Origin of the sequence: Terricaulis silvestris, from assembly GCF_009792355.1 — a bacterium.
Taxonomy (GTDB): domain Bacteria; phylum Pseudomonadota; class Alphaproteobacteria; order Caulobacterales; family Aquidulcibacteraceae; genus Vitreimonas; species Vitreimonas silvestris.
Window position 1 is genome coordinate 682270 of the sequence record NZ_CP047045.1, and the last position, 55864, is coordinate 738133.

Here is a 55864-nt window from a genome sequence, read left to right on the forward strand (position 1 = left end):
GAATCCATGTTTGGTATCGACGCCGTCGACATTTACGGCCTCTCCGAAGTGATGGGGCCGGGCGTCGCCTCCGAATGCGTTGAAAGCAAAGATGGCCCAACGATCTGGGAGGATCATTTCTATCCAGAGATCGTCGATCCGGTTTCGGGTGAGCCATTGCCTGACGGGTCGTTCGGCGAACTTGTCTTCACGTCGCTCACGAAAGAGGCGTTGCCGATCATCCGTTATCGTACGCGCGACTTGACCCGGCTCTTGCCCGGCACCGCGCGTACCATGCGCCGGATGGATCGGATATCGGGACGCACCGACGACATGATGATCATTCGCGGCGTCAACGTGTTCCCGACCCAAATTGAGGAGCTGATCTGCCAGGATGAGCGACTGTCGCCGCATTATGAACTCCATCTCTCGCGCGAAAGGGCGCTCGATGAATTGCTTGTGCGGGTCGAAGGCGAGGCGCCCGAGGCCGCCGACGATTTGAGCGCGCGCATCAAGGATCTGATCGGGGTCAGCGCCAAAATCGAACTTATGCCCACAGGCAGCCTCGCCCGCAGTGAAGGCAAGGCCAAGCGCGTATTCGATCACCGCAACTAGCCGGCCTGCGGGCAGTGCCAGCGGGCGTCTTGCGTCCTGGCGGCATTTTGCATATTGTCGACCAGATGGGCGGACGCAGAGCCGCTTCGAGGGGAGATGCGCGATGCCCTATACGAGCGGACCGACTAGACCCCCGCGTTTTGCGCCCAGCTCCTATCAGTGGCTCATTTACGCGATCACCTTCCTCATCGTTTTGATCGACGGCTACGACACCCAGGCGGTGTCGTTCGCAGCGCCCGCGCTTCGCGAAGAAATTGGCGGCGATCACGCAGCGCTTGGCGCCTTGTTCAGCGCCGGTTTGTTCGGCGGGCTCGTCGGTGGGCTCGTTTTCGGTCCACTGGGCGACCGGATCGGGCGCAAACCCATTCTCTTAATCTCGCTTGCGATCATGGCGGCAGGCTCGTTCGCCACCGCGTTCGCCAACGGCGTCGATCAGCTGTCGCTTCTGCGCTTCTTGACCGGAATCGGCCTAGGCGGCGCCATTCCCGGCGTTATCGCAACGGCCGCCGAATATGCCCCGCGCGGCCGGCGCTCTCTTGTGGTGGCGCTTGTGTTCAGCGGCTTTCCGTTGGGCGCAGTTGCGGGCTCGATCACAAGTGCGCTCGTTCTTGCCGAACACGGCTGGCGCTTGATCTTCATCATTGGCGCGATCGCGCCGGCGCTTTTGTTATTGGCGACCGCGCTTTGGCTGCCGGAATCCCTCGCTCTGCTTGAACGCGGCGGCGACGCAGCACGCGCGCGCGCGCTGCGTGTGCGTGAGCGTTTAGGCGCGCGGGGCGGCGACTTGGAGGGCGCGGAAGAGGCGCGCCACTACGGCCCGCGCGGATCAGTACTGCAACTCTTCACGGAAGGCCGCGCCGCTGGAACGGCGCTTATTTGGACGATCTGTTTCCTCAGCCTGCTTTGCACCTACGGCATTGTCAGTTGGATCCCAACCTTGGTGCGTGAAGCGGGCCTGCCGATTGAGATCGCCGTCTTGTCTTCAGGCGCGCTCAATATCGGCTCCATCTTTGGTAACCTGATGCTGGCGCGGCTTGGCGATCGCATTCCACCGTTCACCGCAATGGCGACAGCCTATTTCATCGGCGCACTGTTTGTTGGCGCAATCGGATTTGCCAGTACTTCATCGACGACGATGTTGTTGGTCTGCTTTGCCGCCGGGCTCTTCACCATCGGCGCGCAGCTATCGGTCACCGCAGTCGTCGCCGCCTTCTACCCGACGCGCGTGCGTGCGACTGGGATCGGCTGGTCATTCGGCATTGGCCGGTTTGGCGGCGTCGTCGGGCCGACCTTGGCGGGTCTAGTGCTCGCGCAGGGCGCAAGTTTTGAGCACTTCATGATGGCAGTAGGCGCAGTGTCGGCTGCGGCAGGGTGTGGTGTGCTTGCGCTCTCGCTTGCATCCGCGCGCGCCAGCGCGCGTGCTCCCGCGGAGCGCATCGCGTGAACAAGGGCAAGACCCATTCCCGCGTTTTGACCGAGGGGCTCGATCGAGCGCCCCATCGCGCATTCTTGCGCGCCATGGGGTTGAGCGACGAGGAGCTCGAACAGCCGTTCGGCGCGCTCGTCTCCACGGGCGCCGATGTCACGCCATGCTCGATGACGCTTGCGCCTCAGGTGGACCGCGCCAAGGCGGGCCTTACGCACGCTGGCGTTACGCCGTTTACGTTCTCGACCATCACTGTCGCCGACAGCATGGCGATGAACCATGCCGGCATGCGCTATTCCTTGGTGTCGCGCGAGATCATCGCCGATTCCATCGAAGCGGTCGTGCGCGGGCACGGCTATGACGGCCTCATTGGCTTCGCCGGTTGCGACAAGACACTGTCCGGCGTGCTGATGGCGATTGCGCGCCTCAATCTTCCGTCCGTGTTCTTTTATGGCGGCGCCGCTCTGCCAGGCGTCTGGCGTGGCCGGGAAGTCGCGATTGTCGATGTCTATGAGGGCGTTGGCAAAGTCTATGCCGGCGAAATGGATGCGAGCGAGCTTGATGCGCTGGAACGCGTCGGCATCGGCTCGCTCGGGTCATGCGCTGGACAATTCACCGCCAATACCATGGCAATGGTTGCTGAGGCGCTGGGTCTCGCGCTTCCGCACACGGCTATGACGCCGGCTGTGGCCGCCTCACGGAGCGAACTTGCCGCCCGCGCGGGCGAAACCCTGGCGAGTTTGATCGAGACCGGCGGGCCATTGCCAGCAGAGCTGATCACACGCCAATCGCTTGAGAATGCCGCCGCGACTGTTGCTGCGACAGGCGGCTCGACCAATGCGGCGCTGCATCTGCCGGCGATCGCGCACGAAGCAGGCTTGAGCTTCACCTTGTTTGACGTCGCTGAAGTGTTCGCGCGCACACCGCTCATCGCCGACTTGCGCCCCGGCGGCCGCTATTGGGCCAAAGACCTTCACGGAGTCGGCGGCACGCCCACGGTTCTGCGCGCGCTTGCCGAAGGCGGTTTCCTCCACACCGATCTGCCGACCGTGTCAGGGGCGACCATCGGCGAAATCGCCAGCGCGGCCGCCGCGCCGGACGGCGTCGTTGTTCGCCGCGCGGAGGACGCCTTTGCCGCGACGGGCGGTGTCGCCGTGCTGACCGGATCGCTCGCGCCCGATGGCGCGCTCATCAAGACTGCTGGATTAAAGCGCCTGCGCCATGAAGGGCCGGCGCGCGTGTTTGAGGGCGAAGAAGAGGCGGTCGAGGCGGTGCGCGCGCGCGCGTATGAACGCGGCGATGTCATCATCATTCGCAATGAGGGCCCGCGCGGGGGGCCAGGCATGCGCGAAATGCTCGGCGTGACGGCGCTGCTCTACGGCCAGGGCGCTGGTGAAGACGTCGCCCTCGTCACCGATGGGCGTTTCTCCGGCGCCACGCGCGGCATGTGCATTGGCCATGTCGGTCCAGAAGCCGAAGCGGGCGGGCCGATCGCCTTGGTGCAGAACGGCGACATCGTCGCCATTGATGCTGAGACGCGCCGCCTCGATCTTAAGGTTGGCCACGACATTCTCGCCGCACGCCGCGACCAGCGCGCGCCAGCGCGCGAGCGCGCTCTGGCGCCGGCCCTTTCGAAATACGCAAAACTTGTCGGACCCGCCTCGTTGGGCGCGGTCACGCACTGATGGAGATGCCGGTGAGCGGGACCGAACCTGTCGTTGATGTCGAGACGCAGCGCGCGATCGAAGCGCTGCTGACCGAGTTCGCCTATCGCGTCGATCATGGCCAGGCGGATCGGGTGCACGAACTCTTCACGCCGGACGCGACCTTGTCGACGCCGGCTTTCGTGTTGAAGAGCCGAGACGAGATTGAAGAACGCTTCAAGGCGCGCGCCAAGGATACTTCACGCAGGACGCGGCATTTCTGGAGCAATCTCCACCTGTCGCGGGAAGGCGAAACAATCGTCGCCGTCACTAACGCAATGACGGTTGTCGCGCCGGAGGGCGTTGCGCCTTTGATGATGGGCGGCAGTTCTCGCGACGTCTGCGTTGAACGTGACGGGCGATGGGCGTTCCAGAGCCGGGCGCTCACGATGATTTTCGAAGGCCGCTTGAGCAGCGAGGCGCATCCATGAAAATCGCAACTTTCACCGAAGGCGGCCGCACGCGTCTTGGCGTCGTTCAGCGCGAAGAGATCGCCGACGTCTCCGTGGCCGACGCTCGCTTGCCGCAAGACATGGTGACGCTGCTCGAAGCAGGCACAGAAGCACAAGACGCGTTGGCAGCGGCGGCTGAACGCGCGCCGCGGCTGGCGCTGAAATCCGTGCGCCTCGAAGCGCCGGTCATGCGACCGCGCAAGTTCTTGGGGCTGGGCCTGAGCTTTAAGTCGCACGTTGAAGAGATCCGCGCGCGCGGCGTGCCGATTCCGCTTACGGCCAACCAAGTTTGGTTCAACAAGCAGGTCACCTCGATCAGCGGGCCGTACGATCCAATCCATTTGCCGCGCGTCTCGAGCCAGCTCGATTATGAAGGCGAGGTTGCTTTCGTTATCGGCAAGAAATGCCGTCACGTGCCTGCGGACAAAGCTAGCGACGTGATCGCCGGCTTCCTTATCTGCAACGACGTCAGCGTTCGCGATTGGCAGCTGCGCTCACCCACCTCCACTTTGGGCAAATCATTCGACACGCACGGGCCCATTGGGCCTTGGCTGACGACAGCCGACGATGTTGAAAACCCACATGATCTGCGTATTCGCACCTGGGTCGACGATGAGCTTCGTCAGGACGGATCGACGAGCGACTTCGTCTATTCGATTGGTGAGATGATCGCCGAACTCACGACAGTGTTCACACTGGAACCGGGCGATGTGCTGACGACAGGCTGCCCCGCGGGCGTTGGCGCGATGTTCGATCCGCCGCGCTTTATGAAAGCCGGTCAGAAAGTGCGCGTCGAGGTCGATGGGCTCGGCGCAATCGAAAACCCTGTCATCGACGAACCTACGAATTGAGTGAATGCACATGAAAGCCGTCCTGTTTGAGGAGTTTGGACCCGCAGATAAGGTTTTGCGCATCGTTCGCGATGCACCTGAGCCCGTGCTTGGCGACAGCGATATCCTGATCGAAGTGAAAGCCACTTCGGTCAACCCGATCGATTGCGCTGTGCGTTCGGGCTACGGCTCGGCCTTCTTCCTCCGCAATGGCCTGATGCGGATGCCGCTTATCCCGGGTCGCGACATTGCGGGGATCGTCAATCGCGTCGGCGAGAAGGTTACGAAGTTCAAGCCAGGCGATGCGGTCTATGCCGGAGTCCCGAACTTTGCGACCGCCGCCCTCGCGGGCGTGAACGAAGATTGGGTGGCGTCCAAGCCTACGAACTTGACGTTCGCCGAGGCTGCGGCCTTGCCTTATGCAGCGCTAACTGCATGGACAGCCCTCGTCGATGTCGTGGGCCTATCGCCGGAGACCGCGCGTGGAAAGCGCATCATCATTCCGCGCGGGGCGGGCGGCGTTGGCAGCTTCGCAATCCAGCTCATGAAAGCCTGGGGTGCGCATGTCGCCTCCATCTGCAGCACACGCAACGTCGAGCTGGTGAAGAGCTTGGGCGCCGATGTCGTTGTCGATTACACCAAGGACGACTTCGCCGACCTCCTCCAGGAATACGATGTCGCTTTCGATACGGCCTTCGATACTGAAGAAAAGCTCCTGGGTGCGCTCAAGACCAATGCCGGCGCGCACTATGTCAGCATCGTCACGCCGCGCTTTCAGTTCATCGACAAGTACGGCCTCGATGAGGGGCAAAAGCACGGTGATGCATTCCTCGCTCAGCGCAAGGCCGAGCAAGAGGCCTTAGGGCGCCGCTACGATTGGTGTTTCATGCGGCCTAACGGGGAGGCGCTCGCCATCATCGCCAAGCTTGTCGAAGCCGGTCAGATTCGCCCGGTGATCGACAGCGTCTATACGATGGAGAACCTCGCCGAGGCGCATCAACGCTGCGAAACCAAGCAGGCGCGCGGCAAGATCGTGATTGACGTTACGCCCTGAGGCTCACGCAGCTGGACGTTTCTCTGGCGTTGCGACCAATGTCTCGAGGCGGCGGGCAATATTGTCGCGAACATGCGCGAGGTGAGCCCGCAGCCCTTTGACTGCTGCTGCCTTGCTCCGCTTCAAGAGCGGCTCGATGAAACCGATATGCTCGTCTGCTGGCATGTCAGGCAGGAGAAAACCAGTTGCGTTCTGCACCCGGATGATCTGACGCGAGACGATGAGGTGGGCATCCATGACGGGCCCATTGTGGCTCGCTTCGACCACGGCCCGGTGAAGTTTGTTGTTCAGTTCAAATGCCTTGGCTTCATCGCGTCTCGCCGCGGCCGCAACTTCGCGCCGGTGGATCTCGCCGATTGCATCGAGTTCGTCGTCAGTTCCTTTGGCGCAAGCCAGTTCGATGCTCAGCGTCTCAAGAGTGGCGAGCAATGTGAAGGCGTCCATGCTCTCGTCGTAGGAGGGCGTCGAGACGACCGCGCCGCGGTTGCGTAGGAGGTCTAAGAGGCCTTCGGCGGCGAGCACTTGATAGGCCTCGCGCAGGGGAGAACGCGAAATGCCGAAGCGTTCGCAGAGCGTACGCTCCTGGAGACGCACGCCCGGTTTCCAAACGCCGCGAATGATCTCGTCGCGCAGGCGATCGAGCACCTCTGCTTGCAAGGAGCGCGGTTCGATTTTGAGGCCTGTGTCGGCGCTCATGTCTCTTGCCTCTTCGTTTCGCCGTCGGCCGCCGACAGACGCGCCAACACGCTCAGATCTTCGTCGCCCAAGCCAAGCTCGACGGCTTCTTGGTAAAGCGCGTGCGTCATCTTCGCTAGACGCAGATTGATCGGCAAGCCGTGCGCTGTCTTTGCGATCTCTCCTACGTCTTTCAGCATGGTGTTGACCTGACTGATGCGCGGCTCCGTGATCGTTTCGGCCATGCGCGGCCCAAATACCTGCAGCGGAAGCGAATCGGCGTAGCCGCCTGCCAATGCAGCGGGGAGGAGCTTTGCATCGATCCCTAGCGCGCGCGCGAAGCTCATGGCCTCCGCGATCGCTATCAGATTACTTGAGACGATCAGCTGATTGCAGAGCTTGGCCGCTTGGCCTGTACCCGACGCGCCCATGTGCGTCGCTCTTCGTCCCAGCGTTTTGAATACGGGCTGCGCGCGTTGTCCCGCATCCGCCGTGCCGCCCCACATGATCGCGAGCTCGCCTTTGCGTGCTGCGCCCGGTCCGCCCGAGACTGGCGCGTCGATGTAGTGCAATCCGGCGTCACCAAGTTCGCGCGCCATAGCTTCTGCGGCGTCGACGCCGATCGTCGAGAAATCAATGATCACCGCCCCAGGCTTCAGCGCCTGCTGCACGCCGCCGCTTCCCAACAGGACCTCGCGCACGGCGCTCGCGTCCGTCAGGCAAATGCAACATATATCCGCGCCAGTAGTCGCTTCGCGGGCGGTTTCCGCGATTTCGGCGCCGCTCGCTTCCAACGCGTGTGCTTTGGCGCGGCTGCGGTTCCAGACTCGAACACTAAGACCAACTTCGAGCAAGCGCTCTGTCATTGGCGCGCCCATGAGCCCGAGGCCAAGGAAGCTGACGCGTTCTGTCACGGCCGGTGCATGTCCCAAGGCCCAAGACCTGGCGGAAGCGGGGGACGCTTGGTCAGGCTCTCGATCGGCTCGCCGCTTTCAAAGCGCGTCGCCATTTCTTCCGGATCGAAAATGATCCCCATGAAGTTCTCGACGTAGCTGCCGGCGGCGAAGAAGGCGTTGACCTCCGCTGGCGTGCGCAAGATGTCGTATTGAAGCTCGACTTTCACGCCGGTCGGATCGCGATAGTAAAGCGACACCGTTGGACCATGGATGATCGGCCAGAACGGTTCGATCCCGTCGGCCTTGAGACGCCGATAGGTCGCGAGCAATTCGCTCAACGTATCGAATGTGAATGAGACGTGATCGACGCCCGCGCCGTTGGGCTCAAGCGGCGTGGCGTCCTGCATGTTGATGATGCCGACGCGATGATGCTCCTCGTCATAGCTCAGGAAGCAGACCTGCTCGTTTTCGAACGAAACCTCGCCGGCGAGCACGTTCAGATACCAATCGCGGGTCTCCGTGAATTTCGCCGTGCGGATGACGAAGTGCGCGAGCTTGTGCGGCCTCACCTTGCCGGGGTGAAGCGCGGCAAGCGACAGCGCGCGCTGATGTCCGTCGGCCACTTCTGCCTCCTTGTGCCTGTGTCCTGAATGCCTCCGAAGATCGCATATTGTCGACCGAATGCCAAGTTGGAGCTTGCTGGATGGTCGACAATATGCAAAAAGGCCTAACCGTCAGCGCGGATCACGCGCGGCGGAGAGGAGCCGAACGAGGCTCAGGAAACGGGCAGCCAGGCCCTGGGGAGGATGACCATGGATAGATCGCCGCGCCCGCGCGCGTATTTGTTTGCGACCGCTTCGGTCATTCTGAGCACCAGCCTCTGCAGCGCCGCGTTCGCGCAGGACGCCCCGCAAGCAGCAGACGTGGGCAATGATGAAATCGTTGTTACCGCGGATCGGCGAGAGGGCACGATCCAGGACACGCCGATCGCGGTCAGTGCTTTCAGCGGCGAAGCGCTCGCCGAGCAGGGGACGGTCAACGTCGAAGGCTTGGCCGAGATCACTCCCAGCCTCCACATCTACGCCGAGCAGATCAACAACGAAGAATACATCATCCGCGGCATCGGCCGTTCGAACGAGGATCTGACAACGGATTCAGGCGTCGCGGTGAACATCAACGACATTTATGTGCCCCAGCCCAGCGAAGCGAACGCGGCGCTCTTTGACGTCGATCGTGTTGAGGTGCTGCGCGGACCACAGGGCACGCTTTATGGCAAGAACGCCGTCGGCGGCGTCATCAACATTCTGACGCGCGCGCCAACCGACACGTTCGGCGGCTACATCAACGCGGAAATTGGCGAGCTTGGCCGCCGGCAGGTGGAGACCGCCATCAGTGGGCCGCTGATCGACAATGTCCTAACCGGCCGTCTTGCCGGCTTCGGACTTCACACTGACGGCGCTTACACCAATCTCACCTTGGATGAAGACGCCAATGGTCAAGACGTTGGCGGCGTTCGCGGGTCATTGCGCTTCACACCCAGCACGGACTGGCAAATCGATTTCATCGCCGACTATTCCAACATCGAGCAAGACGGAGTTCTGAAAAGCACGATCGTCGATGTGCCAGGCACGCCGCTCATCCTGAAAGATTTCTTCCAGGCGCCGTACCCCACGCAAGAAGACGATATCCGCAGCGGCCGGAGCGGGCTCGCAGGCGGTCAAGGCATCGAGCAGTGGGGCACAAGTCTCAGCATCGATCGGTACGTCGAAGCCGGCGCATTTTCCTTCCTGTCCGGCTATCGGACTGAGGAGAGCTACAACAGCGAAGACGTCGACCGCATGCCGGCCGACCTCAACAATTTCTTCGCCACGCAGGAGTCGTGGGCCACGAGCCAAGAGCTGCGCTTTGTTTCCGACGATGGTGGGCCGCTTTCAATGGGTGGGCGCCTGCACTGGTCGGCGGGTCTCTATTGGTTTCACGAAGAGGGCACGCGCGATCAGTCGATTTTCCTGTTCGGCTGCACGCCGGCAAGTCAGCCGTGCGATCCGTTGACGCCAGACGATCCCGATGATGGCCTCATCGGTCCCGGCAGCCCCGACTATCAAAACAGCACGGCGCGCTTCCTGCAGAATCTCACCACCGACAGCTACGGGGCCTACGGCGAAGCAACGTTCGATTTCACCGAACAACTCTCGCTGACAGCGGGTCTTCGTTACACCAGCGAGACCAAGGATTTCGATCTTTCAGCTTCATCGGTCGCGAACGAATTGGGCGGTGATCCCTTCACGCTGTTCCAGCCGGGCGGGCCGTTCGACGCGAGCGCGAGCGAAACTTGGGAGCAATTCACGCCGCGCTTCGTGCTCGAGTATCGGCCGAGCGACGACATCATGGCTTACGCTAGCTACGCGCAGGGCTTCAAGAGCGGCGGCTTCAACGGTCAGGCCGGCACGCTCGATGACATGGTGCCGTTCGATCCTGAGATCGCCGACAACTACGAGGTAGGGCTGAAGCTCGACTTGTTTGACAATCGGTTGCGGCTCAACTCAGCAGCTTTCTGGATTCAATTCGAGGACCTGCAAGTTTCGGGCGTCAGCCAGGCGGGCACGGTCATCACCAACAATGCCGCCGACGCCAGCATCGAAGGCATTGAGATCGAGGCCATTGCTCGCCCAGTAGACGGACTCACGCTCCGAGCCGGTGTTTCGCTGCTCAATGCGACCTACGAGGAATACGCGATTGAAGTGTTCGATCCGACGATCATGGGTGGACCTCCGTTCTTCACTCTGGATCTCGCCGGCGAGCGCATCGCCAACATTCCTGAGTACTCCGCGAGCGTTGGCATTGAGTACGAGCTTCCGCTGTCGAATGGTTCGGAGCTTGCGTTCGCGCTCGATGGGACTTTCAAAGGCGACACCGTCGACAACGAACTCAATCTTCGCGCCAACGAGTATTCGGTATGGAATGCGCGGGTTGGCTGGACCTCGTCCGATGGGCGATACGAAATTGCGGGTTGGGTGCGAAACCTGACTGACGAGGTCTATTATCGCGGAGGCGGCGCCATTCCAGATTTCAACAAGCGCACCACGCGTGTTGGGCTTGTATCTGATCCTCGGACGGTCGGCGTCACTCTTTCGACGCGCCTCGGCGAGCAATAGCGACGACGTTTTGGAAGTGCGGATCGGCAGCGCTCTCGGCTCGTGCTAGTGGAGTTGCTCCAAGGGTTAGCCACGACGAATGGAAGGCCCTGAAAATCCCTGGTCCAACTTTTCGAGGTTAGCCACGCTAAGCGCTTGTTTCTGTTCACCTGTGGTCCTCCGCTGGGGACTGCCACCACACGTCATCGTTGGCGAGAAGGCATCGACGCCTTGGGCGTTCTCATAAAAACCGCACTGGATACCGGTTCGCCCACATCGATAAACTACCAAACCGCGCAAGTAAGCTGTTGTTTATACGAGGGTAACGGCGACGCAAAGCGCACCTGGCTGGAGGCCTGTTAGACCCGCGTTAGACCCGCAAGTAATCGTGGCGAATATTGCGTGCAGATAACTTTATGATAACACGAGGGAAAATGGTGGTGGCGGGTGGACTTGAACCACCTACCTTGGGGTTATGAATCCCACGCTCTAACCAGATGAGCTACGCCACCGAAGGGGCGGACACATACGCGCCCGTCCGCCGTGGCGCAAGAACCGGCCTAACCGCCCAGCGCTGTCGTGACGAAGAAGGCCGTGAGGCCGGTGGCGGCGAGAAACGTCGAGACGGCCACGACGGCCAGAGCGTCCTCGCCGCGAAAGCCTTGGCGCGCCTCTTCGGGTGTCAGCTCGATGTGGTGGTCGTCTTGAGTTTGGTCGGACATGGCGCGCCTTTCTCCGGCTTACTCAACGGAACCACCGCCGGAAGGTTCCAGACTCCATACCGAGCAAATTTCTTTCGCCAATTTAGTTGCCTCCCTTGCCTGGCGGGGGACAGGTCGGCATTGTGGGTAAAATCTACCGGTCTTGGCGGTGCTGGAGGTGACTTTGTCCGTGGAGCTCGACTCCGTCGATCTGCGCATCCTCGATCTGCTGCAGCGAGACGCCTCCCTCTCCATCGCCGAAGTGGCCGAACGGGTAGGGCTCTCGTCGTCGCCGGCTTGGCGGCGGATCGAGCGGCTGAAGCGCATCGGCGTCATCACCAAGCAGGTGACGCTGCTGGACTATGAGAAGCTCGGGCTTGGCTTCGAAGTATTCGCTTCGGTGAAGCTGCAGCTGCCGACGCGCGACAATCTGGAGAAATTCGAGGTGGCCGTCGCCGGTTGGCCCGAAGTCGTTGAGTGCGCCACCGTCACTGGCGCCGTCGACTACATGTTGCGCGTCGTCGCGCGCGACATGCACGCCTACGATGATTTCCTCCGCGACAAGATGCTGGCACTCGGTCTCGTTTCGGATGTGCAGTCGCGCATCGTAATGCGCGTGCCCAAACGCACGACGGCTGCGCCGCTCGACATTATGCCGGAAAGCGAAAGCTAGCGAGCGTTGCGCTCGGCCTGACGCACCATGTCAGCCGCGCGTGAACCGACGTGGCGCTGCGGGTTGGAGGGAGGAGTCAGGTTCTGCTCGCGCTCCCAGCGTTCGATCAGCACTTTCGCTTCATCAAATGCGGGCACCAATGAAGCGCCTCCGCGCACGGCGTGATTAAAATACGCGTCACCGAAGAACGTCCAATCGCGCGAGGGCTGACAGCCAAACGATGTGCGGTTTGGCGCGGCCGCCGTCAGCACGATGGTGTTTTCATCCATCAGCGGTGCAATGAATGCGCCCGAAAAGCACGCCGAGACAATAACGACGCGATTGCGGATGCCGGCTTGCGAAAGCATGTCGCGCATATGCGCAGGCCGCAGGCCCGCGTTCAGGCGATTGGTTTCGCGGATCACGGCGGTCCCATCTGGCGCGCCGTGCGAGGTGATGAACACGACAACGAGATCCTCGTTGGGATCGATCGTCGCGCCGACTTGGCCGATCGCGGCGGCGATACTGTCAGGCGTAGCGGCGGGATACCGGCGCTCGCCCTGGCCACCGGCGCTTAGGATGATGGAGCGGCCGTCAGCATCGAAGTGATTGCGCAGAATTGCCTCCGCTTGCGTCGCTTCACGCTCGAACACGGGATCGCCCCAGAGCGATGCGGTGATTAGATACACATCGAGTTGGCCAGGTCGCTGCGGCGCAAGGCCCTCGAGCGCGTCGCCCATGAGCTTTGCGAGGTGCGCCGCTTGGCGCGGCGGGCTCGCGATCTCCCACGCGCCGAATTGTCCGTTGAAGGGATCGCGTTGTTGGCCAGCCTGCTGCGCGCCCGATGGCCCAGCGATGAGCGCCCACGCCAACGCGACACCAATCCAAGCTCGGCGCATCCATTCCCCCTGTTGCGGCGAAGCATAACTCCGCCTCTCAAGCCATTCCCCGCATAGCCTCGCGCCGCAGCCTAGGCTAGCACTAGCCGCATGTCTGAGGGGACCACGCCGGCCGGAAAATCCGACGGCTTCATTGCGGCGCGCAAGGCCGAACTTGGCCAAGCGATTGCCAACGAACCGGGCCTGCCGCCCGGCGATGGCGCGGCGATGGGCGAGCTTTTCCATTTGCTTGGCGCGCTGACGCATCACGAGGCGCATGCGCACCTGGAAGCGCTGAAGGCGCTCTATGATCCGATCGATCCTGACGCGCCGCCGTCGCGCCGTGATGTTGGCCTTGGCGCATTTGAAATATTCGAGCGCGAACTCACCGGCGCGCTGACGCGTGCGAATTTCGTCGAGATCGATCCCGATACGGTGCAGACGCGCGAAACCACGCAGCTTCTAACCGGCCTGTCGATCAAACCGTTGATGGCGGGCATCCGCCGCATCCGCTATTTCGCGCGCGGGTCTAAGCCCGAACAGATCGTTCGCAAATCCTGGTTCGGATTGCGCAAGCGCGTGATCGAAGCGGAAGTGATGAATGACGTCGTTGTGCTGGTCGGGTTCAAGTCTGACGACGAGATTGTGCGCGCCGATCGACGCGCCTTTGCCAGCATGCGCCGCGGCGTTCGCCCGGGCGCGACGCTGGTAAAGCATTTCCGATCGGTGGCGAACGCCGAGCTGGTGACGCTGCACCCGGGCGCCAAGCCCAGCATGTTGCGTCGCGACCAGTTCTTCCTCGCCGCGCCGGCGATCGCAACGGGCATTCCTGTGCTCCTGAACCTCTGGCCTGCGCTCACCGTGATCTTCGCAGTGCTCGCCGCTTATTTCGGCGCGCAGGGCGTGATTGAGGATTCGGAACTGAAGCGCGCTCTGGCCGCCGTGTCCGGCCTTGTCGCTGTTGGTGCGTTTGTCATGCGTCAGCGCCTGAAGTACGAAGCTCAGACCTTGCGCTACCAAAAGCAGCTCGCCGACACTGTCTATTTTCGCAACCTCGCCAACAACGCCGGCGTGCTTGACCTGCTAATCGGCGCCGGCGAAGAGCAGGACGCGAAGGAAGCGATCCTGGCCTACGGCATGCTTCGCCGCGCACAAAAGCCCTTGGCCAAAGCCGAGATCGACAATTTTGCCGAAGCGTTTCTGCGCGAACAGTTCGGACTGGAGATTGATTTCGAGATCCAGGACGCGCTCGGCAAACTTGAACGCCTGGGCGTAGTGACTCGTGAAAGCGATGCCTATTCCGCGTTGCCGCCATCAGACGCGCTCGCGCGTCTCGACGCGGCATGGGACAGCGTGTTCAACTTCTCGGCACGCCGTTAAGCCGCCGCTTCTTCCGCCTCGTCCTTCGGCGCCAACAGCAGATACATCGCCGGCGTTACGATCCGCGCGATTAGTGTCGAGCTGACAAGACCGCCAATCAGCACCATTGCGATCGGGGAGAACAGGGGCGAGTCTTCCAGCAGCAGCGGCGTCATGCCGCCGATCGCGGTGGCGCTGGTCAGCAGCACCGGCAGGAAGCGCACTTCGCCGGCGCGCTCGATGGCTTCGCGCAACGGTGTGCCGCGCTCGCGCATCTGGTTGGCAAACTCCACCAGGAGGATCGAGTTTTTGATCTCGATGCCGATTAGCGCGATGAAGCCGATGATAGCCGTGAACGACAGCGACTCACCGCCGATCCAAAGCGCGATCAACCCGCCCATGATCCCGAACGGAATCACGAAGGCGACAACGCCTGTCACCGCGAAGGTGCGGAATTCCAACAGCAGCACCGCCATCACGCCGAAGATCGCAATCATGATCGCCGGTCCAAGGCCGCTGAAGCTCCGCTCTTGCGCTTCTGCTTCGCCGCCGAAGCTCACCGTGTAGCCTGGCGGCAGCCGCAGCGATTCCAACCGCTCCGCCACGTCGCGCGTCACGCCGCTAATGAGGAATCCTGGCTGCGTGTAAGCCGTGATCGTCGCCGTACGTTCGCGTTGCACACGATCGATCGACGACGGCCCGCCTTCCATCTGCGGGTCGGAGATTTCCGCAAGCGGCATCGCCGCGCCCTGGTTGTTCCACACAAACAGCGTGCCAAGCGCCGTCACCGGCATCGCATCTTCACGCGGCGCGCGCAGCACGACAGGGAAGGCGTCGCCCGCCGGATCGCGGAACTCCGCCACAGCCGCGCCGGCGACAGCGATGCGCAAGGTTTGGTCGATGCTGCCTGCGGGAATGCCGCGCAGGGCCGCTTCGGCGTCGTTGATGTTGAGATCGAGATCGATCAGCCGTTCCGACGTTGGGTTGGTAATTTCGCGCGTGCCGGGTGTAGCTAACAGAATGCGCTCCACTTCCGTGGCGATTTCACCGATCGCAGCCAGATCCGGCCCGCTGATACGCACCGCGACAGGCGCCTCGATCGGCGGCCCATTGGTGAAGCGCCGGAGATTGATGCGCGCGCCGGGATACGCTTCCAGTTCCGCGCGAATTTCCTCGATCTTGCGCATGCCTTCAGTGCGATGCCATTCGCGGAAGCGTGCATACACTTGCCCCACATTCGAAATCTGCTCCGGCGGAATTTCGTTGTAGTAGATCTGCGGATTGCCGCGGCCGGTGTTGGAGAAGCGCCATTCGATTTCGGGATGGCTCGCCAACACGCCATCAACGAATTGCACCGCGCGATCCGTCTCCGTTACGGCGGCGCCCTGCGGCGTGGAAACGTCGACTAGGAAGTATGGGCTGTCGTTCTCCGGAAACAGCGAAAAACCCAGCTTCGGCACTAGCCCGAGCGAGAGTGCAAACCCGACCAGCCCGATCGCCACCGTCTTGCGCGGATGCTCGAGCGCCAGATGTAGCGCCGGGCGATAGATGCCGTGAATAGCGCCCATCACCCCGTCTAGCAGCAGGTTGGATTTGCCGACGGAGTCGCGCGGCAGCATGCGGCTCGCCAGGAAGGGGATGATGGTCAGCGCAACGACGAGCGACGCCGTGATCGTCGTCACCACCGCGAGCGGCAATGACCGGACGAACGCGCCGGCGCCCTCCGGCAGCGCCATGATCGGCAGGAAGGCAAGCAGCAGCGTCGCGGTACAACCGATCACCGCGACGTTGATCTCCTGCACGCCGGCGATGGCGGCCTCGCGCGGGGCCATGCCTTGACGCAAGTGCCGCGAGATATTCTCGGTGACGACGATGCTGTCATCGACCAGCAGCCCCAGCGCCAGGACGAAACCGGCAATGGACAGCTGGTTCAGCGAATAGCCAAGCGCATGCAGCGCCACCACGCCGATCGCCAGCGAAAGCGGGATCGAGACCATCACCACGATGGAAGCGCGAAATCCCAACGGCAGCAGCGTCAGCAAAACAAGACAAATCGCGATAGCGAAATCTCGCCCAAGGCTGCCGAGCCGATGTTTCACTGTTTCGGATTGATCGAAACCGCGATGCAGCGTGATGTTGTCCGGCAGCGTTTCCGCAAACGCATCGATCCGCGACCGCACGCCTTCCAGCACCGGGAAAATGTCCTCTCCCAGCCTCGCTCGCGCGCTGACGAACACCGCGCGCTCGCCGTTGTAGCGCGTGATATGCGCGCGCTCGTCGTTGGCCCACGCGACTTCCGCGACATCGCCGACCGTAACCAGCGAGCCGCCCTCGGCGCGCAGCGCCACACCGCGGATTTCATCCAGGCTGTTGAACGAACCGGATGCCTGCAGATTAAAACGCCGCCCGCCGGCTTCCACCGCGCCAATCGGCGTATCGACGCCCTCGCGTTGCAACGCCTCCGCGACCGCGGTCAGTGGCAAGCGATAGGCCGCCAGCCGGTCCAAATCGGCCGCGACCCGCACCTCCGCGGGCGGCGCGCCCCAGACGTCCGCCTGTTGCACACCCGGTGCGCGTTCGATCGCATCACGCAGCGCCTTGGCGTATGCTTCCATCTGTCGGAACGTCGCGTCGGGGCTGGTCAGCGCCAGTTGCACGACGCTCGTTTGCGCTGGATTGAAGCGCCGCGAGCGTAGATCGATGATGCCATCCGGCAGGCTAGGGCGGACGACGTTGATCTCGCGGATCACTTCGCCGAACTTTTCCTCCGGATCGACGCCCCACTCGAACTCGACCGAGATCACAGCCAGTCCAGCGCGGGTCGATGAACGAATCTCGCGGATGTCCTCGATCGAGTTGATCGCATCTTCCAGCGGAATGGCGACCAATCGCTCCATCTGCTCGGCATCGGCGCCCGGCAACACGACGGCGGTGGCGACGCCTGGAAACTCCGTGATCGGATCTTCCGATTTCGGAATCGCCATCACCGCGCCGACGCCCAGCGCGATCAGCAGCAGGAACAGAACGCCGGTGAATTGCCAGCGATCGACGAAGAAGCGCGTGATCGCCTGCATGCGGGCTTAGCTCTCCGCCGCGATGCGAACCGGTTCGCCGTCGCGTACGTAAGCAGCGCCGGCCGAGACAACGCGCTCTCCCGCCGCTAACCCGTCCACTATCAGCACGCCATTCTGAGTGACGCCCGCGGTGCGCACCGGCCGCCGCCGCGCCACGTTCTCCGCGTCGATCACAAACACGACGCCTTGATCGGCGCGCGCGTCGAGCAACGCCAACGTCGGGACGATCAGCGCGTTCTCGGTCGCAACGCTGGCAAGGGCCGCGATTTCAACCGCCGCGACCATGCCGCTCCGCAGGCCTTCGGCGTTTTGAACTTCAATCTCGACTTCGAAAGCGCCAGTGCTGTCGTCGCCTTGCGCGCCGACACGCGCGACGCGTCCGCTGCGCGCGTCACCCAAACCAGCCACGCGCACGATCGCTGCATCACCAACACGCACACGTGCGGCGGATGTCGACGCCACCGGTGCGCGCACCACGACACCCGATCCGGTTTCACCGAAGCTCAGAATCGCCGCGTTCGCCGCAACGGATTGCGCCGGATCCGCGCGCCGGCGCAGGATCACGCCATCCGCCGGCGCCGTCAGCACTGAAGAGTCGCGGGCACGCTCGACAGCAAGTCGCGCATCTTCGAGCCGCGCCTCGGAAACAAAGCCGCGCTCGTACAATTCCTGCGTCCGCGCCAGATCGCGCTCCGCATTGGCGCGTGCCAGAGCCGCTTCGTTCGGATTGGAGCCAACACTGGTCCGCCTCAACGTCGCCAAACGCTGGCCCCGCTGCACGATATCGCCGGCGTCGACGGCGATCGTCGCCACAACGCCGGGCGCGTTGAACGCGAGATCCGCTTCGCGCTTGAAGCCAACCAGCCCGCTGGCCTGCACGGCGCCGGGCGCGCTTTCCGAGGCCACTTCGACGACCTGGACCAGCGGGCCTTCGCCCGCAGGCGCGCTTTCGGCGTCGCCGTCCGCGCTGCCGCAGCCGGCCAAAAGCGCAGCGGCGACCAAAAACCCTATAAAATTAGACCGTTGCAGCACAGGGACTCCCTATCGCTGAACGATATAGGAATTATTCAACGATCACAACGCCGATTTGGCGCGATCACGCGAATTTTTCCGACGTTTACCAGATGATGGTGACGACGACCGTGTCGGAATAGCCGCCGGGCGTGGTCGCCGTGGTCGGGTAGGCGCGGCCGAACATTTCCCGCGACGTCGTCCAGTGGCCGATGCTCAACAGGCCGCCAGTGATCGTGGTGTTGGCGGCGCCGCCTGTGAGGTCGCCCCACACCGGGGCGTTCACCGCTGAGCCGGTGTAGATATTGTACAGGAGCTGCTGAGCGCCTGCGGTGCGCATCTGGCGCGCAGCCATTGAGCCATACAAACCATCGTCAAGCCGCGCGATCACCGATGGCGCGACGTCGGCGACGCCCGTGCAATCCACTTCGATCACACCGGAGGCCTGTTGTTCGCCATCGAGCGGACTGAACGAGTCAAACGTGATGTCGCTTGCGGTGACGGTGCAAGAGCATCCGACGAGCGGGATGCAGAGCAAGGCGTGCGCTGGCGCCGCGCCGAGCACGAGAAAGAGAGCGGCAAGACAAAGCGCGCCCCTCATGCGGCACACGAGATGACGAGATCAGGGCTTGTTACGTTTTCGCCGCCGGCCGTTGAACAGCGCCGATTTGACGCCAGTTCGAACACATCGCCCCTTTCAAGTCCGAGAAGGACGACGCGTCCATTCGCTCCAATCGGAAAGCGTGCGCCGTCGCGAAGGCGGATCAGGATATCGCCGCGCATCGCGAACGCGCCATTGGCCATTCTCGCGTGCGCTTCCGTCAGCGTTTGCGTAGATTCCGTAAATCGCACAACGACGCCAGCGCCTTCACCGGGCGCCACGCGGATTTCTGTCGCCGCCGTCGCGTGATCGAAGGGCAAATCGTCCGCGGATAGGGAAATGGCGTTGACGTCGTATGGCCGCAACCCAGTTGCAATCACGCGCCCATCCCGCCCGGTCGCGCCAATATTGAGTCGATCGCGGGCGATCCCAACATTCGGCGAGCCGACATCAACCAGCGCGAAGGCGCCGCGAATCGGCCGTGCGGCAAAACGATAGCCCTCGATTGCGCCAATGCTGCCGCTGTGCTGCAGACGGGCGCCCACGTCTTCTTGGGTCCGGGCCACCTGCACGACGGTATCGCCGATGCGACCGCGCCGTGAGCCGGAAAACTCCAGCCGTTGCTGGCGGCCGAACACGCTGCGCGCGCGCCAACCATCGCCGCCGCCAAATGCCGGCGAGCGCTGCGATGAGGCGCGATAGGTCGCTCCATAGTCGTCGATCTCGTAGGCAAAGCTGTGCGAAATGTCGCTATCGAGCGCCAGCGCAAAATGAAGTCCGAACGAAAGCTCGCGTTCCTCGCGCTCGGTGTAGAGCAACCGCGCCGTCAGCGTGCCGAAGGTCAAATCCGGCGAATAGGAGAGAGCGTAGGTGCGTGCCTCACTCGCCTCGACCTCATCGACCGCGGCGGCGACGAATGACGCGGAGCCGTAATGTTCCAGGTTAACGCTGGCCTGCATAGCGGTGCTGCGAAGCAAACGGTTGTCGCGAAGGCCAAGCATACTAAACGATGGATCGCGCGTTTCGCTTTGAAGGCCGAGCGACCAGCGGCTGGTTTGATAGAGCCACGCCGCCTCCGTGGCGCCGCCATCAGCCGTTTCGGCGTGCGCCAACCGCACTTGCCCAAACATGATGTGCGCAGCTGTTGCTCCGGCCTGAAACGTCGTGCTGGCGTCGCCCACATCGATGCCGGCTTCTGCGGTCACCGTGTTGGTGAGACCAAGCCGATAGCGCCCAGATACAAAACTCTCGCCGTAGTCCGCGTTCTCGCGTCCAAACGCCAGACGCTCCGCGCCGGCCGAAACGCTCCAATCGGACAAGCCGGGCCGCAGCAACGCCATGCTCACGAAGAAGGGCCGTGTAATGACCTGCTGACGGCCGGCGACATCTGTCACCACAAGCTCCGCTTCGCCGGCGCCGGTCACCAGTGGCGCGTTCTCAAACGCAAATGGCCCTGCCGCCACGTGCTCACGGGCGCGCAGCGCGCCATCGACGTAGAGCTCGACCGTTGATGCCGATTGCGCTTCGCCGCTCAGCGTGGCTGTCGGGTGCGTGATCAGCGAAGGCTGAAGACCAAAATGCCGCCCGATCTGAACACCGCCAAACCGAACTGGCGCGCCGCTGGCGGCGATCGCGCTGGAATCGCCGATGCGCATGCGCAGGTGTTGTTCGGGGCGGTCGACGGTCCAACGTGTCTCCAGCCGCGCCAAGCCGCGCGCTTCGCCGGTGCTCGCGCCGAGCCAACTGCTTTCGACCAATCCCCACGGTCCGAACATGGCGCCTTCAGCAACGCCGGACGCTACGACGCCGCGCCCATCCAGCCATTGCGCTTCGGCGTCGTAGTTCATGTAGGCGCCGCGCGCGTTCTGCAGTGGCGAAGCCGTGTGTTCTGCCCTCGGCGCCAGACGCTGCACGTCGAAGCATCGCGCCGAACAAGTGAGCACAATCGCCGCGGCCGCATCGTCCAGCGCGTAGGTCAGTCCCGGCACCGACGCCAAGCTGACGCGCTCTTCGGCGCCCGGCGCTTGAATCGACAGCCGCGCAAGGTCGGCGCGCGAAACGAGCACGTCGTCGCCCCGACGCCACGCGAAGGTGTCGAGTGCCGTGTCGCGGGCGGGCAGGCGCAATTGCGTTACAAAGGGTGCTGCGTCCTCCGCCCAGGCCGGCGCGGCCAGCGCGAGACTAGCGCAGAGAAGCGCGGTCGTCCGAATACTCGACATGGACCAACCGCTCTGTTTGCGAACCGCCCGCTTCCGATGCCCGCACCCGAATGGTGCGCGCACGGAGCGGTAATGCGATCTCGACCGATGTTCCCGCGAGCAGGTAGCGCGGCGCCTCGAGTGCGCCGGCGTCCATATCCTCCACGGCGCCAATCTGCGCATGCGCGCGGCCCGTGTTGGTCAGCTGAAGAACGCGACCGCCATCGCGCATGAGAGTGCTTGTTTGGATGGACCCGCGCGCATCCTCCGGCCGCACAAAAACCGGCAACGACATCTCGAGTGAGAAGCCCAGCACGTTGAGGCCCTCACGCAACGCGGGCAATTCGCGCATGATGATGCGATAGGAGCGTTCGCCCGCCGCGCCCGCGGTTGTCACCACACCGAGGCGAACGACCTGCTCCGTCTCGGGCGCAATCTCGAACACGCCCGGCGCCAACAACAGATCCTGTGTCGGCGTCAGAATGTCCTCACCGTTCTCTTGCCGCCATTCGTAGGCGTCGATCTCGAACGCCACCGGACGCGCGCGCCCATTGCGGACTCGCAGCGACGTGATGTTGTGATCGCCCGTCATCACGATCATCACCGGCGCGACCTGGATGCCACCGGTCTGCGCCTCGGCAGGCGCGGAAGCGGCGAGGGCGCCGATCGCGAGGATGACGAGCGAGCGGCTCACCACGTCACCGTGACCGTGATGGTGTCCGAGAAATTTCCCGAGGGCACGGTTTGGGTCATTGGAACTCGGCCATAAACGTCGATCGTCGCCGCGCTTCCCGTCCCTGATCCCGCGAGAGTATTCGAGCCGACGTTGGCGCCCCAAAGCGTCGTCCGGCCGGCATTCTGATAGAGCGTGTAGCCGAGGAAATACGTGTCGCCGCTATCAGCCATATAGCGGGTCGCCGTGGAGGCGCCCGTGCCTTCACCAAGGTCGAGGCCGACATTGTACGACGTTCCGTTGGTGCAGGTGAGGCTCAGCGTCGTTGCCGCATCCAGGTTGGACGCGGCGACGGGATTGTAGTCGCCGAAGTCGAGATCGTTGGCTACAATCTCACACGTCGCCAGCACGTTCGCGGTGACCGTGAACGTATCTGTATCGGTGCCCGCGTGCGCGTTCATTGGCGCGAGAACCGCCGTTGCAAACGCGCCGGCGATCAAGATCGTTATTACCCGAGCCATGACTCCAGCCAAATGCTGTTGGGCAAAAGAAATCGTGTGAACGGCGCGCCCCGCGGCGCTTATCAGTCTTGCACTCGACATCACGCCACCAATGCAGCGCCGCCGCAGCGCACGCCGTTCACTCGGACGTCGGCTTCGCCGAGGCGTACGCCCAGGAGATCCGACAACCCATTGACCAATCCATCCAACGGCGCCGCCGCTGTCGTAAGCGCGCCTCGCACCGAGCTCGTCACGGCGCCGGTGCTTAGTCCAAGCCCGCCAGCGGCGACCGTGAGATTGGTTCGTCCCAGCAAGCTTGAGATTGTCGCCTGCGCCGTGTCGCGCGTGTGCACTTGTTTGACCACGCCGCCATCGATGTCGCTGCCATTGAAACGGACCTGCTGCCAAGCTTGGCCGCCGAGTTCGACGCGGCCTTCACCCTGGACCCGGATCGGGCCCACGCGAACGAGATCGGCGCGGGTAGGGTGCAAGGCGGTGCGGAAATCGTCGAGCCGCGACGTGTTGATGTCGCCCAGGCTCAGACTGCCGATGCTCGGCGCAACGTCCAGCGTGACTTCGCGGTCGCGCGGATCGAAACCGCAGCGAATACTGTTGAGCCGCGCCTGCGCGGACGCCATTTCCAATAGGATCGGTAGGCGCACATTTGCCAGGGCGCCGAGTGCGCCGGCCGGGCGCACCTGGGCCTGGATGAAAAGACGCATCTGCGCGGTTCGGATGATGACATTCTCGTCGTCGGTTACGGCAAGCCATGGCGAATTGTTCGGCCGTTCGCCGATGGCAAGCCACACGTCGGTGGACGCCAAGCCCGGTACGCCCGCGCCCAGATTGAGACGCACCTGGCGGTCGCCGCCGGCGATCTGCAGTACGGCGGTCGCCAGATCCATCGCGCTCACTTGGATCTGCGATGCGCCCAGTTGCGCGGTGTGATCCTGTTGTGCGTAAGGGCCAAGATCGATCAACGTATCGAGCGGGCCAACCGAACCCGCATACTCCGCAGCCTGCGCCAATTGGCGCATGGCGCGCTCGGCGCGCGGTTCTTGCCCCGCCAGCACATCAGCCAGCGCATGCAAGGCGACCGGCGCTTCGACGCGAGACGACAACGTCTCCTCGTAGGTGCCCGCTTCCAGGTTCATCCGAGTCCGCAGCGCATCGACGAAGGACAAGAGCTCAACGTCAGCGTTCAGGAGCGAGTTATAGTCCATCACCGAGAGCGAGACGCTGCTGCCGGTGAGGCCGCTCAGCACTTGGTTGGCGACGCCGCCGTTGAGCGCAAGCAAGCGCGAGCCGATCTGGAAACTGGCCAGCTGTGTTTGCGCCGCCGTAGCCCGGCGTGTGATGGTCATGCGTCCGCTGGGGATGAACAGCTTGCCGAAGAACAACGGCGTGGAGGTTGTCACCTCGACGTTCACTGCGTTAGGTCCCGGCGCATTAGGTCGGAAGCGCTCGCCTGGCCGTATGGAACGATCCGGCGCATATGTTCCGCGCACGATGCGAATGCGGGCGTCGTGCGACCACCGGTTGGCGGACACGGTGGCGGTGGCGAGCGCTTCCGCTTGCGCCGGGTTCTGGATCGCGGCGAGGGCGGCGAGATCCGCGGTGCCCTGCAGCCTTCGAGATTCGAGATAGACCGAGCCCACGTCGGTTGCGAGGCCGGCGAAACCGATTAGCATCACGCTGCTCAGCGCCGTCAGCACCGAGATGCCGCCTCCGCGTGCCCCAATGAAGGTATGGAGGGACATCAGAGCCCGCCCAGTCGGATGGTGGCTGTGCGCGAAATGTCCGGCGACGGCACCGGCAGCAACGATTCAAAGGACCAGTAGACATCCTCGCGGGCGTCATACGTGACACTGATGGCCATGGTCTCGCCAGTGCGGCGTACCTCTAGTTGTGAAAGCTGTCCGCGCATGAAGGCTTGGCCGGCGAGGCTGGCCGTCGCCGATTCGCGCGCCAGCAACAGCCGTTCGTCATCGTCCAGGCCAGCGATCGCGGCGCGCGCGGCGTCGTTCGCCAGCTGTTGTACCGTGTGTGCGGTAAGAAAATATCCGCCGTACGTCACCATGCCGAGCATCAGAAGGATGAGCACCGGCCCAACGATCGCGAACTCGACTGCGGCCGTGCCGGCGCGTTCCTTGGAGAACCGGCGCACCGGTGATCCGTCGAAGCGCGGCAGCACAACAGCCTTGAAAAACGGCGACAACCTGAGAGCGAACGCCATTTAACAGCCCCCGTAACACGAGGCCATCATGCCGCCGGGTCGTTGCGATCTCGGGCCATCACATTGTGTGGAATGTACGCAAAATCCAAGTTTCTAGCTGTTAGTAACGCACGGCTGCTGACATATCTCATTTGCGCTCCCTTGCGGTCACAGTCAGCCTAGGAAGCACGTGAAGGTTGTAATGTCTTATTCAACAAAGTCAGAACTCTCGGAGAGTTCGCAAACCGAATAGAGCTGATGACAAACCGGATCGCAGTTTCGTCTGCGGAATTCATTCGCAACATCGGGTATTGGCAGAGCGAAGCGCTGCGCCAGCCGATTGCGATTACGCACCACGGCCGCGAACGCCTGGTGCTCGCCGCACCCGACGCGGTGCATGCAGAGGGCGCCGCGCAATCGGAAGCCGTCCTCGCCGCGCTCAGGGCGGATTTCGCCAGCGTGCTCGAAAACCTCGACGAAGGGTTTCTTCTTGTCGATGCGCAACTGCATATCGTGTCGAGCAACGCAACCGCGGAGGCATTCACTGGCCGTACCCGCGATCAATTGCGCGGCGCTCAGGTTTTCGACGTCTTGCCCCAGCCGCTCGGTTCTATTTTGGGCGATCGTCTGCAGCGCGTCATACGCTCTCGCAAACAGGAGTCTGTTGACGCCGGCAGTTTTGACGGGCGCGCCATCTCCATGAACGTCTTTCCGATGGCCAAAGGCGCCGCGGCGCTGTTCACCAACACCACCGAGCAGCAGCACTTGCGCCGTGAGCTTGAGCAAAGTGCGGCCCTCGACGCCGCCGTGCGCCGCCATCCCCAGGCCGCCGCGATGCGGCTCGATAGCCGCGCGCGCATCGCGGCTATCGATGAGCATTTTTGCGTCTGGTCCGGCTTCAGCGGGGCCGATGTGCTCGGCCACCGCTTCATCGATCTGATCTCGCCGCCACATCGGCGCGAGGCCGGCGAAGCCATCGAAGGCGTCCTACGCGAGGCGCTGGGCCGCGACATCGCGCTCACCTTGCTCGGCAAGAGGGGCGAAGAGATGAGGGGCGTCTTGTCGCTCGCGCCCATTGTGGTGGACAGCGTCGCGCATGGCGCCCAGGCGTTGTGGGTGCCGACTCAAGATGACGCCGACGAGCGCCAACACGCCGCTTAACACACGCGAAACTAGTGGCGGCGGCGGCGCCTAGCCCTGTAACGTCCGCCCATGGCGCGGACACAAGCGGCGGACTACGACGAACGAAAGGAAGCGATCGTTGAAACGGCCGCGGCCTTGTTCGCGCGTGAGAGCTTCAACGGTGCGTCGGTCGCTGATATCGCCAAGCGCGGCAAAATCTCGAAGAGCCTGATCTACCACTACTACCAGGCGAAGGAGGATATTCTCTACGACGTGATGATCAGCCATGTGCGTGCGCTGGAAGCCGCCGCGCGAGAGGTTGTCGATGCCGACGTGCGGCCCGAACGCAAGCTGCGTGAACTCGCGCACCGCTTCATGGCGCTCTATGTCGGCGCGGTGGACCGCCACAAGGTGTTGCTGAATGATCTGGATCATTTGCCAAAAGCACGACGCGCCGAGATCGTCACCGTTCAGCGCGGCCTGATCGAGATCGTGCGCAAGCTGCTGTTGGAAATCGAGCCGGCGCTCAAGAAGAAGAGCGGCGCCGGTTTCGCCGCCGCGATGCTCTTCTTCGGCACGATCAACTGGACCCACACCTGGTTCGATCCAAAGGGCCCCGTCAGCGCTGGCGCACTGGCCGAGATGGCGGTGGATCTAACATTGGGTGGTCTGGCGAAAGTAGCTGAGTAGCGACGCCCTAGGCGCCTACGCCGCGAGTGCGGGCATTTCCTTGGCGGCGGGCGCAAGAACGGCCGACACGCACAGTGTGAACGTGGATCCTTGGCCCGGCGCGCTTTCGACGCGAATGTCGCCGCCGAGCAGCTGCGCCAGTTCGCGCGTGATAGCGAGTCCCAATCCGGTGCCGCCATGGGTGCGCGTCACGGTGTCGTCTGCCTGCACGAAGGCTTTGAAAATCCTACCCATCTGCTCGGCCGTCATGCCGATGCCGGTGTCGGTCACGACGAAGACAAGATCTTCGCCCTCGCGGCGCGCGCTCAAGCGGATTTCACCCTGTTCGGTGAACTTAGCTGCGTTGGAGAGCAGATTGATGAGGCACTGACCTAGCCGGAACTCGTCGCTGCGCGTGGCGCCGATATTGGGCGCTACGTCGACGACGACTTGGTTGGCCCGAGCTCGGGCCAGATGGTCCACTGTGCCAACCACGCGTTCAATGAGATCGGAGACAGCGAAATCTTCAACCTTGAGCACGATGCGTCCAGCTTCGGCCTTGGAAATGTCGAGCAGGTCGTTGATCAGCCTTAGCAGCGTGCTTGCGGCCGCAATGATCCGATCGTGATCGTTCGCATCGCCCACACGGCCATCGGCGTCAGCATCCTCCTTGAGCATTTCGCTGTAGCCGACGATCGCGTTCAGCGGCGTGCGCAGCTCGTGGCTCATATTGGCGAGGAAGCGCGTTTTCGTCGCATTCGCCCTGTTGGCTGCATCCCGCTCGCGGCGCAAGCTGTCCTGCAGGCGTTCTTCCTCCGTGAGGTGGCGGCGCATTTGCCCGAACCATACCGCAAAGCACGCGAACAGCCCTGCGAGACAGCCCAACGCGGCGAGCAGCAATTCAACGCCAAGGCTCCGGGTAGCCGCATCAGCGCGATCACGCACCTCGGCAAGCGCCAGGTTGAGCCCGTTGGCGTACACCCGCTTTTCCTGATCGTACGCCGTTGAGGTCAGGAGCGCATAAGCCTCCTGCCCCTGCCTGTCCGCCGTCATCTCGAACGCACGGGTCTCCATGTCGACCAGCGCATCGTTTGCGGTGCTAATTTCATGGATATGGCGGAGAGCCTCATCCGTCGGGGCGTACCGTTCAACCGAGGCCAGAACCTCGTCGAGATCTTCCACGCCCGCTTCGTAGCGCCAGCGCCAACGGCGCTCACCAGTGCGCGCATAGAGCAGGGCCGAAGTGGTGAGCACTTCGTCGAGCTGGCGAATGTCGCTCAGCAGATCCTCGCTGCGACCCGTGGCGATGGCCGATTGTCGATAGGTTGAGAACACGACAACGGTCAGCGCGCCAGGAAGCGCGACGGCCACCATGGCAGCCGCCGCAACGACGCGCGCGCGCTGCTCTCGGGTCCACATGCGCGACGGCGTAACACAAACAAGGTTGAGGTCGCGTGAAGGATACTGCTGTTAAGCTTTTGTTTGCGCGTCTTAAACGGCGTCAACGCCTACGCGTCGTACGTCAGCGCCACGCCTTCCGTCAGCGGCGTTGCTTGGCACGTGAGCACGTAGCCTTCGGCCAATTCCTGCTCCGAAAGCCCGTAGTTCACCTTCATGCTCACTTCGCCCGCCGTCACTTTGGCGCGGCACGTCGCGCAAACACCGCCCTTGCACGCAAACGGCGCGGGGAGACCGGCGCCGCGCACATTGTCCAGGATCGAGTGTTTTTCCGGGTCGAACGCGACCTGCACGCGCCGCCCGTTCAGCGTCACGCTCATCTTCAGCCCCGCCGCCTTCTCCTCCAGCGCTCGCGCCGCGGCCGCTTGCGCCGCGGAGAGCGGCCCGGTTGTGAAGCGCTCGATTAGAATGCGCGGCTTGTCGACGCCTTTGGCGATCAGCGCTTCCTCAACCGCATCCATCATGGGACCTGGCCCGCAGATGAAGAATGCATCGACGTTCTGGGGGCGCACCACGGTCGACAGAACCTCCTCAACCTTGGTGCGATCGAGCCGGCCGTTGAACAGCTCAATCTCTTCTTCCTCTTCCTCGAGGAAATGAAACACCGAGAGCCGATCGAGATAGCGATCCTTCAGCCCGGCAATTTCCTCCAGAAACATCACGCCCGGCGAATTGCGGTTGCCGTAGAACAGCGTGAATCGCGAATGCGGCTCCATCGCCAACGCCGTTTTCAGCAGCGACAACACCGGCGTGATCCCAGATCCGCCCGCGAACGCCGCATACTCACGCCGCGCCGTCTCATCGAACGCCCAGCAGAACGAACCGTGCGGCGCCATGACGTCCATGACGTCGCCGGCTTTCAGCATATCGTTGACCCAGCCCGAGAACGCGCCGCCCGCGATCTTCTTCACGCCGATTTTCAGCATGCCTTCGCTCGGCGAAACGCACACGGAATAATTGCGCCGTAACTCCTCGCCGCCAATCTCGCGCCGGAAGGTGAGATGCTGGCCAGCGCGAAACTTAAACGCCTCGCGCAACTCTTCCGGCAACTCAAACCGCACCGACACCGCATCCGGCGTCTCGCGCTTTACCTCCGCCACTCGCAGCTTGTGAAAATCGATGCTCATTGTCCTCCCCCGTTTGCGGGGGAGGTGGCGAGCGGAGCGAGCCGGAGAGGCGCGTTTGCTAGTGACATTTGAATCTATCGAACGGCTCAGCGCACGCTTTGCAGCGCCACAGCGCTTTGCACGGCGTCGAGCCAAACCGTGAGATTTCTTCCGTATTGGACGAGCCGCACCGCGGACACTCCGCGGCTTGTGCATTCTTCAGCGCGGACGCAGCCGCGCCCTTCGGCGGTGGCGCAATCCCATAAGCATGTAGCTTCTCGCGCCCCGCATCGCTGATCCAATCGGTCGACCACGGCGGTGACAGCGTCGTCTCAATCGCTACGTCGCCAAAGCCGTTGGCATCCAACGCCGCGCGGATCATCTGCTCAATCGCCAGCGTCGCGGGGCACCCGGTGTATGTCGGCGTGATCGTCACTGCGTCGGCGCCAATCTCGCGCACGATGCCGAGATCAAGCACGGATACCGCCGGAATCTCCGGATCCGGCACATTGGCCAGCACCGCGCGGATGCGGTCAGTGTCGGTGATCGCGACCACGGCGCTCACCACGTCGCGCCCGGATAGGCGCGCTGCAGGAACTGCATCTCAGTCAGCAAATGCCCCAGATGCTCCGAATGCCGGCCGACGCGCCCGCCCAGCACCGGCCGCCGCGACGCAGGTCGCTCTAGCGTCGCATCTGCCAACACCGCATCAATCCGCGCGTCCCAAGCCGCACGTAACGCAGCCTTGTCCACGCCAACGCCAGCCTCCAACGCCGTGGCATCGACATCATCCATCGCGAACAATTCGTCGGCAAAACGCCACATCCAGTCCAGCCCCGCGATCATGCGCGCGCGGCTTTCCTCGGTGCCGTCACCCAGCCGCACCACCCAATCGCTCGCCAGCGTCACGTGATAGGCGGTTTCCTTGACCGCCTTCGCCGCAATCGCCGAGAGCTGCGCGTCCTTCGACGCCATCAGCGCCATGAACAGCAGCTCTTGGTAATGCGAGAACAGAAACAATCGCGCGATCGTCTGAGCGAAATCGCCGTTCGGCTGCTCGACCAGCAGACAGTTCGTGAAATCCATCACGTCGCGCCGGAACGCCAGTGCATCGCCGTCGCGGCCTTCGCCCTCAAGTGCGCCGGCGAGCCCGAGAAAATGCGTCGCTTGTCCCACTTGATCCAACGCCACGTTCGCCAGCGAAAGATCAACCTCCAGCGCCGGCGCATGCCCGCACCACTCGCCCAGCCGTTGACCAAGGATCAACGAGTCATCGCCAAGCCGCAGCGCATATGTCGCGAGAGGGGACATCAGATATGCGTGATCCCATCGGGAATTTTGTAGAAGGTCGGGTGGCGATAGACTTTGTCCTCCGCCGGTTCGAACAACGCCGCCGCATCGCCTGGATCAGACGCCACGATCTGCGCCGACGGCAACACCCATAAGCTCACACCTTCCATGCGCCGCGTATAGGTATCGCGCGCATGCTCCAGCGCCATCTTGCTATCGGCCGCGTGCACGCTGCCAACATGGCGGTGCGACAGCCCGCCCTTGCCGCGCACGAACACTTCCCACAACGGCCATTCCTTGCTCGGATCGCTCATCGCGCACTCATCCACATTGCTTTGTCAGCCACGCCTTCAGGTGAGCGAGATGATCCCAGCCATAGGCGTAGTCGGTTGATCCATGGGCGCGGAGATGCTCGAGCCGCTCCAGCGCTTCCGCCAACGTTGGAAAACACCCGACTTCAACGGGCCACATCACGAAAATCGCCTGCTTCGGCGCTTCGAACCACGAATGCTTGCCGTTGTAGATTTTCTTGTGCGCCGTGTTCCAGACGAAGTGCTCTAGCACCTCGACGTTTTCCCACACCGTCAAATTTGCGATGTCTTGCGGGTTGTCGGTGAACTTAATGTCCGTCGCCCCAGCGCCGCTCTCATCCTTCATGCGCCAGACGAAACCAGGCGTGCGCTTGGCCAGCGCGTTGATCGCATCGAGCGCATTCATGAACCCCGCCACGCGAGGATCGTCGAGGGGATACAGTGCGCGGCCGATATTGAGTTCAGCAACGTGCATGAGGCTCACTCCGCCGCCTGCTTCGCTGCCGCACGCTTCTCAGCATGCACGCGCGCCGCGTCGCGCACCCAAGCGCCGTCGTCCCAGGCCTTCTGCCGCGCCTGCATGCGCTCTTTTGCGACCGGCCCTTCGCCACGCACCACTGCGTAGAATTCTTCCCAGTCCACTTCGCCGAAATCGTAAGCGCCACGCTCTTCGTTCCACTTCAGCTTGTCGTCAGGCACTTTCAGCCCAATCGCCTCAGCTTGCGGCACGGTGATATCGACGAATTTCTGACGCAGCTCATCGTTGGTGTCGCGCTTGATGCGCCAGCGCATGCTTTGCTCGGTGTTCGGTGACTTCTCGTCCGGCGGGCCGAACATCATCAGCGACGGCCACCACCAGCGGTTCAACGCATCCTGCGCCATGCGCTTCTGCTCGGGCGTGCCCGCGGCCAGATGCATCGTGATCTCGTAACCCTGGCGCTGGTGGAAGCTCTCTTCCTTGCAGATACGAACCATCGCGCGCGCGTAGGGGCCGTACGAGGTCCGCTGCAGCGGCACCTGGTTCATGATCGCCGCGCCGTCAACCAGCCAGCCAATCGCGCCGATGTCCGCCCAGGTCAGCGTCGGGTAATTGAAGATCGTGGAGTACTTAGCTTTGCCGGAGAGCAACGCTTCGGTCATCTCATCGCGCGACGTGCCCAACGTCTCCGCCGCCGAGTAAAGATAAAGCCCGTGTCCGGCCTCATCCTGCACCTTCGCCAGCAGGATCGCCTTGCGGCGCAAATTCGGCGCACGCGTGATCCAATTGCCTTCCGGCAGCATGCCGACAATCTCGCTATGCGCATGCTGCGACATCTGCCGCACCAGCGTCTTACGATACGCGTCCGGCATCCAGTCCTTCGGCTCGATGAACTCATCGGCCGCCACGCGCGCTTCGAACGCTGCAAGCCTCGCCGGATCCTCGGCGACGGCCTCAGCCTTCTTCTTCCCAGAGAGGTCGGTGGTGTACATGCGCCAAGCCTTTCGGAACTTGCCTCAATCCTATCATTCGCTGACCGATCGGTCAATTAATTACCGTCCCGCCAATCGTCCGCGAAAGCCCAGTAAATTCAGCGATCACCGCGCCTTCGCCGGTTTTGACGCTGACCTGATAGACGCCGCTCCGCCCAGACCGCGACGCTTCCCGCGCTTCCGCAACCAGCTCATCGCCCGCCGCCGCCGGCGCCAAGAAGCTGATCGTCGCGTTCTGCGCGACGCTGGTTTCATTGCGCGAATTGCACGCATAGGCGAACGCCGTGTCGGCGAGCGCGAAGATCATGCCGCCGTGCGCGATGCGATGGCCGTTCAGCATGTCGTCGCGGAGTGTCATGCGAATGCGTGCGTAACCTTCGCGCGCTTCATCGATCGTGATGCCCCAGGCGGGACCGGTGCCCTCCAGCGCCAGCATCGCATCCGCCACCCGCCGCGCCAGCGCGTCCGCTTCCGTCATCGCATGTCTCGTGAATTGACCGACCACGCGTTCTATCATACGCCACCGCGATACGCGAGGAGGCGAGCAATGGACTACGAAACCATTCTGCTGGAGATCGCCAACGGCGCCGCCCGCCTCACGCTCAATCGCCCCGATCGCCTCAACAGCTTCACGGTGCAGATGCACGACGAAGTCTCGCGCGCGCTGGAGGCGGTGTCGAATAGCGATGCGCGCGTGCTCGTTCTCACCGGCGCCGGCCGCGGCTTCTGTGCAGGGCAGGATCTGTCCGATCGCGCCGTGGCGCCGGGCGGTGACGGCGTCGATCTCGGCGAGTCGCTGGAGAAACGCTACAATCCGCTGATCCGTCGCCTGACATCGCTCGAGCTTCCTGTGATCTGCGCGGTCAACGGCGTTGCCGCCGGCGCCGGCGCCAACATCGCGCTCGCGTGCGACATCGTTATTGCGGCGAGAAGCGCGAAGTTCATCCAGAGCTTCGCCAACATTGGACTCGTCCCCGACAGCGGCGGCACCTGGTCGTTGCCACGTCTGGCCGGCCAAGCGCGCGCCATGGGCCTCGCGCTGACAGGCGAACCGCTCACCGCCGAGCGCGCCGAAGCTTGGGGCGTGATCTGGAAATGCGTCGATGACGATAAACTGCGGGAAGAAACCGACGCGCTCGCCGCGAAGTTCGCGTCGGCGCCGACCAAAGGTCTAGCTGCCACCAAGAAATTGATCCGCGAAGGCGCCACGCGCACGCTTGCGGAACAACTCGATGTTGAACGCGACGCACAACGCGCCCTCGGTCGCACCGGCGATTACAAAGAAGGCGTCGCCGCCTTCATGGAAAAGCGCCCGCCGAATTTTGCCGGAAGCTGAGACATGAAACCGATCACGCTTCAGAATTACGCGGAAGGCCATTGGGTCGCCGGCGCCGGTGGGCTCGCTGAATTACGCTCCGCCGTGAACGGCGATGTCGTTGCGCTCACATCATCACAGGGACTTGATTTCGGCGCCATGCTTCGCTTCGCACGCGAGCATGGCGGCCCCGCGCTGCGCAAGCTCACGTTCCACCAACGCGCGCTCATGCTTAAGGCGCTCGCCGAAGCGCTCACCGCACGCAAGGACGAACTCTACGAGCTCAGCTACAGCACCGGCGCCACCAAGGGCGACAGCTGGATCGATATCGACGGCGGCATCGGGACCTTCGCCGTCTATCAAGGCAAAGGCCGCCGTGAACTCCCGAACGACACCATCCTGATCGACGGCGCCGTCGAAGCGCTGTCGCGCAACGGCACATTCCAGGGCCTGCACGTCTACACCTCGCTGCAAGGCGTCGCCGTCCACATCAACGCTTTCAATTTCCCGGTCTGGGGCATGCTCGAAAAGCTCGCGCCAACCTTCCTCGCTGGCGTCCCCGCCATCGTGAAGCCGGCCAGCGCAACGAGCTATCTCACCGAGGCCGCCGTGCGCATCATGCTCGAAGCCAACATTCTACCGAAAGGCGCGCTGCAGCTGATCGTCGGCGCCACCGGCGATTTATTCGAACATCTGACGACGCAGGACGTCGTCTCCTTCACCGGCTCCGCCAGCACAGCCGCCAAACTCCGCACTCACCCCGTCATCACGCGCGAAAGCGTCCGCTTCGTCGCCGAACAAGATTCGCTCAACGCCTCTGTGCTCGGTCCTGATGCGTCGCCCGACTCACCCGAGTTCGATCTCTTCATCAAGGAAGTCGTCCGCGAGATGACGGTGAAAGCGGGCCAAAAATGCACCGCCATCCGCCGCGGTCTTGTGCCCGCCAAGCTTCTCGACGCCGCGCAGGACGCGCTGAAAGCGCGTTTGGAAAAAATCACTGTCGGCGATCCGCGCGACGAAGCGACCAAGATGGGCGCCCTGGTCAGCACTAGCCAGCGCAACGACGTGCGCGACAAGATCAAGCAAATCGCCGCCGATGGCGCGATTGTTTACGGCGATCCCAACGCATCGCCGTTTAACGAGAAGGGCGCCTTCATCTCGCCGGTTCTGCTGCGCTGCGACAAACCGTGGGACGCGCGCGCTGTGCACGATGTCGAAGCGTTCGGCCCGGTTTCAACTTTGATGCCGTACCAAGACGGCGCCGACGCCATCGCACTCGCCAATCGCGGCAAGGGCTCGCTTGTAATGAGCGTGTTCACGCACGACACGGATTTCGCGGGCGACGTTGTGCACAGCTCAGGCTCGTTCCACGGCCGCATCGCCTTCATTGACCGCGACAGCGCCAAGGAATCCACTGGCCACGGTTCGCCGATGCCGCACATGACTCACGGTGGCCCCGGCCGCGCCGGCGGCGGCGAGGAGATGGGCGGCATCCGCGGCGTGAAGCACTACATGCAACGCACCGCGCTGCAGGGCCATCCGCGCGTGCTCGCTGCGATCACCAATCGCTACATCGCCGGCATGCCGGTGCAAGAGGCGAGCGAACACCCGTTCCGCCGCAAGTTCCACGACCTGCCGATCGGGTATCAGCTCAAAACCAAATCGCGCGAAATCACGCTCGACGATATCGAACACTTCGCCCACTTCACCGGCGACACCTTCTACGCCCACATGGATGAAGCCGCCGCCGCCGCCAATCCGCTGTTCGGCGGCCGCGTCGCGCACGGCTATCTCATCCTTGCATTCGCAGCCGGACTCTTTGTGGATCCCGATCCAGGTCCAGTGCTCGCCAATTACGGCCTAGACAATCTGCGCTTCGTCAAACCGGTGAAGCCCGGCGAAGCGATCCAAGTCGCGCTCACCGTGAAAGACAAAACGCTGCGCAAGCCCGATCAGGGCGAAGTGCGCTGGGACGTCCTTGTCACCAATCGCGAAGGCGAGACCGTCGCGGCTTACGATCTACTCACGATGAACGCGGCCTAATATGGACCGCCGGCGCCCTCGCCGGCAAACACCGGCGCATGCCGGCGAGGGCGCCGGCGGTCCATATTGGATTAAGCCACAGCCTTCAACGCTTCCACAAAGCGCGGAATATCCGCTTCGCGCAGGCCAGCGACGTTGATCCGCGCCGAGTCTGTCATGTAGATGCCGTGCTCCTCGCGGAGCCGCCCGACTTGCGCTTCCGAGAGCGGCAGCGTCGAGAACATGCCCTTTTGCCCCGCGATCAAATGCATCGGCAGCGAATTCACCCGCGCCTCGGCAAGCTTCGCGCGCGTGCGCTTCATGTGTCCTCGGATGGCGTCGAGTTCGTCGCGCCACGATTGCCGCAACGCTTCGTCGCCAAGCACTTCACGCACGATCGAAGCACCGTGGTCTGGCGGCATCGAGTAGTTCGCCCGCGCGATCGCGGCGAGGTTGCTCATCACCGCCGGCCGCGCCTTCTCTGCCGACTTCACATAGAGCGCGCCAACCCGTTCGCGATAAATCCCGAACGTCTTCGCCTCGGACACCGCGATCACCGCCTCAGGTACACGCTCCAGGAACGCGCGAGCGCCCGCAACGTCCTCGTCAATGCCGTCGCCGAAGCCTTGGTAGGCGAGATCGAGGAAGGGGATAATGCCGCGTGCGTTCAGCGCATCCGCAAGCTCCAACCACTGATCCGCCGAGAAGTCCGCGCCCAGCGGATTGTGACACACCGCCTGCAAAATCACCGCATCACCGCGTTCCGCTTGCGTGATGCCGTCCATGAGTGCGTCCATATCGATACGCTGTTCGGCGACATCGAAGAACGGCGCATCGAGCGCCTTGAGTCGCGCTGCGCGCACGATCGCCGGATGGTTAGGCCAGCATGGTTGCGGCAGCACGATGCGCTTGGCGCCGCTCTCACGCAACAAATCGCACCCCAAACGCAACGCGCCGGTGCCGCCGACCGCCTGAATCGAAACGAAATCGCGCGCCATTTCACCAAAAGCCAGCTGGCCGACCAGCTTCAGAAAATCCACGTCGCCTTGCTGGCCGACATACGTTTTCGTCTTCTGCGTCGCCAGCAGCAGCGCCTCGGCATCCTTCACCGCTTGCATCACCGGCGTATTACCCCTCGCGTCCTTATAGACGCCGACGCCAAGGTCGATCTTGTCGCTCCGTGTGTCCTCGCGAAACATCTTGATGATCTTCAGCAGCGGATCAGGCGATTTGGGCGCGAGCGTTTTGATCATTGTTCGTCTTCCAAAGGCCAGGTTTCGAGATTTTCGACAAAGCGCGTCAGCCACGCATTGGTCTGGTGACCATCGAGCACACGGTGATCGATGGTGAGCGATACGTACGCCATCGGCTTGATCACCATCGCGTCGGCGCCGCCGATCGTGCGGACGACAACGCGCTTCTCCAGTTTGCCGACGCCGAGGATCGCCGATTGCGGCTGGTTGATGATGATCGGCGTTGCGACAAGCGAACCGGAAACGCCGTGATTGGAAATCGTGAACGTGCCGGCTTGCACGTCAGCCGGCTTCAACGCGTTTTTTCGCGCACGTTCCGCCAGATCCGTCAGCTTCGTCGCCGTTTCCTTGAGCGTCAGCGTCTGCGCGCGCTGGATCACCGGAACGATCAACCCCTTATCGCCCAGCGCCACGCCCATGCCGATGTTCGCATCCTCGAACACTTCAAGGAAATCGTCGTGCCAGCGCGCGTTGACGTTCGGCGAAACCTTCATCGCCTCCGCCGCCGCCCGCACAATGTACGCGGAGTAGGTCAGCTGCGCGCCGCTCCTGGCGTACGCATCCTTGTGCTTTGTACGATGCGCCGCGATCGCGGAGAAATCCGCCTCGAACACCGCCGTCACATGCGGCGCGGTCGCGACAGAGCGCGACATGTGTTCGGCGATCGAGCGTCGCATGGCGTCGTGTGGAACGCGCCCGCCAACGATAGCGGCTGGCGCTGGTTTCGCCGCAGGCATTGCCTTGCCGCGAGCAACGAAGTCTTCGACATCCTTGTGCGTGATACGCCCATCGCGCCCCGTGCCGTTGACATCGGCAGCATCAAGTTTGTGATCCGACAGCAAACGCTTCACCAGTGGAGAGAGCCGCGCTTCTCTCTCGCCTTCGGACGGCCGGCTTCCGGCCGGCCACTTCGCTTCAACCGATTGAGTGTTTGCAGGCGTGCCGGCTGGAAGCCGGCGGTCCGCAGCTGCAACGCGGAGCGTAAGCACACCCAACGTTGCCCCCGGCGCCGCCTCTTCACCTTCATTCAGCGCGATCGACGCCAGCACGCCATCCGCCGGCGCCGGCACTTCCACCGCGACCTTATCCGTCTCAAGTTCAACGATCGGCTCATCGCGCTTCACCGCGTCGCCAACGCGCTTCAGCCACACGCGCACAACTGACTTCGAGCCTTCCTGCTCCAGCGGCATCACGATGTTGGCGGTGTCGCTCATTCAGAAGCCCACCAGCTCAGTGATCTTCGCCGCAATCCGTTCAGCCGACGGCAGCGCCCACTCCATTAGTTTGGGATGGTGCGGCGAGGGGATGTCCGGCATCGTCATCCGCACCACCGGCGCATCAAGGTCGAGGAAAGCCTGATCCGCCACCACCGCCGCGATCTCGGCGCCGAAACCGCCGGTGCCGATATCTTCATGCACGATGAAGCAGCGATGCGTGCGCCGCACGGAGGCGAGCACCGCTTCGCTATCCCACGGCGCCAGCGTCCGCAGATCAATGATATCAGCGCTAACCTCCGCCTTGTCCGCCGCCGCCTCGCACCGCTCCACCATCGCGCCCCACGCGACAACGGTAATGTCGCCACCTTCGCGCACGCGTTTAGCCACGCCAAACGGCAGCGCAAAATCATCGCCCGGATAAGGCCGTCGCGCGCTCGCGGCGTCGAGCATATTGCGATGCTCGAGAAACATCACCGGATCGTTGCCGCGCAACGCCGTACGCAGCAAACCCACCGCATCCTCAGCGTTGGAAGGGCAGACCACGCGCCACCCGGGCGAATGCACGAACTGCACTTCGTTGGTCTGCGAGTGCCACGGGTCGCCGCACTTGAAGAAGCCGACCGGCATCCGCACCACCATCGGCGCCGCAAACCTATTCGCCGTCCGCCACCGCATCGTGCCGCAATCGTTGATCTGCTCGCACGCTGGGTCGGCGTACTTCCGAAACTGAATTTCAGGCACGGGCATCAGCCCCGCGATCGCCATGCCGACAGCGCGGCCGATAATGCCTTCCTCTGAAAGCGACGTATCGAACACGCGTTCAACGCCGTACTTCTCTTGCAAGCCCAGCGTCACGCCATGCACGCCGCCTTTCGGCCCGACGTCTTCGCCGAACACCAGAACGCGCGGATTGACCGCGAGTTCGTGATCCAGCGTCCGACGGATCGCCGTGATCATGTTGATGCGCGCGCCTTCGGGCTTGGCGTCATCGCTTGAGCGTGGCGCGTCGTAGCCTGTATTCCAAAGCCCGCCTTCATCCTGCAATGCGCCATCTTCGCTGAACACGAAGCGCGTCACCTGCGAAGGCTCGCTCACTGGCCGCTGATCCGCGATCTTCGCGGCGCGCTCGACAAGCTCCTTCGCGTTCGCCTCAAGCGCGTCCCATTCCTTCGCATCGATCAGCGATGGCACGACATGCGCCTTCAGCTTCGGCAACGGATCGCGCGCCCACTCGGCGTCCACCGTCTCTTTCGACTTGTACGCTTGCGTGTCTTGAAACGAGTGTCCCTGCAGCCGCGGCACCGCGAGACGCAGTAGGGTAGGGCCCAACCCAGCGCGCACATGGCCAACCGCTTCCGAAATTAGCTCGGCGGCAGCTACCGGATCCGTGCCGTCGCCATCGAGCACCTTGAGCCCAGAAAAGCTCGCCAGATTCTTTGCGATGTTTTCGCCCGGCGTTTGCAGCCATCCCGGTGTCGAGATGCCGAAGCCGTTGTCTTCGATGTAGAACAGCATCGGTAACTTCAGCGTCGTCGCCATCGTCAGCGCTGACCAGAACCCGTTCGTCGCCACCGACGCATCGCCACCGAGCACGACCCCCATCGCGCCGTCATAGGAGTGATCGCCCAGCACGCTCTTGCAATACTCGATCGCCTGCGCGTAGCCGGCGGTCGGCGTGTACTGCGCGCCGACTCCACCGCACATCGGCAACGCGGACGCGCCCGACGCATTCGGGTAGTTGAACACGACCCCGATATCGCGCCCGTCGCTATAACCGCCAGCGCGGCCCATCGCCGAGCCCAGCGCGTCTTCCAGCTTCACGCCGAGCGACAACAGGATCGGCCGCGAGCGGTAGTAACCGCAGATCGCGTCTTTCAGGTGCGTCAAGTGCAATCCCAGCAGCACTTGCGCCATGTCGTGACCGCGCGCGCTGAACTGGTAGAAAATCTTCTTGCCCGGAACGAGGTGCTGCTCCTCGATCGCGTCCATCGCCCGCGAGCACTGCACCAACTCGACGACGCGCTTCCAATCGGTGTCGACCTGAGTTTTCGGGGCAGGCTTCGGCTTGGAGCTCATGGACCGGGACAATACTGTCATTTCAACGCAATTGCCGTGCATTCTAGGCGTCGACCGGCTATTATCCGCACAAATGATGCATAACTGGCCCAAAATTGCATGAAAACAGACAAAATCGAGCTGAATCAAGCTGATCGGCGGCTACTGTTTGCGATTCAGCGCGACGCCTCCGTGTCGCAAGCCGACCTGGCGGAAAAGTCGGGCATTTCGGCGAGCCAAGTTTCACGCCGTCTCGCCCAATTAAAAGAAGACGGCGTCCTAAAGGGCATTGTCGGCGTGCTGGAGCCAGAGCGCGCGGGCCTCACCTGTTCGGCGATCATCCGCGTGCGCCTGCGCGATCACGCCGCCGCCAACGTGAAGCAGTTCCGTGATCTCGTCGCGCGCATGAACGAAGTTACGCTCTGCGTGATGACGACGGGCGAGACGGATTACCTCATGAAGATCGTCGCGCGCGACTTGCCGCACTTTCAGGAAATCGTGCAGTCCAAATTGCTGCGCTGCGCCGCTATCGCACACATGGAAAGCTCGATTGTGCTGGAGCACTTGAAGGACACAACGGCGTTGCCGCTCGACGAAGCCTAAGCTGTCCTGTTCGTATCCGTGGCCTGAACCGGCGCAACGTGCGCGCTGCTCGCAGCGGTTTGCTGATAGAAGCGTAGGCGCTTTTCGTCCGCGAGCAATGTCATCAATTCATCCAGCGGAGCTGGCCGCGACACCAAATAGCCCTGCGCCAGATTGCAGCGCATCGTGGCGAGCAGCGCGAACGCCGCCGGCGTCTCCACGCCCTCAGCCGTTACATCCATGCCCAGGCCATGCGCCAAGTCGATTGTCGAGCGAACCAAGAGCGCGTCGCGTTGGCTCGTCGTGATGTTTTGCACGAACATCTTGTCGATCTTCAGCTCATGCGCCGGCAATTGCTTGAGATAGGCGAGGGAGGAGAGCCCCGAGCCGTAATCGTCGATCGCAACGCGAATGCCATTGGCCGCGAATAGCTCGATGTTTTCGAGCGCGACCTTCGGGTTATCGATCACCGCTGTTTCCGTGATCTCGAAGCAGATCGTGTGCGGCGCCTGGCGCACGCGCTGAATGGCGCTTTGCGCGAAGTCGGTATCGCTCAAAAGTCGCGCTGAAATGTTGATCGCCAGCGTCAATTTGAAACCCGCCGCACTGAGCCGCTGCTGATCCTCAACAGCGCGCTGCAAAACCCAATCGGTAAGCGCGCGCACGTGACCGGTTTCTTCCGCCATCGGCACGAACAGATCCGGCGGGATCATGCCGCGGCTCGGATGGCGCCAGCGCACTAGACTTTCAGCGCTATCGATGCGGCCGGTGCGGTAATTGTACTTGGGCTGGTGCACAAGATGGATGTCGCCATCCTCCAGCGCACGCCGCATTTCACCCATCAGCGAAAGGTTGCGCGCCGGATCGCCATACGCGGCCGGATCGAACACGCCGACCTTTTGCAACGAAGCACGCGCCTGATCCAGCGCGATGCTGGCGCGTTCGATCATCGAGGCGGGGCTCTCACCCTTTGCGCGTGGTTGCGCCACGCCGACGGTGACGTTGATGTCGACGACCTGGCCTTCGAGCGACAGCGACTCTTCAAGGTTCGCCACCAGCGCGGCCGCGCGTTTGCGTGCATCGGCTTCGTCATTGGCCAGGAACGCGACGCCCAGCATGTCACTCGACAAGCGCCCAAGCGGCGCGTTGGGCACCAGGCGAGCGAGCCGCGATCCCAGCGTGCGCATCAAAGCGCCGATCAACGAATAGCCGATGGCGCCGCGAACGTGCGCGAAGCGGTCGACACCAATCGCCGCCAAATAAAGCCGTTCCGGCTGCGCGACCGCCAGTTTGCGCTCCAGCGCCAGCCTGTTCGGCAACCGCGTTTCGCCGTCATGGTAGGCCAGCTGTGTGATCTTGCGTTCGCGTTCGCGGATCGCCTCACTCATCGCGTTGAAGCTCGCGGCGACACGCGAAAGCTCGTCCTTGGTGCGCACCACGATGCTCTCGTAGACGCCCTGCTGCATTTTCTTCGCCGCGGTTTCGAGCGTCGATAGCGGTTGCGTGATGCTGCGCGCCAGGAACCACGATCCAGCGATCAACAGCGCGAGGCCCGCAAGTCCGATCGCCAATAGCGTATTGAACAACGCGCCGTACGGTGAAAGCGCCCTGGAAAGGGGATAGCGCAACAGCAGTACGCTTCGTGTGCCGTCAAGCGAAGGCAGCGGGCGCACGAGTGCGAGCGCGGCGCCGCTGGACGTTTCAAGTTCGGCCGCCACGATTGATGTCGAAGCCGTTGCTTGGTCGATAAACGCCACGGTCTCCGCGGTCGCGAGATCGTCGCCATCCGTCCAGCCGGCGCTGGTCTTGAAAAACGTCGTTGCACGCACGGGCGTTGACGATAATTGCTCGAGCCCAGTCAACTCTCCCCGGTCAAGCCGTGCGCCGAGCACGACCCAGCCCTGCGCCATTGGCAGCGGCGCCGTTGTCGTCTGATAGAGATCGTCGCCAGACAAAAACACGCCTTGCGGCGTCTGCTCGCGCCCGAGCGCCACCTGCAGACCGGGTGTCACGGAGGCGTTGGGCCCGCCGTGTTCGCCCACGATCAAGCCTTCGCGCGTGACCAGAAACGCGATGTCAGCCCCCGCCGCTTCACGCAGCGCGCTCAGGCGCGCTTCGATCTGGCGATCGTCGCGCGCGGCGGCGGCGGCTTGGAAGATTGGCGAACCGGCTGTTTGAAACGCGCTGTCTTGCAGGTGATCGAAACGAAGCGCCCAAGTGCGGTCAAACACAGCCCCGATGCTGGCTAGTTGTGCGCGCGCAATCCGCTGCGTGTTGCCTTCAATAACGACGTAGGCGGTGGCGCCGATGAGCAGAAGCGTCGCGCAGAACAACGCCGCGTACAAAACCGTCAGCTTGACCCGCAGGTGCTTGAACATCGCCTAGCCGCGTCTGTTCGGGTGCGAAACGCGGGGCGCGAGTCGATGCATGCGTCTTGTGTAGCGCACGCTCTTGAAGTCAGCGTTAACTTTAGGACAGCGGCCTAGTGCTGACCGTGCGTAGCGCCCGCTCGTACCGGCAGCGCAATATCCATGACGCCGGCATGTTCGAACGTCAGCTGCACCGGAATCTCTTCGCCGGCCGCGAAGGGTTGCGTGACGCCGAAAAACATCAAGTGGCGTCCGCCCGGCGCGAGTTCGATGCGCTCGCCCGGCCCGATCGGCAGCGCCGCTATCGAGCGCATCTGCATCACGGCGCCGTCCATCGTCATCTCATGGATTTCAACCCTCGCCGCACGCGCGCTCGAAGCAGAAACGAGTTGATCGGCGCTGTCGCCGTCATTGGCGATGGTGAGATAGCCGGCCGAGACATCAACGCCACCCAGAGTCGGCGATGCCCAAGTGTCGAGCACTTGCAGGCGCATCGATGAGATCTGTTCGGTCGTGGCCTCTTCCGCGGGCTGTTGCGGAGCGCCGCATGCCGCGGCCATGGAGACGATCAGAACACAAAAAAAGGCTCTCATGACCGAGAGCCTTGGCGTGCCTTTACGGCATTGTCATCCGGCGCAATGCCGCACCCAGCGCGCGCCCCGCGCGTAGTGCGCGGGGCCGCGGGTAACGCCGGTTACGGCGTGTTCGGATTGCCGTCGTTTGCGTCTTCAGCGGCTTCATCAACGGCTTCGCCGGCTTGTTGGACATCTTCGCCAACGCCTTCGACCGTGTTGCAAGCGCCGAGCGAGATAGCGCCGATAATGGCGGCCATCGCGACGAGCGGGGACGTGATCTTACGGGACATATGCGACTCCATGGTGTGCGCCGCGCCGCCCAAGCGGCGCGCGTTACAACAACGTCGCGCCGCCTGCACTGTTCCGTATTCGTTAATTCAAGGAACCTGTGCTTTCGAAGAAAAGCGCCTGGCTCACGGCCGCGCGCACCATGTCAGGCGAATACGGCTTCGTGATCAGGAACGTTGGCTCCGGCCGTTCGCCGGTGAGCAAACGGTCGGGGAAGGCCGTGATGAAAATCACCGGCACTTCGAACGATGCGAGAATTTCCTTCACCGCATCGATGCCTGACGATCCGTCTGCCAATTGAATGTCGGCCAACACCAGATCCGGACGCTCGCGTTTCGCCGCCGCCACCGCCGCGGACGCCGTCGCTTCCACCGCGCAGACATCGTGTCCGGCGCCGGTCACCAGATCGCTGAGATCCATCGCGATCACCGCTTCGTCTTCAATAATCAGAATCCGCGCCTTGGTTTGGCGATCGAGTTCTTCCAGCGCTTCATCAATGAGCGCGTTCACCTCTTCCGGCGAACGGCCAAGAATTTCTCCAGTCTCTTGCACCGTGAAACTCTCCAACGTCGTGAGCAGCAAGGCTTGGCGCGTCAGCGGAGACAACGCACGCAGACGCTCCTGCGCCTTCTTCGCGCCGCGCGCGGTCTCGTCGGCCTCGACTTCGACGTTGCCGCTCTCCCAGATGCGGTGAAACACTTGGTAGAGACCCGCGCGCGGGTCGAGGTTTCGCGGAAACTCCTCCGGACGGGCCACAATCGCCTCCAGAGCGGCGGCCACAAATGCGTCACCGCTGGGCTGCGCGCCGGTCAAAGCGCGCGCGTACCGGCGCAGCAACGGCAGATGGGGCGCAATTTCCCTAGCCAGAGACATATACGATCCTTTGTTTTCGTTGGATTTTTGTGGTTCAGGTGGCTGAAGGCTCATTGTACTCTCCCATCCCAGCGAGCCAAGACAAACGCGGTCGCCTGAAAAAAGTTCCTGAACGCCGGAACAGGGTGGCGGTGACGGCGTTCTGATCGATGCGCGGGTCCGACCAGGACTGGTTAGACGGGGGTTTGATCGGCACAATGCGGCGGAAAGACGAGATGGAAACTCTAGTGACGAGAAAACCGCCCCAGGACGGGAGCGCCCAAAAAGCGCGAAAGACCAGCGGCAATCACAAGGCGCTGATCACGCGGAATCTGCGGCTCGCCTTTGGCGAAGTGGCGAGCGAGCCCGTGCCCGATCGTTTTCTCGACTTGCTCGGCAAGCTCGATACCGCGGAGGGCAAAAAGCAATGAACGCGCCCGCTGCTTTCAAGACGGAGCTCATTGAGCTTCTGCCCAGCCTCCGCGCATTCGCGCGGTCACTGGCCCACAACCCCGCGCAAGCCGACGATCTGGTGCAAGACACTCTGGTCAAGGCGTTGGCCAACGTCGATCGCTTTGAGCAAGGCACCAATCTGCGCGCTTGGCTCTTCACGATCCTGCGCAACCATTATTATTCGCAGCTTCGCAAATCGAAGCGCGAGATCGAAGACGCGGACGGCAAGTTCGCGGCGCGGCTTTCCTCGCGCCCCGAACAGGATGGCTCGGTCGATCTCGAAGACTTCAAGGTCGCCTTCCAACAACTCGCGCCCGATCATCGCGAAGTGCTGACGCTCGTCGGCGCCTCGGGATGCTCCTACGAAGAAGCCGCGCACATTTGCGGTTGCGCCGTCGGCACGATCAAAAGTCGTGTCAATCGCGCCCGCAAAAAGCTCTCCGAAATGCTCGGCCTTGACGAAGACCCCTCCCTCGTGTCCGGAGAAGGGCGCATGGTTGAGGATACGGCGAACGTGTGAAGCCTCAGGGCGAAAAGCAGTTCAGTTTCTGGCCCCGCGCATTGTCCTTCCGGTCAATGCGCGGGCGCATGGCTTTATTGCTCGGCCTCGCCATGTTGCCCGCCGGCGCGATCGCCATGCAGGTCGGGCTGAACGCCGTCGAAGCGCGCCAGGCCGCCTTCGAAGAAACACTGGGCCGCCGCGCCTTGCAGTCGATTTCCGTCGAACGCAGCGCCATCGACGAATTGCGCGAATTGCTCCGCGTGCTGGCGGCGAGCCCCGAACTCCGCGAAAGCGGCGTCGGCGATTGCCGTGAGTGGCTAGGCGGCGTTGTCGAGCGCTATCGCACCATCGCATCAATGGCCGTGACCGATGATCGCGGCTTCGTCCGTTGCAGCGTTCCCGCGGCGCCATCGGGCTTCAGGAGCCGCAATAGCGCGTTGCGACAGCGCGCTGTTGCGCGCGATGGCTTTACGATCGGATTTGTCGAGTACTCCGCGCTCGCTCAACGGCCGGTGCTTGCCGCGATGGAGCCGATTCGCAACGACGCCGGCCGTCGCGTAGGCTTCGTGTCGGCGTCGATGGCAATTGACGATTTGCGCGAGCTGCTCGATCGCGGCCGCTCTCTCGACGGCGCGCGGGCGGTCATCGTCGATCTCGATGGCCGGATCATCGCCCAATCGTCCGTCGACCGTAGCCGCCGCGCGCCAGGCTTGCCGACAGTCGAACAAATCCGCCGCATGATCGGGCCGGAGCCGGCCTTCATAGAAGTGCCGCATGGCAACGCCGTCGTCGTGCCACTCCATGCACCAGACCTATATGCGGTGATGTCTTGGGCGCCGGATCAATCGCCAGTCCGCCGCTGGGCCGGCTTGGCTGTTTCAATCGCGGCGCCGCTCATGATCTGGCTGCTCGCGATCGGCGCCGGCTGGTTCGCGATCGAGATTTTCGTAGCGCGGCCGCTGTCGCAGCTGGAAAGCGCCGCGCGCGGCTTTGCGCGTGGCGAGGATGTCATGGAGGGGCCTTCGCTCGCGAGCGCGCCCGATGAGATCCGCTCGCTTCGCCGCACGCTGGCGGCGATGGCGAAGACGCTCCGCGGCCGCGAACAGCGGCTCATTGAGGCGCTCAGCGAGGAGCGCGCCTTGCTGCGCGAAGTCCATCACCGCGTGAAGAACAATCTGCAAATGGTCGCCAGTCTCCTGAACATTCAGGCGCGCGACGCACGCGATGAGTCCGAAGCGTGGGGCCTCGCCCGCGCGCATGATCGGGTTCAGCTCATGGCGCTGGTGCACCAGCGGATCTATTCTTCCGGCGAAGTTCGCGCCCTCAGACTGGACGATCTGGCCGCGGAAATTGCGCGTCAACTGCTGCAATCACGCGGTGCGCAGGCCAAGGACGTCACGCCCAAAATTGACGTCGGCGAAGCGCGTGTCGATGTCGATCGCGCCGTGCCGCTGGCGTTCTTGATTGGGGAGGGCATCTCCGCGGCGCTCGACAGCCTCGCGGATGCCCGCGGTGAACTTGCCTTAAGTTTGCGCCAAGATCCGGATGGCGAGGCTCGCTTTGCGATCATCACGAGCGGGCAAGCTGCGAATACGCCAAGTCCAAGCACGCGCCTCATCGACGCCTTCGCGCGCCAACTCGGCGCGTCGGTTGGCCGAACGCCCGGTAGCGCGTTCGCGCTTTGGGTGCGGGTGCCTCCGGCGGCGCACAATAGCGCCGCCGGCCAATCTGATTCAGCGACGCGCCAGGACCATACCCAACAGCAAGCCGGCGCCGAGTGAAATTCCAATCGCCGCGCCCGGATGACTGCGAACCTGCTCGACCGCATATTCGCTGCCTTCAGCGGCGCGCGTGCGCATATCGCGGCCCAGACCTTCGAGCCGTTGACCCGCGTGCTTCACTTCTTCGCGAGCGGCTTTGCGGGCGGCGTCCGCCAGCTTCGTCATGTCTTTCCGCAATTCGGTGAAATCATCCAGCACGTCGGTCGTGCGTGACTTCAGCGCCGAGCGCGCGTGTCCATTCTTGCGCCCGCGCATCCCTGTGTCCAAGGCCTGTGCCATGTTGAAACTCCTCGTATTGCATCGCAGCGACCCCAGGCCGCCTTTGTTCTCAACACGTGGTTTCGCGCCGGGTTCCTGCGCCATTACCGCGCGGAACTTCGCGGACGCAGCTCGCGTTGCGTCTGCACACTGATGGAGTTCCGGACATGCTCAGCTGGGCGCTGGTGTTTTTCATTCTCGCGATCGTCGCGGGCTATTTCGGCTTCTTTGGCTTGGCCGGCATGGCGGCCGGCATCGCCAAAATCCTATTCTTGCTCTTCCTCGCTTTGCTCGTGATCAGCTTCGTCGTCCGCGCCATTCGCGGCCAGTCGGTGACGTGACGTGAATCTCGTCTCTTTCATCTTCGGCGAGCGCCCGTCGTCTCGGCGCTACATCACCGAGCCGCCCGAAAACGTCACTTGGCGCTCGATCCGACCGAAGGCTGTTCAGCTTCCCGTGCGCGCTTGGCGCGCCGAGGCCGACCGCGAACTCCAGACAAGTCACGGCGTGCTTCACGCTCGTGGCGGTGAGGATTTCATCGTCAATCATGGCGACGAGAATTACGCCGTGGTCAGCCCCGATATCTTTGAGCGCACCTATGAACCGCTCGGCGGCGGCCTATATCGGAAACGGACGGACGTTACGCTCCGCTACTTCACGCTCGATCACGCCGCCACCATCCAAACTTTGGAAGGCGAGCAGCACGCCCGACGCGGCGACTGGATCGTGCAGGGCGTCAACGGCGAGTTATGGCCCGTTCCGCCCGAAACGGCGCGCGAAAAATACGAACCCGCCTGACGGAGACTCCCATGTTCAAACTGCCCCCGCTCCCGTTCGCCGCAGATGCGCTGGAGCCGGCGATGTCGCGCGACACGCTCAACACCCACCACGGCAAACACCACGCCGCCTACATCAAGAAAATGAACGCCGCCCTCGAAGGCCGCGGCGATGCTCCGGACACGCTCGAAGATGTGGTTCGTCTCGCCGTGCGCGAGAAAAATGCGAAGCTCTTCAACAATGCTGCGCAAGCCTGGAATCACGCCTTCTTCTGGGCGAGCTTGACGCCACAAACGCAATCCGGTCCGCAGGGCGAGCTGCTCGCCGCGATCGAGAAGATATTCACCTCCGTCGACAAATTTCGCGAGGAGGCAAAAATCAAAGGTGAGAACCACTTCGCCTCAGGTTGGCTCTGGCTCGTGGCAGACGCCACTGGCGCGGTGCAGCTGCAAGATCTGCACGACGCTCAAACCCCAATCGTCGATCCCAAGGTCACGCCGCTCCTGGTCTGCGATCTCTGGGAGCATGCCTACTATCTCGACTACAAAAACGAGCGCGGCAAATTCCTAGACGCCTTCCTCAGCAAGCTCGCGAACTGGCATTTCGCGGAAGCGCAGTATGACGCCGCCCGTAACGGTGGCGTGAACGCCTGGCGCTTTCCGTCCTGAAACGGAACCGGCGGTAAGGCCCGGCGTTTTCATTCCAAGTTCATTCTACGGAGGACGACGCAAATGCTGAGCTGGGCTCTTATCTTTTTCGTGGTCGCGATTATCGCGGCAGTTTTCGGCTTCGGCGGCATCGCCTCCGCTTCGGCCGGCATCGCTCAAATCCTGTTCTTTATCTTCCTCGTTCTGTTCGTGGTCTCCCTGATCATGGGCATGGCGCGGAGGGGCTAGCGAGCGGGTCGCGTCGCAGGGCCCTGGCCCAGCGTAGCGGCAGCCCCAGATAGGCGGCGCAACCGCCCATTCCGCGGCAGCAGTGCGCGCTAGGTTGGTGCGTGCGATCCGGAAACCGACATGCGAGCGCGTCCACTTCGGTGGGCGCGCTCTTGTGTTTTCGGGCTTTCGATCCTGCGAAATTGCATTACCGGAGGCGCATGGATAAGCGTATGGGAAAGCCCGAACGCTAGCCGAAGGACGATCCCCATGCGCGCGATCCAAAACTACATCAACGGCAAGTCCGCCGCCGCGAATGGCGGCCGCGCCGGCCGCGTCTACAACCCCAACACCGGGTCGCAGCAGGCCGAAGTCGCGTTCTCCGCCGCGCGCGATGTCGATGCTGCCGTAGCCGCCGCCGTCGCCGCTTTCCCCGCCTGGGCCGCCACCAACCCGCAGCGCCGCGCGCGCGTCATGTTCGCGTTCAAGCAGCTTGTCGAAAAAAACATGGACGAGCTCGCACATCTGCTCTCGTCCGAGCACGGCAAGGTTATCGCGGACTCCAAGGGCGACATTCAACGCGGCCTTGAAGTGATCGAGTTCGCCTGCGGCATCCCGCACGCGCTGAAGGGCGAATACACCGAAGGCGCCGGACCCGGCATCGATGTCTATTCGATGCGTCAGCCGCTCGGTGTCTGCGCCGGCATCACGCCGTTCAACTTCCCCGCCATGATCCCGATGTGGATGTTCGGCGTCGCCATCGCCACCGGCAACACCTTCATCCTGAAGCCGTCCGAGAAGGACCCGTCCGTCCCGGTTCGCCTCGCCGAGCTGATGATGGAAGCCGGCGCGCCTGTGGGCGTCTTGAACGTCGTACACGGCGACAAGGAAGCGGTCGACGCCATCATCGCCCATCCAGACATCAAGGCGATCAGCTTCGTCGGCTCGTCCGACATCGCCCACTACATCTACAGCCACGGCACCGCGAACCATAAGCGCGTGCAAGCCATGGGCGGCGCCAAGAACCACGGCATCATCATGCCCGACGCCGACATGGACCAGGCCGTGAAGGATCTCGTCGGCGCCGCCTACGGCTCCGCCGGCGAACGCTGCATGGCGCTGCCTGTCGTCGTGCCGGTCGGCAAACAAACGGCGGACGAATTGCGCGAACGCCTGCTGCCGGAAATCGAAAAGCTCAAAGTCGGCATCTCAACCGACGCCGACGCCCAATACGGCCCCGTCGTCAGCTCCGCGCACAAACAGAAAGTCGAAGACTACATCGCCCTCGGCGCCAAAGAGGGCGCGGAACTCGTCCGCGACGGCCGTAACTTCACGCTGCAAGGTTACGAAGAAGGCTTCTTCATCGGCCCGACATTATTCGACAACGTCAAAACAGACATGCGCACATATCAGGAAGAAATCTTTGGCCCGGTGCTGCAGATCGTGCGCGCTGAAAGCTTCGAGGAAGCGCTCGCGCTGCCGAGCCAGCACCAATACGGCAACGGCGTCGCCATCTTCACCCGCAACGGCCGCGCCGCGCGCGAGTTCGCGAGCCGCGTCAACGTCGGCATGGTCGGCATCAACGTCCCGATCCCGGTGCCGGTCGCCTATCACACCTTCGGCGGCTGGAAGCGCAGCGCCTTCGGCGACACCAACCAACACGGCATGGAAGGCGTGAAGTTCTTCACCAAAGTGAAGACCATCACCGCCCGCTGGCCCGAAGGCATGACGGACGATTCAAGCTTCGTCATTCCGACGATGCGGTGATGTTCATTGCCGCAGTTCTGACTATCAGCGCACTGATCGCAGCGAGTCCACCGACGGTCTTTGCATTGCTGATTCGGGCGCCCCGTCTTGCTGCGGCAGTGGCGGCCGTCGGTATCGCGGCGCCTGTGCTGTTCATGATCTGGATTCCGGTCGGGGTCGAAGGAGACTTCTATACGCACCTCGGCGCGTTTTTGATGGGCATGCCAACGCTGGTTGCCGTCACGTGTCTTTTCCTTTGCGCGATTGTTTGGTTCGCTTGGTGGCTTAGGAAACGGAACGCCAACACCAGAGATCATGGTTAAGTTACGCGCAATGATTGAGCGGAAAGGGTCTCTTGTTAGAAAACCTTGGTCTCGACAAGGTCACGCAACTCGGTAACCCACGCGTTTGGAAAGAAGCCGCTGCGGCGTTACCGGAGAGCCGTATCTGACATGACTGACGTCCTCACCTCAGCCGCCAACGGCCTCGCGCACATCACGCTGAACCGCCCGCACGCGCTGCACGCGCTCAACACGCACATGTGCGCAAACATGACTCAAGCACTGCTCGCCTGGCGCGATGATCCGAGCGTCCACGCCATCCTGCTCGATCACGCCCCCGGCACGCGCGGCTTTTGCGCCGGCGGCGACATTCGCATGATCGCCGAAAGCGGGGCAGGCGACGGCAATGAAGCGCGCGCGTTCTTCTTCACCGAGTATCGCCTCAACCATCTGCTCTTCCACTACCCAAAGCCGGTCGTCGCGCTGATCGACGGCGTCACCATGGGCGGCGGCGTTGGCATCTCGATGCCCGCGCGCTTTCGCATCGCCACCGAGAACACGACCTACGCCATGCCTGAAACCGGCATCGGCCTTTTCCCCGATGTCGGCGGCGGCTGGTACCTGCCACGCAAGCCCGGCCAGATTGGCATGTGGCTCGCCCTTACCGGCGCGCGCTTGAAAGCCGCCGATTGCCTCGTCGCCGGCATCGCCACGCACTTCATGCCGACTGAAATCCTCTCCGCCGCCCGCGCCCAAATCGCCGGCGCAGCGCAAACGCACAATGCTGAGAGCGCACTTGCCAGCGGCCTCGATGCGCTCAGCGAATCCGCCGGCAAGCCCAAAGAGCTGACTCCGGAAAACATCGAACGCATCAACCGGATTTTCGCGCTCAACAGCGTCGAACAAATCTTCGCCGCGCTTGAGGCCGATTCCAGCGATTGGGCCAAAGCCCAACTCGCCACGCTCCGCACCAAATCGCCACAAACCCTGAAAGTCAGCTTCCGCCAACTCCGCGAAGGCGCCGCCATGCCAAGCTTCGCCGACGAAATGCGCAGCGAATACCGCATCGCCTCGCGCGTCTGCGCTCGTCACGACTTCCAGGAAGGGGTCCGCGCCTTGATCGTCGATAAGGACAACAAGCCAGTCTGGGATCCCGCCGGCCTCGATGGCGTTACTGCCGCCATGCTCGACGAAATCTTCGCGCCCCTGCCGCCCACCGAAGAATGGTCGTCGCTTTGAGTCATTCCAGACACGCGGAGCGTGATCTGGAATCCAGGGCCAACGACTAAGCGATTGCCCTGGATTCCAGATCGGCCTCCGGCCGTCTGGAATGACTGGAATAGGGGGATAGATTGCACCCTATCCCACACTCGCCGCGGACCCATGCAGGTTGGAGCGCGGGCCTCCGGCCCGCATTGGCGCTTTAATCTCAAGCACATGCGCTACGTGCGCGCCGGAGGCGCGCGCTCCAACCTGCCGACGATTGCGAAATCTATCCGACCGAATTGACTCTCCGCGTACACTGCCCTCCGTCCGCACACGGGAGATTTCGAAGAGCTCCGAAACTTTGGAATGTGTTGGACCGGATACGGCGCGGTGATCGTCGCAGTGGTGAAGCTAAGGCGCGAAGCCACTGAGCAAGTCCCCAACCTGAGGAACGCGAGAAGGCCCGCAAGGGTACGCCGCCTCCTTCAGCGCAAGGACGAAACGAACGATGGTCAGCTCTGCTCGCGAAAACCGCGGGGTCCGGATGCAACGGAAGCATCTGCGCGCAGCACCGGCTCGTGGCTACGGCGCTAAGGCGACCAGGCGGCTCAGCGGCCTGGATACGTCGACAGCAACGCCCTCGGCCAATCCGGGAAAACCGTTTCCGAACGGGGCGCGTGCAACGCGCAGTTCCTCCGAAGCCGCAAGGCGAAGGAGGCCCTAGAGACTACCTCAGCGCGGATCGCGCGCCCCGACTCCCTTCGCGTTCGCGACACAAGGTTGACGCACGCCTCAAGCAAACGTGAGTGGATTGCGCCGCTACGCGTGATCAGTGTCGGGCCAGGGGAGACGCACCATGAACCGCCGCTTCGTCTTGGTCACAGCGATCGTAAGCGCCGCGTCACCCGTCGCCGCCGCCGAACTCCGCTACACCGCAACACTCGCCGGCGCGCAGTACCCGACCGAAACCGGCTCCGCGGCGACTGGCACAGCAACGCTCACCGTCGACACCGAAACCCAAACCATCGACGCGCAGATCGTCATCACCGGCCTCAAGTTCGACGATCTCGCCCAACACCTCGCTCACAGCCGCATGGGCCCGATGCATCTGCATCGCTACCAAGGCGAAGACGTCACCTTGATCGCGCCGTTCCCGTTCGGCGAAAGCTACGTCGAAACCGCCGACGGCTTCACGGTCACGGTCACCGATTTCCCGTACGCCGAAGCCGCCGAACGCACGCGCTCGAGCCTGAGCTTCGATCAGTTCATCGCGGCGCTCGCCAACGACCCGATCTACCTCAACCTCCACACCGAAGCCTTCGGCGACGGCGAGATCAGCGGGCGCGTTGTCTCGGCCGACTAGCGGCGAATATGGACCGCCGGCGCCCTCGCCGGCATGGTTGGTTTGGTCTAATTGAACGCTAGAACATGCGCCATTGGCGCAGGCCGGCGAGGCGCCGGCGGTCCATATTGAGGAGCATCCCATGACCCGCGTCGCATTCATTGGCCTCGGCAACATGGGCTCCGGCATGGCTGCCAACCAAGCCAAGGCAGGCCGCGAAGTGTTCGCCTTCGATCTCTCCGCCGACGCGATGGCGCGCGCCAAGGAACAAGGCATGACGCCCGCCGCGTCCGCCGCTGATGCCGTGAAGGACGCCGACATCGTCATCACCATGCTCCCCGCCGGGAGCCACGTGCGCGACGTCTACATGAGCACCATCCTGCCCAACGCGCCGAAAGACGCGCTGCTGATCGATTGCTCCACCATCGACGTGGACAGCGCCCGCACCGTCGCGCGCGACGCTTCGATGCAAGGCTTCCGCGCCGCCGACGCGCCCGTATCCGGCGGCACCGCTGCGGCGACGGGCGGCACGCTCACTTTCATGGTCGGCTGCCGCGAACAGGATTTCGCCGAGATCGAAGACGCGCTGAAGCCGATGTCGAAGGCCACCATCCACGCCGGCGACAGTGGCGCAGGGCAGGCGGCCAAGATCTGCAACAACATGCTGCTCGGCATTTCCATGATCGGCGTCAGCGAAGCGTTCGCCTTGGCGGAGGGTCTGGGCCTCGATCCGCAGAAATTCTTCGACATCGCCTCGAAAGCCAGCGGCCAGTGCTGGTCGCTGACATCGTACTGCCCGTGGCCCGGCCCGGTGCCAGCGGCGCCCTCCAACCGCGACTACGAAGGCGGCTTCGCCGCCGCCATGATGCTAAAAGATCTAAGACTCGCGCAGGAAGCCGCCGACATCTCCGGCGCCCCCACCCCCCTCGGCAGCGCGGCGGAAGCGCTCTACAGCGAACTCGTCGATCGCGGCCACCCCAACAAGGATTTCTCCGCCATCCTGCAAATGCTACGCGGCCGGCTCTAGTCCGTGAACAGCTGCTCGATCGCCGCCAGCAAATCGCGCGGCGCGACGGGCTTTACCAGCACGGCATCGGCGCCAGCCGCGCGCGCTGCGTCTCTGGTTCGCGCGTCGGCACGGCCCGTGATCATGATGACGCGCGTAACCAAATAGTCCGCACGCACGCGCTCCGTGAGCGCCACGCCGTCCATCTCCGGTATCGTCATGTCCGCCAGCAGCAGATCCGCGCGCCGTTCCTGAAGCGCCGCGAGCGCTTCTGCGCCGCTCTTCACGTCGCGCACGTCGCCGACGCCCGCGCGTTCAAGCACCTTGCGTAGCAGAGCGCGCATCGGCTCGTGGTCATCCGCGATGAGAACGCTGAGCGCCGCTGTCATGGCGCAACGCTAGTTCGCTTCGCGCAAAAAGAAATGGCCGGAGCTTTCGCCCCGGCCATCGCATTCAGTTCTGGAGAACCGATTAGAACTGGAGGCGCACCGCCACGCCATACGTTGCTGGCGCGTTGGGATACACGACGTAGCTGTTCTGCAGCGGAGGCGAGAACGAGCCGACATAGTAGGTTTCGTCCAGGAGGTTCTGGCCCCAGAACTCGACAGCCCACCGCTCGTCCGGCGAACCCAAGGTGATGCGGCCGTTATAGAGCGCGAACGCGTCGTTGTCCGTGCGGCCAAGCGGATCGCGGCCCAGTGTTTGAGTGCGATGCTCGCTTACCCAGCGGCCATCCAAGTAGAACACTGCCTGCAGCGAACCACCGACCGGGACGGTATAGGAAACGCCGCCCGTCACTGACCATTCCGGCGCGAAACTGAGCGGATCGCCCGCGACGATGCTGTTCGGGTCTGCCGCGCACGGCGTGCCGCCCGGGCAGTTGGCCGCGAGTGTGAGCGGATTAAACGACTCGTCGCTATCGTAATACACGTCGTTGTAGGTGACGCCACCGGTCAGGAAGAGACCCTCGGTCGGCCGCGACGTGACTTCCAGCTCGACGCCCTGCGAAATCAGCTCAGACACGTTCTGCGTGATGAAGTTGAAGCCGTTGTAGGCG

The 55864-nt window shown here is 63.1% G+C and carries 57 protein-coding genes and 1 tRNA gene (2 of these 58 running past the window's edge); 26 read left to right on the forward strand and 32 right to left on the reverse strand.

The window, feature by feature from the left end:
* The 6 genes from paaK to DSM104635_RS03155 form a co-directional block, all read left to right on the forward strand.
* On the forward strand, nt 1-594 hold the 3' portion of the coding sequence (paaK, locus tag DSM104635_RS03130) for a phenylacetate--CoA ligase PaaK (RefSeq protein WP_158764804.1). It extends 678 nt beyond the left edge of the window; the window shows 594 of its 1272 coding nt (coding positions 679-1272); its start codon lies off the left edge, out of view; it ends in the stop codon at nt 592-594.
* 103 nt (nt 595-697) lie between these two features.
* Entirely contained in the window at nt 698-2038 is a 1341-nt protein-coding gene (locus DSM104635_RS03135; RefSeq protein WP_158764805.1) for an MFS transporter, read from the forward strand.
* Nucleotides 2035-3705: a dihydroxy-acid dehydratase gene (locus tag DSM104635_RS03140; RefSeq protein ID WP_158764806.1), complete on the forward strand. Its 1671-nt coding sequence runs from the start codon at nt 2035-2037 to the stop codon at nt 3703-3705. Before DSM104635_RS03135 ends, DSM104635_RS03140 begins: the two co-directional genes overlap by 4 nt.
* An 11-nt stretch (nt 3706-3716) precedes the next feature.
* Nucleotides 3717-4154 (forward strand): nuclear transport factor 2 family protein, encoded by a 438-nt coding sequence (locus DSM104635_RS03145; protein WP_158764807.1) that lies wholly within the window; start codon nt 3717-3719, stop codon nt 4152-4154.
* Nucleotides 4151-5026 carry a fumarylacetoacetate hydrolase family protein gene (locus tag DSM104635_RS03150; protein WP_158764808.1) on the forward strand — a complete coding sequence of 292 codons (876 nt, stop codon included), beginning with the start codon at nt 4151-4153 and terminating at the stop codon, nt 5024-5026. Before DSM104635_RS03145 ends, DSM104635_RS03150 begins: the two co-directional genes overlap by 4 nt.
* Nucleotides 5027-5036: 10 nt before the next feature.
* A complete protein-coding gene (locus DSM104635_RS03155; RefSeq protein ID WP_158764809.1) occupies nt 5037-6059 on the forward strand; it encodes a zinc-binding dehydrogenase in 1023 nt (340 codons plus the stop codon).
* A 3-nt stretch (nt 6060-6062) separates the two neighbouring features.
* On the opposite strand, the gene DSM104635_RS03160 is transcribed toward DSM104635_RS03155, so the two are convergent.
* Genes DSM104635_RS03160 through DSM104635_RS03170 form a run of 3 tightly spaced genes read right to left on the reverse strand, consistent with a single transcriptional unit; the run spans nt 6063 to nt 8253 of the window.
* Nucleotides 6063-6755 carry a GntR family transcriptional regulator gene (locus tag DSM104635_RS03160; RefSeq protein WP_158764810.1) on the reverse strand — a complete coding sequence of 231 codons (693 nt, stop codon included), beginning with the start codon at nt 6753-6755 and terminating at the stop codon, nt 6063-6065.
* Complete coding sequence (locus DSM104635_RS03165) at nt 6752-7648, reverse strand: NAD(P)-dependent oxidoreductase (protein WP_228445822.1); 897 nt, start codon at nt 7646-7648, stop codon at nt 6752-6754. Before DSM104635_RS03165 ends, DSM104635_RS03160 begins: the two co-directional genes overlap by 4 nt.
* Entirely contained in the window at nt 7645-8253 is a 609-nt protein-coding gene (locus DSM104635_RS03170) for a VOC family protein (RefSeq protein ID WP_158764811.1), read from the reverse strand. Before DSM104635_RS03170 ends, DSM104635_RS03165 begins: the two co-directional genes overlap by 4 nt.
* 189 nt (nt 8254-8442) lie before the next feature.
* Here DSM104635_RS03170 and DSM104635_RS03175 point away from each other — a divergent pair, with 189 nt between their 5' ends.
* Nucleotides 8443-10785 carry a TonB-dependent receptor gene (locus tag DSM104635_RS03175; RefSeq protein ID WP_158764812.1) on the forward strand — a complete coding sequence of 781 codons (2343 nt, stop codon included), beginning with the start codon at nt 8443-8445 and terminating at the stop codon, nt 10783-10785.
* A 414-nt stretch (nt 10786-11199) separates the two neighbouring features.
* Here DSM104635_RS03175 and DSM104635_RS03180 read toward each other — a convergent pair.
* Nucleotides 11200-11276 (reverse strand) — tRNA-Met (locus tag DSM104635_RS03180).
* A gap of 48 nt (nt 11277-11324) precedes the next feature.
* Nucleotides 11325-11486 carry a hypothetical protein gene (locus DSM104635_RS03185; RefSeq protein WP_158764813.1) on the reverse strand — a complete coding sequence of 54 codons (162 nt, stop codon included), beginning with the start codon at nt 11484-11486 and terminating at the stop codon, nt 11325-11327.
* A gap of 163 nt (nt 11487-11649) precedes the next feature.
* On the opposite strand from DSM104635_RS03185, the gene DSM104635_RS03190 reads away from it, so the two are divergent.
* On the forward strand, nt 11650-12138 hold the full coding sequence (locus DSM104635_RS03190; protein ID WP_158767987.1) for an Lrp/AsnC family transcriptional regulator: 489 nt from the start codon (nt 11650-11652) through the stop codon (nt 12136-12138).
* Here the strand turns inward: DSM104635_RS03190 and DSM104635_RS03195 are convergent.
* A complete protein-coding gene (locus DSM104635_RS03195; RefSeq protein ID WP_158764814.1) occupies nt 12135-13016 on the reverse strand; it encodes a C13 family peptidase in 882 nt (293 codons plus the stop codon). The genes DSM104635_RS03190 and DSM104635_RS03195 overlap by 4 nt on opposite strands.
* A 90-nt stretch (nt 13017-13106) precedes the next feature.
* On the opposite strand from DSM104635_RS03195, the gene DSM104635_RS03200 reads away from it, so the two are divergent.
* Nucleotides 13107-14375 carry a DUF3754 domain-containing protein gene (locus DSM104635_RS03200; RefSeq protein WP_158764815.1) on the forward strand — a complete coding sequence of 423 codons (1269 nt, stop codon included), beginning with the start codon at nt 13107-13109 and terminating at the stop codon, nt 14373-14375.
* Here DSM104635_RS03200 and DSM104635_RS03205 read toward each other — a convergent pair.
* From DSM104635_RS03205 to DSM104635_RS03240, 8 genes are all read right to left on the reverse strand, one after another.
* Nucleotides 14372-17428 carry an efflux RND transporter permease subunit gene (locus DSM104635_RS03205; RefSeq protein ID WP_158764816.1) on the reverse strand — a complete coding sequence of 1019 codons (3057 nt, stop codon included), beginning with the start codon at nt 17426-17428 and terminating at the stop codon, nt 14372-14374. The two genes, DSM104635_RS03200 and DSM104635_RS03205, sit on opposite strands and share 4 nt — an antisense overlap.
* A 6-nt stretch (nt 17429-17434) precedes the next feature.
* Entirely contained in the window at nt 17435-18460 is a 1026-nt protein-coding gene (locus DSM104635_RS03210; protein WP_158764817.1) for an efflux RND transporter periplasmic adaptor subunit, read from the reverse strand.
* Between the two features lie 85 nt (nt 18461-18545).
* Nucleotides 18546-19040: a spore coat protein U domain-containing protein gene (locus DSM104635_RS03215; protein WP_158764818.1), complete on the reverse strand. Its 495-nt coding sequence runs from the start codon at nt 19038-19040 to the stop codon at nt 18546-18548.
* Complete coding sequence (locus tag DSM104635_RS03220; RefSeq protein WP_158764819.1) at nt 19037-21259, reverse strand: fimbria/pilus outer membrane usher protein; 2223 nt, start codon at nt 21257-21259, stop codon at nt 19037-19039. The genes DSM104635_RS03215 and DSM104635_RS03220 overlap by 4 nt, the downstream gene beginning before the upstream one ends.
* Nucleotides 21222-21932, reverse strand: coding sequence for a fimbrial biogenesis chaperone (locus DSM104635_RS03225; RefSeq protein WP_158764820.1), 711 nt, complete (start codon nt 21930-21932; stop codon nt 21222-21224). Before DSM104635_RS03225 ends, DSM104635_RS03220 begins: the two co-directional genes overlap by 38 nt.
* Nucleotides 21929-22432, reverse strand: coding sequence for a Csu type fimbrial protein (locus tag DSM104635_RS03230; protein WP_158764821.1), 504 nt, complete (start codon nt 22430-22432; stop codon nt 21929-21931). Before DSM104635_RS03230 ends, DSM104635_RS03225 begins: the two co-directional genes overlap by 4 nt.
* 80 nt (nt 22433-22512) lie before the next feature.
* Nucleotides 22513-24171 (reverse strand): pilus assembly protein TadG-related protein, encoded by a 1659-nt coding sequence (locus tag DSM104635_RS03235; RefSeq protein ID WP_158764822.1) that lies wholly within the window; start codon nt 24169-24171, stop codon nt 22513-22515.
* Entirely contained in the window at nt 24171-24647 is a 477-nt protein-coding gene (locus DSM104635_RS03240) for a TadE/TadG family type IV pilus assembly protein (RefSeq protein WP_158764823.1), read from the reverse strand. Before DSM104635_RS03240 ends, DSM104635_RS03235 begins: the two co-directional genes overlap by 1 nt.
* 237 nt (nt 24648-24884) lie before the next feature.
* Here DSM104635_RS03240 and DSM104635_RS03245 point away from each other — a divergent pair, with 237 nt between their 5' ends.
* Together DSM104635_RS03245 and DSM104635_RS03250 are read left to right on the forward strand one after the other, a co-directional pair.
* Nucleotides 24885-25787: a PAS domain-containing protein gene (locus tag DSM104635_RS03245; RefSeq protein ID WP_158764824.1), complete on the forward strand. Its 903-nt coding sequence runs from the start codon at nt 24885-24887 to the stop codon at nt 25785-25787.
* Nucleotides 25788-25838: 51 nt separating this feature from the next.
* Complete coding sequence (locus tag DSM104635_RS03250) at nt 25839-26438, forward strand: TetR/AcrR family transcriptional regulator (protein ID WP_158764825.1); 600 nt, start codon at nt 25839-25841, stop codon at nt 26436-26438.
* A gap of 15 nt (nt 26439-26453) precedes the next feature.
* Here the strand turns inward: DSM104635_RS03250 and DSM104635_RS03255 are convergent, their stop codons facing one another.
* The 8 genes from DSM104635_RS03255 to paaI form a co-directional block, all read right to left on the reverse strand.
* On the reverse strand, nt 26454-27836 hold the full coding sequence (locus DSM104635_RS03255; protein WP_158764826.1) for a sensor histidine kinase: 1383 nt from the start codon (nt 27834-27836) through the stop codon (nt 26454-26456).
* 89 nt (nt 27837-27925) lie between these two features.
* Nucleotides 27926-29002, reverse strand: a complete 1077-nt coding sequence (gene paaE, locus DSM104635_RS03260) for a 1,2-phenylacetyl-CoA epoxidase subunit PaaE (RefSeq protein ID WP_158764827.1) — start codon at nt 29000-29002, stop codon at nt 27926-27928.
* Nucleotides 29003-29060: 58 nt separating this feature from the next.
* The gene (paaD, locus tag DSM104635_RS03265) at nt 29061-29546 is read right to left on the reverse strand and encodes a 1,2-phenylacetyl-CoA epoxidase subunit PaaD (protein WP_158764828.1); all 486 of its coding nucleotides are present in this window, start codon (nt 29544-29546) and stop codon (nt 29061-29063) included.
* On the reverse strand, nt 29543-30292 hold the full coding sequence (gene paaC / locus DSM104635_RS03270) for a 1,2-phenylacetyl-CoA epoxidase subunit PaaC (RefSeq protein ID WP_228445823.1): 750 nt from the start codon (nt 30290-30292) through the stop codon (nt 29543-29545). Before paaC ends, paaD begins: the two co-directional genes overlap by 4 nt.
* Nucleotides 30292-30585, reverse strand: a complete 294-nt coding sequence (paaB, locus tag DSM104635_RS03275; RefSeq protein ID WP_158764829.1) for a 1,2-phenylacetyl-CoA epoxidase subunit PaaB — start codon at nt 30583-30585, stop codon at nt 30292-30294. The genes paaC and paaB overlap by 1 nt, the downstream gene beginning before the upstream one ends.
* 7 nt (nt 30586-30592) lie before the next feature.
* Nucleotides 30593-31057, reverse strand: a complete 465-nt coding sequence (locus DSM104635_RS03280) for a DUF3291 domain-containing protein (RefSeq protein ID WP_158767989.1) — start codon at nt 31055-31057, stop codon at nt 30593-30595.
* A 5-nt stretch (nt 31058-31062) separates the two neighbouring features.
* The gene (gene paaA, locus DSM104635_RS03285; protein ID WP_158764830.1) at nt 31063-32052 is read right to left on the reverse strand and encodes a 1,2-phenylacetyl-CoA epoxidase subunit PaaA; all 990 of its coding nucleotides are present in this window, start codon (nt 32050-32052) and stop codon (nt 31063-31065) included.
* A 52-nt stretch (nt 32053-32104) separates the two neighbouring features.
* On the reverse strand, nt 32105-32530 hold the full coding sequence (paaI, locus tag DSM104635_RS03290) for a hydroxyphenylacetyl-CoA thioesterase PaaI (protein ID WP_158764831.1): 426 nt from the start codon (nt 32528-32530) through the stop codon (nt 32105-32107).
* 69 nt (nt 32531-32599) lie between these two features.
* On the opposite strand from paaI, the gene paaG reads away from it, so the two are divergent.
* Entirely contained in the window at nt 32600-33388 is a 789-nt protein-coding gene (paaG, locus tag DSM104635_RS03295; RefSeq protein ID WP_158764832.1) for a 2-(1,2-epoxy-1,2-dihydrophenyl)acetyl-CoA isomerase PaaG, read from the forward strand.
* 3 nt (nt 33389-33391) lie between these two features.
* Nucleotides 33392-35410, forward strand: a complete 2019-nt coding sequence (gene paaZ / locus DSM104635_RS03300) for a phenylacetic acid degradation bifunctional protein PaaZ (protein WP_158764833.1) — start codon at nt 33392-33394, stop codon at nt 35408-35410.
* A 71-nt stretch (nt 35411-35481) separates the two neighbouring features.
* On the opposite strand, the gene DSM104635_RS03305 is transcribed toward paaZ, so the two are convergent.
* Genes DSM104635_RS03305 through DSM104635_RS03315 form a run of 3 tightly spaced genes read right to left on the reverse strand, consistent with a single transcriptional unit; the run spans nt 35482 to nt 39935 of the window.
* Entirely contained in the window at nt 35482-36642 is a 1161-nt protein-coding gene (locus DSM104635_RS03305; RefSeq protein WP_158764834.1) for an amino acid aminotransferase, read from the reverse strand.
* Nucleotides 36639-37856: a dihydrolipoamide acetyltransferase family protein gene (locus DSM104635_RS03310; RefSeq protein WP_158764835.1), complete on the reverse strand. Its 1218-nt coding sequence runs from the start codon at nt 37854-37856 to the stop codon at nt 36639-36641. Before DSM104635_RS03310 ends, DSM104635_RS03305 begins: the two co-directional genes overlap by 4 nt.
* Complete coding sequence (locus DSM104635_RS03315; RefSeq protein ID WP_158764836.1) at nt 37857-39935, reverse strand: alpha-ketoacid dehydrogenase subunit alpha/beta; 2079 nt, start codon at nt 39933-39935, stop codon at nt 37857-37859.
* Nucleotides 39936-40034: 99 nt separating this feature from the next.
* Between DSM104635_RS03315 and DSM104635_RS03320 the strand changes: the two genes are divergently transcribed.
* Nucleotides 40035-40517 carry an Lrp/AsnC family transcriptional regulator gene (locus DSM104635_RS03320; RefSeq protein ID WP_158764837.1) on the forward strand — a complete coding sequence of 161 codons (483 nt, stop codon included), beginning with the start codon at nt 40035-40037 and terminating at the stop codon, nt 40515-40517.
* Here DSM104635_RS03320 and DSM104635_RS03325 read toward each other — a convergent pair.
* The 4 genes from DSM104635_RS03325 to DSM104635_RS03340 all read right to left on the reverse strand — a co-directional run bounded on the left by DSM104635_RS03325 (nt 40514) and on the right by DSM104635_RS03340 (nt 44601).
* Entirely contained in the window at nt 40514-42874 is a 2361-nt protein-coding gene (locus DSM104635_RS03325; RefSeq protein ID WP_158764838.1) for a putative bifunctional diguanylate cyclase/phosphodiesterase, read from the reverse strand. The genes DSM104635_RS03320 and DSM104635_RS03325 overlap by 4 nt on opposite strands.
* Nucleotides 42875-42978: 104 nt before the next feature.
* Nucleotides 42979-43458 (reverse strand): copper chaperone PCu(A)C, encoded by a 480-nt coding sequence (locus DSM104635_RS03330; protein ID WP_158764839.1) that lies wholly within the window; start codon nt 43456-43458, stop codon nt 42979-42981.
* A 101-nt stretch (nt 43459-43559) separates the two neighbouring features.
* Nucleotides 43560-43730 (reverse strand): entericidin A/B family lipoprotein, encoded by a 171-nt coding sequence (locus DSM104635_RS03335; RefSeq protein WP_158764840.1) that lies wholly within the window; start codon nt 43728-43730, stop codon nt 43560-43562.
* Nucleotides 43731-43812: 82 nt separating this feature from the next.
* Complete coding sequence (locus tag DSM104635_RS03340; RefSeq protein WP_158764841.1) at nt 43813-44601, reverse strand: response regulator; 789 nt, start codon at nt 44599-44601, stop codon at nt 43813-43815.
* A gap of 227 nt (nt 44602-44828) precedes the next feature.
* On the opposite strand from DSM104635_RS03340, the gene DSM104635_RS03345 reads away from it, so the two are divergent.
* The 3 genes from DSM104635_RS03345 (at nt 44829) to DSM104635_RS03355 (ending at nt 47316) form a co-directional block, all read left to right on the forward strand.
* Nucleotides 44829-45011, forward strand: a complete 183-nt coding sequence (locus tag DSM104635_RS03345) for a NepR family anti-sigma factor (protein WP_228445824.1) — start codon at nt 44829-44831, stop codon at nt 45009-45011.
* Entirely contained in the window at nt 45008-45553 is a 546-nt protein-coding gene (locus DSM104635_RS03350) for a sigma-70 family RNA polymerase sigma factor (protein ID WP_158764842.1), read from the forward strand. Before DSM104635_RS03345 ends, DSM104635_RS03350 begins: the two co-directional genes overlap by 4 nt.
* Nucleotides 45554-45621: 68 nt before the next feature.
* Nucleotides 45622-47316 (forward strand): sensor histidine kinase, encoded by a 1695-nt coding sequence (locus DSM104635_RS03355; protein WP_158764843.1) that lies wholly within the window; start codon nt 45622-45624, stop codon nt 47314-47316.
* Here the strand turns inward: DSM104635_RS03355 and DSM104635_RS03360 are convergent.
* Nucleotides 47269-47595 carry an ElaB/YgaM/YqjD family protein gene (locus DSM104635_RS03360; protein WP_158764844.1) on the reverse strand — a complete coding sequence of 109 codons (327 nt, stop codon included), beginning with the start codon at nt 47593-47595 and terminating at the stop codon, nt 47269-47271. The genes DSM104635_RS03355 and DSM104635_RS03360 overlap by 48 nt on opposite strands.
* 146 nt (nt 47596-47741) lie before the next feature.
* Here DSM104635_RS03360 and DSM104635_RS03365 point away from each other — a divergent pair, with 146 nt between their 5' ends.
* The 9 genes from DSM104635_RS03365 (at nt 47742) to mmsB (ending at nt 54828) form a co-directional block, all read left to right on the forward strand.
* The gene (locus DSM104635_RS03365) at nt 47742-47915 is read left to right on the forward strand and encodes a DUF1328 domain-containing protein (RefSeq protein WP_158764845.1); all 174 of its coding nucleotides are present in this window, start codon (nt 47742-47744) and stop codon (nt 47913-47915) included.
* Nucleotide 47916: 1 nt separating this feature from the next.
* A complete protein-coding gene (locus DSM104635_RS03370) occupies nt 47917-48372 on the forward strand; it encodes a hypothetical protein (protein ID WP_158764846.1) in 456 nt (151 codons plus the stop codon).
* A gap of 11 nt (nt 48373-48383) precedes the next feature.
* On the forward strand, nt 48384-49019 hold the full coding sequence (locus DSM104635_RS03375; RefSeq protein ID WP_158764847.1) for a superoxide dismutase: 636 nt from the start codon (nt 48384-48386) through the stop codon (nt 49017-49019).
* Nucleotides 49020-49082: 63 nt separating this feature from the next.
* Nucleotides 49083-49247, forward strand: coding sequence for a DUF1328 domain-containing protein (locus DSM104635_RS03380; protein ID WP_158764848.1), 165 nt, complete (start codon nt 49083-49085; stop codon nt 49245-49247).
* A 249-nt stretch (nt 49248-49496) separates the two neighbouring features.
* Nucleotides 49497-50993 carry a CoA-acylating methylmalonate-semialdehyde dehydrogenase gene (locus DSM104635_RS03385; protein WP_158764849.1) on the forward strand — a complete coding sequence of 499 codons (1497 nt, stop codon included), beginning with the start codon at nt 49497-49499 and terminating at the stop codon, nt 50991-50993.
* Entirely contained in the window at nt 50993-51295 is a 303-nt protein-coding gene (locus DSM104635_RS03390) for a hypothetical protein (protein ID WP_158764850.1), read from the forward strand. Before DSM104635_RS03385 ends, DSM104635_RS03390 begins: the two co-directional genes overlap by 1 nt.
* A 129-nt stretch (nt 51296-51424) precedes the next feature.
* On the forward strand, nt 51425-52492 hold the full coding sequence (locus DSM104635_RS03395; RefSeq protein WP_158764851.1) for an enoyl-CoA hydratase/isomerase family protein: 1068 nt from the start codon (nt 51425-51427) through the stop codon (nt 52490-52492).
* Nucleotides 52493-53315: 823 nt separating this feature from the next.
* Nucleotides 53316-53822, forward strand: coding sequence for a CHRD domain-containing protein (locus DSM104635_RS03400; protein ID WP_158764852.1), 507 nt, complete (start codon nt 53316-53318; stop codon nt 53820-53822).
* A 106-nt stretch (nt 53823-53928) separates the two neighbouring features.
* Nucleotides 53929-54828 carry a 3-hydroxyisobutyrate dehydrogenase gene (gene mmsB / locus DSM104635_RS03405; protein ID WP_267129078.1) on the forward strand — a complete coding sequence of 300 codons (900 nt, stop codon included), beginning with the start codon at nt 53929-53931 and terminating at the stop codon, nt 54826-54828.
* Here the strand turns inward: mmsB and DSM104635_RS03410 are convergent.
* Together DSM104635_RS03410 and DSM104635_RS03415 are read right to left on the reverse strand one after the other, a co-directional pair.
* A complete protein-coding gene (locus tag DSM104635_RS03410) occupies nt 54825-55196 on the reverse strand; it encodes a response regulator (RefSeq protein ID WP_158764854.1) in 372 nt (123 codons plus the stop codon). The two genes, mmsB and DSM104635_RS03410, sit on opposite strands and share 4 nt — an antisense overlap.
* An 82-nt stretch (nt 55197-55278) precedes the next feature.
* A protein-coding gene (locus DSM104635_RS03415; RefSeq protein ID WP_158764855.1) for a TonB-dependent receptor crosses the window boundary here: on the reverse strand, nt 55279-55864 show its 3' end. Its footprint extends 2162 nt past the window's final position; only the last 586 of its 2748 coding nucleotides appear in the window; the start codon falls outside the window, past its right edge; its stop codon occupies nt 55279-55281.

Bases quoted from the DNA above. Each gene is read 5' to 3' on its own strand.
- DSM104635_RS03235 (WP_158764822.1), bottom strand. From the start codon at position 24,171: ATGTCCCTCCATACCTTCATTGGGGCACGCGGAGGCGGCATCTCGGTG.
- DSM104635_RS03160 (WP_158764810.1), bottom strand. From the start codon at position 6,755: ATGAGCGCCGACACAGGCCTCAAAATCGAACCGCGCTCCTTGCAAGCA.
- DSM104635_RS03280 (WP_158767989.1), bottom strand. From the start codon at position 31,057: ATGCACGTTGCTGAACTCAATATCGGCCGCGCACTGTATCCCCTCGAC.
- DSM104635_RS03355 (WP_158764843.1), top strand. From the start codon at position 45,622: ATGGCTTTATTGCTCGGCCTCGCCATGTTGCCCGCCGGCGCGATCGCC.
- paaC (WP_228445823.1), bottom strand. From the start codon at position 30,292: ATGTCCCCTCTCGCGACATATGCGCTGCGGCTTGGCGATGACTCGTTG.
- DSM104635_RS03155 (WP_158764809.1), top strand. From the start codon at position 5,037: ATGAAAGCCGTCCTGTTTGAGGAGTTTGGACCCGCAGATAAGGTTTTG.
- DSM104635_RS03340 (WP_158764841.1), bottom strand. From the start codon at position 44,601: ATGTCTCTGGCTAGGGAAATTGCGCCCCATCTGCCGTTGCTGCGCCGG.
- paaB (WP_158764829.1), bottom strand. From the start codon at position 30,585: ATGAGCGATCCGAGCAAGGAATGGCCGTTGTGGGAAGTGTTCGTGCGC.
- DSM104635_RS03365 (WP_158764845.1), top strand. From the start codon at position 47,742: ATGCTCAGCTGGGCGCTGGTGTTTTTCATTCTCGCGATCGTCGCGGGC.
- DSM104635_RS03255 (WP_158764826.1), bottom strand. From the start codon at position 27,836: ATGTGGACCCGAGAGCAGCGCGCGCGCGTCGTTGCGGCGGCTGCCATG.
- DSM104635_RS03175 (WP_158764812.1), top strand. From the start codon at position 8,443: ATGGATAGATCGCCGCGCCCGCGCGCGTATTTGTTTGCGACCGCTTCG.
- DSM104635_RS03385 (WP_158764849.1), top strand. From the start codon at position 49,497: ATGCGCGCGATCCAAAACTACATCAACGGCAAGTCCGCCGCCGCGAAT.
- DSM104635_RS03185 (WP_158764813.1), bottom strand. From the start codon at position 11,486: ATGTCCGACCAAACTCAAGACGACCACCACATCGAGCTGACACCCGAA.
- DSM104635_RS03395 (WP_158764851.1), top strand. From the start codon at position 51,425: ATGACTGACGTCCTCACCTCAGCCGCCAACGGCCTCGCGCACATCACG.
- DSM104635_RS03215 (WP_158764818.1), bottom strand. From the start codon at position 19,040: ATGAGGGGCGCGCTTTGTCTTGCCGCTCTCTTTCTCGTGCTCGGCGCG.
- DSM104635_RS03205 (WP_158764816.1), bottom strand. From the start codon at position 17,428: ATGCAGGCGATCACGCGCTTCTTCGTCGATCGCTGGCAATTCACCGGC.
- DSM104635_RS03325 (WP_158764838.1), bottom strand. From the start codon at position 42,874: ATGTTCAAGCACCTGCGGGTCAAGCTGACGGTTTTGTACGCGGCGTTG.
- DSM104635_RS03135 (WP_158764805.1), top strand. From the start codon at position 698: ATGCCCTATACGAGCGGACCGACTAGACCCCCGCGTTTTGCGCCCAGC.
- paaZ (WP_158764833.1), top strand. From the start codon at position 33,392: ATGAAACCGATCACGCTTCAGAATTACGCGGAAGGCCATTGGGTCGCC.
- DSM104635_RS03400 (WP_158764852.1), top strand. From the start codon at position 53,316: ATGAACCGCCGCTTCGTCTTGGTCACAGCGATCGTAAGCGCCGCGTCA.
- paaE (WP_158764827.1), bottom strand. From the start codon at position 29,002: ATGAGCATCGATTTTCACAAGCTGCGAGTGGCGGAGGTAAAGCGCGAG.
- DSM104635_RS03375 (WP_158764847.1), top strand. From the start codon at position 48,384: ATGTTCAAACTGCCCCCGCTCCCGTTCGCCGCAGATGCGCTGGAGCCG.
- DSM104635_RS03230 (WP_158764821.1), bottom strand. From the start codon at position 22,432: ATGGCTCGGGTAATAACGATCTTGATCGCCGGCGCGTTTGCAACGGCG.
- DSM104635_RS03195 (WP_158764814.1), bottom strand. From the start codon at position 13,016: ATGCGCCGAGCTTGGATTGGTGTCGCGTTGGCGTGGGCGCTCATCGCT.
- DSM104635_RS03410 (WP_158764854.1), bottom strand. From the start codon at position 55,196: ATGACAGCGGCGCTCAGCGTTCTCATCGCGGATGACCACGAGCCGATG.
- DSM104635_RS03245 (WP_158764824.1), top strand. From the start codon at position 24,885: ATGACAAACCGGATCGCAGTTTCGTCTGCGGAATTCATTCGCAACATC.
- DSM104635_RS03320 (WP_158764837.1), top strand. From the start codon at position 40,035: ATGAAAACAGACAAAATCGAGCTGAATCAAGCTGATCGGCGGCTACTG.
- DSM104635_RS03390 (WP_158764850.1), top strand. From the start codon at position 50,993: ATGTTCATTGCCGCAGTTCTGACTATCAGCGCACTGATCGCAGCGAGT.
- DSM104635_RS03380 (WP_158764848.1), top strand. From the start codon at position 49,083: ATGCTGAGCTGGGCTCTTATCTTTTTCGTGGTCGCGATTATCGCGGCA.
- DSM104635_RS03335 (WP_158764840.1), bottom strand. From the start codon at position 43,730: ATGTCCCGTAAGATCACGTCCCCGCTCGTCGCGATGGCCGCCATTATC.
- DSM104635_RS03350 (WP_158764842.1), top strand. From the start codon at position 45,008: ATGAACGCGCCCGCTGCTTTCAAGACGGAGCTCATTGAGCTTCTGCCC.
- DSM104635_RS03240 (WP_158764823.1), bottom strand. From the start codon at position 24,647: ATGGCGTTCGCTCTCAGGTTGTCGCCGTTTTTCAAGGCTGTTGTGCTG.
- DSM104635_RS03360 (WP_158764844.1), bottom strand. From the start codon at position 47,595: ATGGCACAGGCCTTGGACACAGGGATGCGCGGGCGCAAGAATGGACAC.
- DSM104635_RS03150 (WP_158764808.1), top strand. From the start codon at position 4,151: ATGAAAATCGCAACTTTCACCGAAGGCGGCCGCACGCGTCTTGGCGTC.
- DSM104635_RS03310 (WP_158764835.1), bottom strand. From the start codon at position 37,856: ATGAGCGACACCGCCAACATCGTGATGCCGCTGGAGCAGGAAGGCTCG.
- DSM104635_RS03200 (WP_158764815.1), top strand. From the start codon at position 13,107: ATGTCTGAGGGGACCACGCCGGCCGGAAAATCCGACGGCTTCATTGCG.
- DSM104635_RS03305 (WP_158764834.1), bottom strand. From the start codon at position 36,642: ATGATCAAAACGCTCGCGCCCAAATCGCCTGATCCGCTGCTGAAGATC.
- paaG (WP_158764832.1), top strand. From the start codon at position 32,600: ATGGACTACGAAACCATTCTGCTGGAGATCGCCAACGGCGCCGCCCGC.
- DSM104635_RS03220 (WP_158764819.1), bottom strand. From the start codon at position 21,259: ATGTCGAGTATTCGGACGACCGCGCTTCTCTGCGCTAGTCTCGCGCTG.
- DSM104635_RS03330 (WP_158764839.1), bottom strand. From the start codon at position 43,458: ATGAGAGCCTTTTTTTGTGTTCTGATCGTCTCCATGGCCGCGGCATGC.
- paaA (WP_158764830.1), bottom strand. From the start codon at position 32,052: ATGTACACCACCGACCTCTCTGGGAAGAAGAAGGCTGAGGCCGTCGCC.
- DSM104635_RS03315 (WP_158764836.1), bottom strand. From the start codon at position 39,935: ATGAGCTCCAAGCCGAAGCCTGCCCCGAAAACTCAGGTCGACACCGAT.
- DSM104635_RS03250 (WP_158764825.1), top strand. From the start codon at position 25,839: ATGGCGCGGACACAAGCGGCGGACTACGACGAACGAAAGGAAGCGATC.
- paaI (WP_158764831.1), bottom strand. From the start codon at position 32,530: ATGACGGAAGCGGACGCGCTGGCGCGGCGGGTGGCGGATGCGATGCTG.